Annotated in this window: 50 protein-coding genes, 1 tRNA gene and 6 pseudogenes (2 of these 57 cut by a window edge); 39 read left to right on the forward strand and 18 right to left on the reverse strand. The window is 70.1% G+C overall.

Annotation, left to right across the window (positions count from 1 at the left end; translation table 11 throughout):
* Positions 1-340 (forward strand): annotated as a pseudogene (locus QE412_RS13230) (methionine ABC transporter permease) (it extends 321 nt beyond the left edge of the window).
* A 137-nt stretch (positions 341-477) separates the two neighbouring features.
* Here QE412_RS13230 and QE412_RS13235 read toward each other — a convergent pair.
* Complete coding sequence (locus tag QE412_RS13235) at positions 478-1,803, reverse strand: aspartate aminotransferase family protein (protein ID WP_307484568.1); 1,326 nt, start codon at positions 1,801-1,803, stop codon at positions 478-480.
* A gap of 84 nt (positions 1,804-1,887) precedes the next feature.
* On the opposite strand from QE412_RS13235, the gene QE412_RS13240 reads away from it, so the two are divergent.
* Positions 1,888-3,420 (forward strand): PucR family transcriptional regulator, encoded by a 1,533-nt coding sequence (locus QE412_RS13240; protein ID WP_307484572.1) that lies wholly within the window; start codon positions 1,888-1,890, stop codon positions 3,418-3,420.
* A gap of 21 nt (positions 3,421-3,441) precedes the next feature.
* On the opposite strand, the gene QE412_RS13245 is transcribed toward QE412_RS13240, so the two are convergent.
* On the reverse strand, positions 3,442-4,956 hold the full coding sequence (locus QE412_RS13245) for a CoA-acylating methylmalonate-semialdehyde dehydrogenase (protein ID WP_307484575.1): 1,515 nt from the start codon (positions 4,954-4,956) through the stop codon (positions 3,442-3,444).
* A gap of 177 nt (positions 4,957-5,133) precedes the next feature.
* Here QE412_RS13245 and QE412_RS13250 point away from each other — a divergent pair, with 177 nt between their 5' ends.
* From QE412_RS13250 to rpsN, 11 genes are all read left to right on the forward strand, one after another.
* A complete protein-coding gene (locus QE412_RS13250) occupies positions 5,134-6,132 on the forward strand; it encodes a metal ABC transporter substrate-binding protein (protein WP_307484578.1) in 999 nt (332 codons plus the stop codon).
* Positions 6,129-6,944 carry a metal ABC transporter ATP-binding protein gene (locus tag QE412_RS13255; protein ID WP_307484582.1) on the forward strand — a complete coding sequence of 272 codons (816 nt, stop codon included), beginning with the start codon at positions 6,129-6,131 and terminating at the stop codon, positions 6,942-6,944. The genes QE412_RS13250 and QE412_RS13255 overlap by 4 nt, the downstream gene beginning before the upstream one ends.
* A complete protein-coding gene (locus QE412_RS13260; protein WP_307484585.1) occupies positions 6,941-7,801 on the forward strand; it encodes a metal ABC transporter permease in 861 nt (286 codons plus the stop codon). The genes QE412_RS13255 and QE412_RS13260 overlap by 4 nt, the downstream gene beginning before the upstream one ends.
* 43 nt (positions 7,802-7,844) lie before the next feature.
* Complete coding sequence (locus QE412_RS13265) at positions 7,845-8,258, forward strand: Fur family transcriptional regulator (protein WP_307484588.1); 414 nt, start codon at positions 7,845-7,847, stop codon at positions 8,256-8,258.
* A complete protein-coding gene (locus QE412_RS13270; RefSeq protein WP_307484590.1) occupies positions 8,239-9,276 on the forward strand; it encodes a permease in 1,038 nt (345 codons plus the stop codon). The genes QE412_RS13265 and QE412_RS13270 overlap by 20 nt, the downstream gene beginning before the upstream one ends.
* A complete protein-coding gene (locus QE412_RS13275; protein ID WP_307484593.1) occupies positions 9,269-10,126 on the forward strand; it encodes a TIGR03943 family putative permease subunit in 858 nt (285 codons plus the stop codon). Before QE412_RS13270 ends, QE412_RS13275 begins: the two co-directional genes overlap by 8 nt.
* A complete protein-coding gene (locus QE412_RS13280) occupies positions 10,116-11,543 on the forward strand; it encodes a hypothetical protein (RefSeq protein WP_307484596.1) in 1,428 nt (475 codons plus the stop codon). Before QE412_RS13275 ends, QE412_RS13280 begins: the two co-directional genes overlap by 11 nt.
* Complete coding sequence (locus QE412_RS13285; RefSeq protein ID WP_307484600.1) at positions 11,540-12,241, forward strand: DNA-3-methyladenine glycosylase; 702 nt, start codon at positions 11,540-11,542, stop codon at positions 12,239-12,241. Before QE412_RS13280 ends, QE412_RS13285 begins: the two co-directional genes overlap by 4 nt.
* 142 nt (positions 12,242-12,383) lie before the next feature.
* The gene (gene rpmB, locus QE412_RS13290) at positions 12,384-12,620 is read left to right on the forward strand and encodes a 50S ribosomal protein L28 (RefSeq protein WP_055832508.1); all 237 of its coding nucleotides are present in this window, start codon (positions 12,384-12,386) and stop codon (positions 12,618-12,620) included.
* On the forward strand, positions 12,620-12,790 hold the full coding sequence (gene rpmG / locus QE412_RS13295; RefSeq protein WP_013584775.1) for a 50S ribosomal protein L33: 171 nt from the start codon (positions 12,620-12,622) through the stop codon (positions 12,788-12,790). Before rpmB ends, rpmG begins: the two co-directional genes overlap by 1 nt.
* A 4-nt stretch (positions 12,791-12,794) precedes the next feature.
* The gene (gene rpsN / locus QE412_RS13300) at positions 12,795-13,100 is read left to right on the forward strand and encodes a 30S ribosomal protein S14 (protein WP_022878196.1); all 306 of its coding nucleotides are present in this window, start codon (positions 12,795-12,797) and stop codon (positions 13,098-13,100) included.
* Positions 13,101-13,173: 73 nt separating this feature from the next.
* Here the strand turns inward: rpsN and QE412_RS13305 are convergent, their stop codons facing one another.
* Entirely contained in the window at positions 13,174-14,628 is a 1,455-nt protein-coding gene (locus tag QE412_RS13305) for a helix-turn-helix transcriptional regulator (RefSeq protein ID WP_307484603.1), read from the reverse strand.
* Between the two features lie 437 nt (positions 14,629-15,065).
* Between QE412_RS13305 and QE412_RS13310 the strand changes: the two genes are divergently transcribed.
* Both QE412_RS13310 and QE412_RS13315 read left to right on the forward strand, forming a co-directional pair.
* A complete protein-coding gene (locus tag QE412_RS13310) occupies positions 15,066-15,353 on the forward strand; it encodes an HU family DNA-binding protein (RefSeq protein ID WP_013584778.1) in 288 nt (95 codons plus the stop codon).
* A 77-nt stretch (positions 15,354-15,430) separates the two neighbouring features.
* The gene (locus QE412_RS13315; RefSeq protein ID WP_307484606.1) at positions 15,431-17,416 is read left to right on the forward strand and encodes a cytochrome c oxidase assembly protein; all 1,986 of its coding nucleotides are present in this window, start codon (positions 15,431-15,433) and stop codon (positions 17,414-17,416) included.
* Between the two features lie 6 nt (positions 17,417-17,422).
* Here QE412_RS13315 and QE412_RS13320 read toward each other — a convergent pair whose 3' ends face one another.
* Positions 17,423-18,271 (reverse strand): hypothetical protein, encoded by an 849-nt coding sequence (locus QE412_RS13320; RefSeq protein WP_307484609.1) that lies wholly within the window; start codon positions 18,269-18,271, stop codon positions 17,423-17,425.
* A gap of 282 nt (positions 18,272-18,553) precedes the next feature.
* Positions 18,554-19,432, reverse strand: coding sequence for an NAD(P)/FAD-dependent oxidoreductase (locus QE412_RS13325; RefSeq protein ID WP_307484612.1), 879 nt, complete (start codon positions 19,430-19,432; stop codon positions 18,554-18,556).
* 79 nt (positions 19,433-19,511) lie between these two features.
* On the opposite strand from QE412_RS13325, the gene QE412_RS13330 reads away from it, so the two are divergent.
* Positions 19,512-19,985 (forward strand): MerR family transcriptional regulator, encoded by a 474-nt coding sequence (locus QE412_RS13330; protein ID WP_307484615.1) that lies wholly within the window; start codon positions 19,512-19,514, stop codon positions 19,983-19,985.
* A 9-nt stretch (positions 19,986-19,994) separates the two neighbouring features.
* Positions 19,995-21,374 carry an ATP-dependent DNA helicase gene (locus tag QE412_RS13335; RefSeq protein WP_307484618.1) on the forward strand — a complete coding sequence of 460 codons (1,380 nt, stop codon included), beginning with the start codon at positions 19,995-19,997 and terminating at the stop codon, positions 21,372-21,374.
* Here QE412_RS13335 and QE412_RS13340 read toward each other — a convergent pair.
* A complete protein-coding gene (locus tag QE412_RS13340; RefSeq protein WP_307484621.1) occupies positions 21,362-22,015 on the reverse strand; it encodes a biliverdin-producing heme oxygenase in 654 nt (217 codons plus the stop codon). The genes QE412_RS13335 and QE412_RS13340 overlap by 13 nt on opposite strands.
* 197 nt (positions 22,016-22,212) lie before the next feature.
* Between QE412_RS13340 and QE412_RS13345 the strand changes: the two genes are divergently transcribed.
* From QE412_RS13345 to QE412_RS13370, 6 genes and pseudogenes are all read left to right on the forward strand, one after another.
* Entirely contained in the window at positions 22,213-23,484 is a 1,272-nt protein-coding gene (locus tag QE412_RS13345) for a serine hydrolase domain-containing protein (RefSeq protein WP_307484624.1), read from the forward strand.
* 7 nt (positions 23,485-23,491) lie between these two features.
* Entirely contained in the window at positions 23,492-24,400 is a 909-nt protein-coding gene (locus tag QE412_RS13350; protein WP_307484628.1) for an EamA family transporter, read from the forward strand.
* A 70-nt stretch (positions 24,401-24,470) separates the two neighbouring features.
* Entirely contained in the window at positions 24,471-24,797 is a 327-nt protein-coding gene (locus QE412_RS13355) for a DUF3140 domain-containing protein (protein WP_307484630.1), read from the forward strand.
* A 40-nt stretch (positions 24,798-24,837) separates the two neighbouring features.
* Positions 24,838-25,029 (forward strand): hypothetical protein, encoded by a 192-nt coding sequence (locus tag QE412_RS13360; protein ID WP_307484633.1) that lies wholly within the window; start codon positions 24,838-24,840, stop codon positions 25,027-25,029.
* Between the two features lie 56 nt (positions 25,030-25,085).
* Entirely contained in the window at positions 25,086-26,084 is a 999-nt protein-coding gene (gene corA, locus QE412_RS13365; RefSeq protein ID WP_307484636.1) for a magnesium/cobalt transporter CorA, read from the forward strand.
* A 31-nt stretch (positions 26,085-26,115) separates the two neighbouring features.
* Positions 26,116-27,682 (forward strand): annotated as a pseudogene (locus QE412_RS13370) (amino acid permease).
* Between the two features lie 292 nt (positions 27,683-27,974).
* On the opposite strand, the gene QE412_RS13375 reads toward QE412_RS13370, so the two are convergent.
* The 4 genes and pseudogenes from QE412_RS13375 to QE412_RS13390 all read right to left on the reverse strand — a co-directional run bounded on the left by QE412_RS13375 (position 27,975) and on the right by QE412_RS13390 (position 32,281).
* On the reverse strand, positions 27,975-28,292 hold the full coding sequence (locus QE412_RS13375; protein WP_307484639.1) for a P-II family nitrogen regulator: 318 nt from the start codon (positions 28,290-28,292) through the stop codon (positions 27,975-27,977).
* A pseudogene (locus QE412_RS13380) lies at positions 28,280-29,281 on the reverse strand (putative inorganic carbon transporter subunit DabA); the annotation flags it as partial. The pseudogene QE412_RS13380 and the gene QE412_RS13375, both read right to left, overlap by 13 nt.
* Before the next feature lie 76 nt (positions 29,282-29,357).
* A pseudogene (locus tag QE412_RS17765) lies at positions 29,358-30,767 on the reverse strand (putative inorganic carbon transporter subunit DabA); the annotation flags it as partial.
* Positions 30,764-32,281: a proton-conducting transporter transmembrane domain-containing protein gene (locus QE412_RS13390; RefSeq protein ID WP_307484644.1), complete on the reverse strand. Its 1,518-nt coding sequence runs from the start codon at positions 32,279-32,281 to the stop codon at positions 30,764-30,766. The pseudogene QE412_RS17765 and the gene QE412_RS13390, both read right to left, overlap by 4 nt.
* A gap of 109 nt (positions 32,282-32,390) precedes the next feature.
* Here QE412_RS13390 and QE412_RS13395 point away from each other — a divergent pair, with 109 nt between their 5' ends.
* Positions 32,391-32,738: a helix-turn-helix transcriptional regulator gene (locus tag QE412_RS13395; RefSeq protein WP_307484647.1), complete on the forward strand. Its 348-nt coding sequence runs from the start codon at positions 32,391-32,393 to the stop codon at positions 32,736-32,738.
* Between the two features lie 147 nt (positions 32,739-32,885).
* A complete protein-coding gene (locus tag QE412_RS13400; protein WP_307484650.1) occupies positions 32,886-33,275 on the forward strand; it encodes an ester cyclase in 390 nt (129 codons plus the stop codon).
* A 359-nt stretch (positions 33,276-33,634) separates the two neighbouring features.
* Here the strand turns inward: QE412_RS13400 and QE412_RS13405 are convergent.
* Positions 33,635-33,708 (reverse strand) — tRNA-Gly (locus QE412_RS13405).
* A 180-nt stretch (positions 33,709-33,888) separates the two neighbouring features.
* Between QE412_RS13405 and dcd the strand changes: the two genes are divergently transcribed.
* Entirely contained in the window at positions 33,889-34,494 is a 606-nt protein-coding gene (dcd, locus tag QE412_RS13410) for a dCTP deaminase (RefSeq protein WP_307484654.1), read from the forward strand.
* 60 nt (positions 34,495-34,554) lie between these two features.
* On the opposite strand, the gene QE412_RS13415 is transcribed toward dcd, so the two are convergent.
* A complete protein-coding gene (locus QE412_RS13415; protein WP_307484657.1) occupies positions 34,555-35,151 on the reverse strand; it encodes a hypothetical protein in 597 nt (198 codons plus the stop codon).
* Between the two features lie 106 nt (positions 35,152-35,257).
* Here QE412_RS13415 and QE412_RS13420 point away from each other — a divergent pair, with 106 nt between their 5' ends.
* Positions 35,258-35,764: a MarR family winged helix-turn-helix transcriptional regulator gene (locus tag QE412_RS13420; RefSeq protein ID WP_307484659.1), complete on the forward strand. Its 507-nt coding sequence runs from the start codon at positions 35,258-35,260 to the stop codon at positions 35,762-35,764.
* Between the two features lie 57 nt (positions 35,765-35,821).
* Here the strand turns inward: QE412_RS13420 and QE412_RS13425 are convergent, their stop codons facing one another.
* The gene (locus QE412_RS13425) at positions 35,822-37,201 is read right to left on the reverse strand and encodes an MFS transporter (protein ID WP_307484661.1); all 1,380 of its coding nucleotides are present in this window, start codon (positions 37,199-37,201) and stop codon (positions 35,822-35,824) included.
* A gap of 118 nt (positions 37,202-37,319) precedes the next feature.
* On the opposite strand from QE412_RS13425, the gene QE412_RS13430 reads away from it, so the two are divergent.
* Positions 37,320-39,062, forward strand: coding sequence for a DEAD/DEAH box helicase (locus tag QE412_RS13430; RefSeq protein ID WP_307484663.1), 1,743 nt, complete (start codon positions 37,320-37,322; stop codon positions 39,060-39,062).
* Between the two features lie 55 nt (positions 39,063-39,117).
* On the opposite strand, the gene QE412_RS13435 is transcribed toward QE412_RS13430, so the two are convergent.
* From QE412_RS13435 to QE412_RS13455, 5 genes are read right to left on the reverse strand one after another with little or no spacing between them, the layout of a single operon-like run.
* Positions 39,118-39,909 carry an HAD family hydrolase gene (locus QE412_RS13435; RefSeq protein WP_307484666.1) on the reverse strand — a complete coding sequence of 264 codons (792 nt, stop codon included), beginning with the start codon at positions 39,907-39,909 and terminating at the stop codon, positions 39,118-39,120.
* Positions 39,906-41,249, reverse strand: a complete 1,344-nt coding sequence (locus QE412_RS13440) for an aspartate aminotransferase family protein (protein WP_307484669.1) — start codon at positions 41,247-41,249, stop codon at positions 39,906-39,908. The genes QE412_RS13435 and QE412_RS13440 overlap by 4 nt, the downstream gene beginning before the upstream one ends.
* A gap of 30 nt (positions 41,250-41,279) precedes the next feature.
* Complete coding sequence (locus QE412_RS13445; protein WP_307484673.1) at positions 41,280-42,251, reverse strand: choline/ethanolamine kinase family protein; 972 nt, start codon at positions 42,249-42,251, stop codon at positions 41,280-41,282.
* Positions 42,248-43,162: a phosphotransferase family protein gene (locus tag QE412_RS13450; RefSeq protein WP_307484676.1), complete on the reverse strand. Its 915-nt coding sequence runs from the start codon at positions 43,160-43,162 to the stop codon at positions 42,248-42,250. The genes QE412_RS13445 and QE412_RS13450 overlap by 4 nt, the downstream gene beginning before the upstream one ends.
* Complete coding sequence (locus tag QE412_RS13455; protein ID WP_307484679.1) at positions 43,159-44,598, reverse strand: amidase family protein; 1,440 nt, start codon at positions 44,596-44,598, stop codon at positions 43,159-43,161. The genes QE412_RS13450 and QE412_RS13455 overlap by 4 nt, the downstream gene beginning before the upstream one ends.
* Positions 44,599-44,772: 174 nt before the next feature.
* Here QE412_RS13455 and QE412_RS13460 point away from each other — a divergent pair, with 174 nt between their 5' ends.
* The 11 genes and pseudogenes from QE412_RS13460 to QE412_RS13510 all read left to right on the forward strand — a co-directional run.
* The gene (locus QE412_RS13460) at positions 44,773-45,555 is read left to right on the forward strand and encodes a GntR family transcriptional regulator (RefSeq protein ID WP_307484682.1); all 783 of its coding nucleotides are present in this window, start codon (positions 44,773-44,775) and stop codon (positions 45,553-45,555) included.
* A 103-nt stretch (positions 45,556-45,658) separates the two neighbouring features.
* Positions 45,659-45,904, forward strand: a complete 246-nt coding sequence (locus tag QE412_RS13465) for a hypothetical protein (protein ID WP_307484685.1) — start codon at positions 45,659-45,661, stop codon at positions 45,902-45,904.
* Complete coding sequence (locus QE412_RS13470) at positions 45,904-47,478, forward strand: sodium:solute symporter family protein (RefSeq protein WP_307484687.1); 1,575 nt, start codon at positions 45,904-45,906, stop codon at positions 47,476-47,478. The genes QE412_RS13465 and QE412_RS13470 overlap by 1 nt, the downstream gene beginning before the upstream one ends.
* 81 nt (positions 47,479-47,559) lie before the next feature.
* Positions 47,560-48,348, forward strand: coding sequence for an SDR family NAD(P)-dependent oxidoreductase (locus tag QE412_RS13475; RefSeq protein WP_307484689.1), 789 nt, complete (start codon positions 47,560-47,562; stop codon positions 48,346-48,348).
* Between the two features lie 54 nt (positions 48,349-48,402).
* Positions 48,403-49,896 carry an amidase gene (locus QE412_RS13480; protein WP_307484691.1) on the forward strand — a complete coding sequence of 498 codons (1,494 nt, stop codon included), beginning with the start codon at positions 48,403-48,405 and terminating at the stop codon, positions 49,894-49,896.
* 31 nt (positions 49,897-49,927) lie between these two features.
* Positions 49,928-51,094: a tyramine oxidase subunit B gene (locus tag QE412_RS13485; protein WP_307484694.1), complete on the forward strand. Its 1,167-nt coding sequence runs from the start codon at positions 49,928-49,930 to the stop codon at positions 51,092-51,094.
* Entirely contained in the window at positions 51,091-52,251 is a 1,161-nt protein-coding gene (gene solA, locus QE412_RS13490; protein ID WP_307484696.1) for an N-methyl-L-tryptophan oxidase, read from the forward strand. Before QE412_RS13485 ends, solA begins: the two co-directional genes overlap by 4 nt.
* A 438-nt stretch (positions 52,252-52,689) precedes the next feature.
* A pseudogene (gene dnaK, locus QE412_RS13495) lies at positions 52,690-54,562 on the forward strand (molecular chaperone DnaK).
* A gap of 9 nt (positions 54,563-54,571) precedes the next feature.
* Positions 54,572-55,174 (forward strand): nucleotide exchange factor GrpE, encoded by a 603-nt coding sequence (locus QE412_RS13500; protein WP_307484698.1) that lies wholly within the window; start codon positions 54,572-54,574, stop codon positions 55,172-55,174.
* A gap of 8 nt (positions 55,175-55,182) precedes the next feature.
* Positions 55,183-56,166 carry a DnaJ C-terminal domain-containing protein gene (locus tag QE412_RS13505; RefSeq protein WP_307484701.1) on the forward strand — a complete coding sequence of 328 codons (984 nt, stop codon included), beginning with the start codon at positions 55,183-55,185 and terminating at the stop codon, positions 56,164-56,166.
* A gap of 38 nt (positions 56,167-56,204) precedes the next feature.
* Positions 56,205-56,549, forward strand: a pseudogene (locus QE412_RS13510) (heat shock protein transcriptional repressor HspR) (it continues 133 nt past the right edge of the window).

Consider the following 56,549-nt stretch of genomic DNA (forward strand, 5'->3'; position numbering starts at 1 on the left):
CGCGTCGTCGAGCAGAACCTCGTCGCCGTCGATCCCGGCACCGTCGAGGCCGCCCGGGCCGTGGGGGCCCGCCGCATCGGCGTGCTGTTCGGCGTCGTCATCCCCGAGGCGCTCGCGCCGTTGATCCTCGGCTACACGTTCATGTTCATCGCGGTCGTCGACATGTCGGCCATGGCGGGGTACATCGGCGGCGGCGGACTCGGAAACTTCGCGATCATCTACGGCTACCAGCAGTTCAACCAGCAGGCCACGTGGGTGACGGTGGCGATCATCGTCGTGATCGTGCAGGCCGCGTCAGCTGCTCGGCAACGCGCTGGCCCACCGCATCCTGCGCCGCTGACCCCTCCCAACAGCCCGTTGAGTGTCCAGAACACGCCGTTCATCGCCGTGCGCGTGCGGCGTGTCCTGGACACTCAACGTTCGCGTGGGGCGCCCGCGGTGCCCAGCCGCGGCACGCCGCAACGTGGAGGCGCCGTGTCAGCCGCGGCCGGCCTCAGCGCGCAGCACGTCGGCCAGCACGTCGAGGCCGCGGTGGGCGTCGGCGTCGCCGATGACGGCGGGGGGCACGACGTGCACGCGGTTGTCGGCGAAGAAGCCGAGCACGCCCCGCTCGAGCATCCCGGCCTTGATCGCGCCGATCCGCGCCGCGGCCACCGGCTCGCGGGTCGCGGGGTCGGCGACGAGCTCGACGGCCCAGAACACCCCGCGTCCGCGCACCTCGCCGACGAGCGGTGACTCCTCTGCCAGGGCGTGCAGGCGCGGCCCGATGACGTCGTCGCCGATGCGGCGGGCGTTCTCGATCACGCCCTCGTCGGCCATGGCCTGCTGAGCGGCGACGATGGATGCCGCGGCCAGCGGGTGCCCCGAGTACGTCAGGCCACCCGGGAAGACACGGTCGTCGAACACCGAGGCGACGGCATCCGAGATGATGACGCCGCCGACGGGCACATAGCCGGAGTTCACGCCCTTGGCGAAGGTGATGAGGTCGGGGCGCACACCGAACCCGTCGAACGCGAACCACTCACCGGTGCGCGCGAAGCCCGCCATGACCTCGTCGAGGATGAGCAGGATGCCATAGCGGTCGGCGATCTCGCGCACACCGGCCAGGTAGCCCGGCGGGGGCACGAGCACGCCCGCGGTGCCCGGGATCGTCTCGAAGAGGAACGCGGCGATGGTGTCGGGACCCTCGGCCTGCACGGTGCGCTCGAGGTGGCGGAGCGCTCGCTCGCACTCCTGCTCGGGCGTCTCGGCCCAGAACTCGGAGCGGTACAGGTACGGGCCGAAGACGTGCACGTGACCGCGGGAGTACTCGTTCGGCATCCGTCGCCAATCGCCGGTGGCGACGATGGCTGCGCCCGTGTTGCCGTGGTACGACCGGTAGTGCGAGACCACCTTGTCGCGCCCGGTGGCCAGGCGGGCCATGCGGATCGCGTTCTCGTTGGCATCCGCCCCGCCGTTGGTGAAGAACACCTTCGAGAAGCCTTCGGGAGCCCGCTGCAGGATCAACTCGGCGGCGTGCGCCCGGGTCTCGTTCGCGTGGGCGGGGGCGACCGTCGTCAGCTGCGCCGCCTGCTCCTGGATCGCCGCCACGACCTTGGGGTGCTGATGACCGATGTTGACGTTGACCAGCATGCTCGAGAAGTCGAGGTAGCGCCGCCCGTCGGCATCCCACACCTCGACCCCGAGGCCGCCCGCGAGGGGGAGGGGGGCGAGGGTGCGCTGCGCCGACCACGAGTGGAAGACGCTGCGGTGGTCGCGTGCGCTGATCTCGGCGTTACGGGGAGTGTCCAAAGGCGTCGGCATGTCCCCAGTGTGCGGCGCGGTGCTCGCGCGTGGGATCACGGATCTGTCGGTAACCTCGTCCCACGCTCGACAGATTGGCCACTCATGCCGGCATCCCTCCGTGTCCTCCTCGAGTCCGGTGCGTTCGACCTGCGTCCGGTGACCCCGCTCGACGACGAGATCCTCGACCACCCGATCTCGTGGGTGCACAGTTCCGACATGCTCGATCCCACGCCGTGGCTCGAGCGCGGCAATCTGCTGCTCACCAACGGCGCGCAGTTCTCGTCGACCCCGGATGCCGACGAGGTGGCCGCGTACTGCCGACGCCTGCGTGACCTCGGGGCCGCCGGCCTCGGCTTCGCCGTCGACGTCATCCATCCGGCGATCCCCCGGCCCGTGGTCGAAGCCTGCGCACGGGAGGGTGTGCCGCTCATCCAGGTCGCCGGACCCGTGCCGTTCATCGGGATCATCCGTTTCGTGGCCGATCTCATCGCCGCCGACCGTGCGGCCCGGTTCTCGTGGCTGCTCGACGCGCAGCGGTCCGTCGCGCGCGCGGCCGTTCGCGACGACGGCCTGCGCGAGATCCTGCGCACGCTCTCGCGGCTGCTCGACACGTGGGTCGAGCTGTACGACGCGGCGGGAGCGCCCGTCCCGCTGCGTGGGCTGCGTCCGGTGCCTCGGCAGCTCGCGGTCGAGGTCGGGCGCGAGGTGCGGATGCTGCTCGAACGGCGCACGCCCGCGAGCCTGCTCGTGCCTCCGCCCGACGGGGCGCTGCTGCAGACGATCGGGCAGAGCTCGCGACTGCGCGGTGTGCTTGCGGTGGGCGCCCGCGAACCTCTCGATCCCGCGGGAAAAGACCTGGTCGCCACCGTGGTCGCTCTGGCGAGCGTGGCGCTCGAGCAGCAGCGGCAGCTGCAGGCATCGTTGCGCGGGGTGCGTTCGGCCACCGTCGAACTGCTGCTGGGCGCGCAGCGGTCGACGGCCGAGCGCGTCGCCGAAACGGCGTGGGGAGGTCTGCCGACCGGTGCGGTCCACGTCGCGGTGATGCCCGGCGGGGCCGCGGTCGGCGGGCTGCTCGACGAACTCGACCTCGCAGCGGTCGCCCCGCAGCATCTCTTCTACGCTCCGCACGGCGACGACGTGGTCGTGATCTTCGCCGATGACGTGCGCGACGCGCTGTCGATGCTCGTCGAACGGCATCGGCTACGCGTCGGCACGGCACCGTATCCCCCCGGGGAGCCGTTCGCGACCGTTGTCCGGCAGGCGGCGCACGCGGCACGTTCCGCGACGGCCGGGCGCGTGAGCGCGTACGACGACATGCCCGGTCGTGGGCTCGTCGGAGTCCTTCGCGAGGGCGGAGGCGATCTGCTCGCGCAGACTCTCCTCCAGCCGCTGGCGGCCCTGCCGAGCGTCGACCGCCGGCGTCTGCGCGAGTCGGCGCGTGCGTGGATCGAGGCGAACGGCGCCTGGGATCCCGCCGCCCGGGCGCTCGGCATCCATCGTCATACGCTGAAGGCACGGATCGCGCAGCTCGAACGCGTGCTCGAGCTCGACCTGTCGACGTTCGCCGGTCGCGCGGAGCTGTGGGCGGCGCTCGAACTGCGCGACGACGCCGCGAAGGACCAGGGCCGCGACTGAGGGGTCGCGGCCCTGTCGGCGTCAGCTGTTCTGCGGGAAGCCCAGGTTGATGCCGCCGTGGGTGGCGGGGTCCAGCCAGCGGCTGGTGACCGCCTTCTCGCGGGTGAAGAAGTCGAAGCCGTGCACGCCGTACGCCTTGGCGTCGCCGAACAGGCTCTTCTTCCAGCCGCCGAACGAGTGATACGCCACCGGCACGGGGATAGGGACGTTGATGCCGATCATGCCGACCTGCACCTCGCTCTGGAAGCGGCGGGCAGCGCCGCCGTCGTTGGTGAAAATGGCGGTGCCGTTGCCGAACTCGCCGCTGTTGATGAGCGCGAGGCCCTCGTCGTAGGAGGCCACGCGCACGACCGAGAGCACGGGGCCGAAGATCTCGTCGGTGTACGCGCGAGATGACGTGGGGACGGCATCGAGCAGGGTGGGGCCGAAGAAGAAGCCGTCTTCGTGGCCCTCGATGCGCAAGCCGCGCCCGTCGACGACGACCCGCGCACCGTCGGCCTCGGCGATGTCGACGTAGGAGGCCACCTTGTCGCGGTGCATCTCGCTGATCAGCGGGCCCATGTCGGGCTCCTCGGCCGCGGCGCCGTTGCCGATCCGCAGCTTCGCGATGCGCTCGGTGATCTTCTCGACGAGGTCGTCGGCGACGGGCTCGACGGCCAGCACGACCGAGACGGCCATGCACCGCTCGCCGGCGGCTCCGAACCCGGCGTTGACCGCCGAGTCGGCCACGAGGTCGAGGTCGGCGTCGGGGAGGACCAGCATGTGGTTCTTCGCTCCGCCGAGGGCCTGCACGCGCTTGCCGTTCCCCGCCGCAGTCTCGTAGATGTACTGGGCGATCGGTGTGGAACCGACGAACGAGATCGACTGCACCTCGGGGGCGTGCAGCAGGCCGTCGACGGCGACCTTGTCGCCCTGCAGCACGGTGAAGGCGCCCGCGGGGAGACCGGCCTCCTTCCACAGCTGCGCCAGCCAGAGCGAAGCGGAGGGGTCTTTCTCGCTGGGTTTGAGGATCACGGCGTTGCCCGCGGCGAGGGCGATGGGGAAGAACCACATCGGCACCATCGCGGGAAAGTTGAAGGGGCTGATGACTCCGACGATTCCGAGCGGCTGCTTGAGCGAATACACGTCGACGCCGGTCGAGGCGTTCTCGCTGTACGCCCCCTTGATGAGGTGCGGGAAGCCGGTGGCGAGTTCGACGACCTCCTGGCCGCGGGCGATCTCGCCCATCGCGTCCGAGAGCACTTTGCCGTGCTCGGCGGTGAGGATCGCGGCCAGCTCCGTCTTGCGGGCGTTCAGCAGCTCGCGAAACGCGAACAGCACGCTCTGCCGCTTCGCGATCGAGTACCCGCTCCACGCCTGGAATCCGCGCTCGGCCGAGGCGATGGCCGCTGCGACGTCGGCCTCGTCGGCCAGCGCCACGTGCGCCTGCACGACTCCGGTGGCCGGGTTGTATACGGGGGCGGTCCGCCCCCCGGACGAGCCGGCGGCGGCGCCGTCGAACCAGTGCGCGATGACGGGGAGGTCGTTGTCGGTCATGCGTCCCAGTAAAAGACGTCGTGGGAGGCGGAGTGGATGCCAATATGCCCAGCTTGCGTGCCATTCATGGACGATGTGGCAGTGCGTGTCGCCCGCGCATCTCGCGAGTCCCCGGGACGGTCGTGTGCGGTCTTCCGTGATTTTGAGAACGATTATCACGGGCGGTACCGTGGCATCATGACCCGACGCCTTCTCGCCCCCGTCGTCCTCGGAGCCGCCTCCGTCCTCGCTCTCGCCGGTTGCGCCGGCGGCAGCCCCGCCGCGAGCGGCTCGGCCTCCCCCACCAGCAAGGTCAATGTGGTGGCCTCCACCGATGTGTACGGCTCGATCGCCGAGGCCATCGGTGGCGACTTCGTCGACGTGACCTCGATCATCACCTCGCCCACGCAGGACCCCCACGAGTACGAGGCCAGCGCGCAGGATCAGCTCACCCTGAAGAACGCGGGCCTGGTCATCGAGAACGGTGCCGGCTACGACGCCTTCATGGAGGGCCTCGTGCAGGCCAGCGGCACGAGCGCGCCGGTCATCGTCGCCGCCGAGTACAACCACGACTACCCCGGCGCCGCATCGCACGACGCCACGGCCAGCCCCGCGCCCAGCGAGAGCGCCGACGACCACGACCACGCCGACGACGGGCACGACCACATCGAAGGCTTCAACGAGCACGTCTGGTACGACCCGCACACGATCGAAGACCTCACCGCGGCCATCGCGAAGGAGCTCGGTGAGCTGGCGCCCGACCACGCCTCCGACTTCGAGGCGAACGCCGACGCCTTCACCAAGCAGATCGGCGGTCTCGAGGACTCCCTCGAGCAGATCAAGGCGAAGGATGCCGGCGCGAAGATCTTCGTGACCGAGCCGGTGCCGCTGTACCTCACCGCCGCGGCCGGCCTCGCCAACGCGACCCCGAACGAGTTCAGCGAGTCGGTCGAAGAGGGACAGGACGTGCCGCCCGCGACCCTGCTCGAGTCGCTCCAGCTGCTCGACTCGGGCGAGATCAAGGTCGTGATCGTCAACCCGCAGACCGGTGGCGCCGAGGTCACCCAGATCGAGAACGAGGCCAAGGCCAAGAACATCCCGGTGATCGAGTTCACCGAAACGCTCCCCGACGGCCAGACTTACCTTTCGTGGATGCAGAGCAACATCGCGGCACTGTCCAGCGCTCTGGCGGCGTGAGCACCGCTGCACCGCTGCGCATCCGCGGCGCCGCCCTCGAACGGGGCGGCCGGGAGCTGTGGGCCGGGCTCGACCTCGAGGTCGAGCCCGGCGAGCTCGTCGCGGTGCTCGGTCCCAGCGGATCGGGCAAAACCACCCTGCTGCGCGCGATCCTCGGCCTCGAGCGGCTCAGCGCGGGGTCGGTCGAGGCGCTCGGTTCCCCCGTGCGCCGGGCGGGCAACCGCCACATCGGCTACATCCCCCAGCAGCGCCCGCTGCCGCGCGAAACCCCGCTGCGCGGCCGCGACATCGTCGGCCTCGGCGTCGACGGTCACCGCCTCGGCCTGCCGCTGTCGCGCAAGAAAGATCGCGCGCGCATCGATGAGCTGCTCGCGGCCGTCGGTGCCTCCGACTTCGGCGACCGTCCCGTCGGGCTGCTGTCCGGTGGTGAGCAGCAGCGCCTGCGCGTGGGGCAGGCCCTCGCCGACGACCCGGCCCTGCTCCTGTGCGACGAGCCCCTCACGAGCCTCGACCTGGCGAACCAGCAGGCGGTGGTCCGTCTCATCGACCGTCATCGTCGCGAGCGCAACGCCGCCGTGCTGCTGGTCACCCACGACATCAACCCCGTGCTCTCGCGCGTGGACCGCATCCTCTACATCGCGCACGGGCGGTTCACGCTCGGGCGACCCGACGAGGTACTCACCACCGAGACGCTCACTGCTCTGTACGGCGCACCCGTGTACGTCGTGCGGGCCGGCGGTCAGCTGATCGTCGTGGGCGCTCCCGACGCCGACGAGTCGCACCACCACCATCACGACGAGGACGACGCATGAACTGGTCCGATGTCGGCGACGCCCTCTTCGGGGGCGTGAGCCAGTACGGCGCCATCCTCGAGCTCGTGCAGAACTCGGTCTACGCCGGTGCCGTCCTGGGTCTGGTGGGCGGCCTGATCGGCGTGTTCGTGATGCAGCGCGACATGGCCTTCGCGGTGCACGGCATCAGCGAGCTGTCGTTCGCCGGTGCCGCGGTCGCGCTGCTGATCGGCGTCGACGTGGTGACGGGCTCGATCGTGGGCTCGCTCATCGCCGCAGCCCTCATCGGCCTGCTCGGTGCGCGCGCCCGCGACCGCAACTCGATCATCGGGGTGCTCATGCCGTTCGGCCTGGGCGTCGGCATCCTGTGCCTGTCGCTGTACAACGGCCGTAGCGTCACCCGTTTCAGCCTGTTGACCGGCCAGATCGTGTCGGTGCAGAGCGAGCAGCTGGGCTGGCTGGTCGTGATCGGCGTCGCCGTGCTCGTCGCCCTGCTGCTGATCTGGCGTCCGCTGCGTTTCGACTCGCTCGACCCGCAGTCGGCGGCCGCGCGAGGGGTGCCCACGACCGCGGTGTCACTGGCGTTCATGCTGCTGCTCGGACTCATCGTGGCGGTGGCGGTGCACATCATCGGGGCGCTGCTGGTCATGGCGTTGCTCGTGACACCGGCGGCGGCCGCGATGCGCGTGGCATCCGGGCCCCTGTCCGTGCCGCTGCTGGCGGCGACGTTCGGCTTCGTCTCTGCTGTCGGCGGCGTGCTGCTGTCTGTCGCCGGAACGCTGCCGGTGAGCCCCTACATCACCACGATCTCGTTCGCGATCTACCTCGCGTGCCGCCTCATCGGAGCCCGGCGCGACCGCACGACCCGCGCGTTGTAGCACGCCCAGCCGATTCACCGATCCCGTCGGTAGAATCTCGGGCATGGTCCAGCGCAACACGTGGCAGCGAGAACGCGTGCGCGAAGCCCTGTCCGGTGCGGGCGGCTTCGTCAGTGCGCAGGCGCTGCACGCCACGCTGCGCGACGAGAACACCGGAATCGGCCTGGCGACCGTGTATCGCACGCTCGCGGGCCTGGCCGCCAAGGGCGACGCCGACTCGCTGCAGAGCCCCGACGGTGAGAATCTCTTCCGCGCCTGCGAGACGCGAGGGCACCACCACCATCTGATCTGCCGTTCCTGCGGAGTGGCCGTCGAGATCGCCGCCACCGACGTCGAGGAATGGGCGCAGCGCACGGCCGCCCAGCACGGTTTCTCCGAAGCCGAGCATGTGGTCGACATCTTCGGTATCTGCACCGATTGTGCTCGCGCGCGCGCCCGTGAGCGTGGCGACGAGTAGTCGCATCGCGGCGTCGTCGACGCCCTCGCGCACCGGCGCACCTCGCACCCTCGTCGCGCTCGGCCTGGGTGCCGTGGTGGTGACGGTGCTGTTCCTCATCGACGCGTACGCACCCACGTTCTTCGCCGCCCCCTTGCCCACGCGGGCGCAAGACGGGCTGACGCTCGCTCTCAGCGTGCTCATCGAGTCACTGCCCTTCGTCGTCCTCGGCGTGCTGCTGTCGATCATCGTGCAGGTGTGGGTGCCGCCGGGCGCCATCGAACGGTGGATGCCGCGGGCTCCCTGGGCGCGCCGGGCGGTGCTGTCGCTGCTGGGCATGTTCATCCCGGTCTGCGAGTGCGGCAACGTCCCCTTCGCGCGGGGTCTGCTCATGCGCGGCTTCGGAGTCTCCGACACTCTGACGTTCCTCGTGGCGGCGCCGATCGTCAACCCGATCGTCATCATCTCCACGCACGCCGCGTTCGGCTTCAGCGACGGCATCCTGGTCGCCCGTCTCATCGGCGGGTACCTCGTCGCCAACCTCATCGGGTGGCTCTACAGCCGGCATCCTGATCCCGACAAGCTCCTGACCGAGCGCTTCCTCGAGACGTGCGAGATCGTCGTGCAGGAGCGCGGCGACCGCGGGCGCCGCTCGCTCGCACAGTTCATCGTCGAGCTGCGCTCGGTCATGCCCGCGCTCGTCATCGGCTCGCTGCTGGCGGGGGCGGTTCAGGTGCTGATCCCGCGAAGCGCCCTGCTGGCCATCGGCTCCGACCCGGCCCTCTCGGTCGCGGCGATGATGCTGCTGGCCGTCGTGGTGTCGCTGTGTTCGAACGTCGACGCCTTCTTCGCGCTGTCATTCGCCTCGACCTTCACACCTGGATCGATCGTCGCCTTCCTCGTCGTGGGTCCGATCGTCGACCTCAAGATGATCGCGTTGCTGCGCACGACCTTCAGCACCCGCGTCCTCGTCGGCATGACGGTGGTCGTCGTGCTGTTCGCCTTCGCGCTCGGAACGGTGGTGAACCTCCTTGTCTAGATCGGGCGCCCTCGCCACGCGTTGGCTCGGTGTCGGCCTCACCGCGTGTCTGTCGATCACGACGATCACGCTGTGGGTCACCGGTCGCATGGCGCTGTACATCAACCCCGACTCGGCGTGGTTCGCCGTGGGGATGTCGTTCGTCGCCCTGATCGGCGCCATCGCCTCGTTCGCCCTGCCGCTGGGGGCCGAGGCCGATCATGGCCACGACCACGAGCACGGCCATGCCCCCGCGGCCGCCTCGGCCCGCCGCGAGGCCTTCGCGCACGCCGACCATGCGCACTCCGACCCCGCCGACGACCACGACCACGCCGCGCACGACCACCTCGCCGCGCGCCCGCGTCTGACGCCCGCGGGAATCGCCGCCTTCACGGGTGGCCTGCTCGCCTCGGGCACGGTGATCGCGGTGCTGCTCACCCCCGCGGCCTCGCTCTCGACCGAGCTCGCCGTCTCGCGCGACGTGGGGGCGCCGCCGCTGTTCGCGGGGTCCGATGTCGTCACCCTGGCCGCCTCGGGCGATACCTCGAAATTCGGCGTCGGCGACTGGTCGGCGGTGTTCGCCCACGCCACCAACCCTGAGACGTTCGACGGCAAGCCGGTCACGCTCACCGGTTTCATCACCGCGGGCGCCGACGGGGCGAGCTTCGACCTCACGCGCCTGGTGATCACGCACTGCGTCATCGACGCGCAGACGGCCCGCCTGCCGATCGCCGCGCCCGGCACCGCGCCGGCCACGGGGCAATGGGTCACGGTCACGGGCACGGTGCGCTCCAGTGGCGACGGCAAGCTCGAGGTGCACGCCGACCAGGTCGCGGCGATCGACGAGCCGGCGGACCCCTATGAGTACTGAGACCCGGCGCGGCGGCGGGGAGACCCGCCGCGTCCGCGCCCGCCGTCGACGTGGGCGCGGCTTCCTGCTGGCGTTCGGGGCCGTGCTGCTCGCGCTGGTGCTCGTGGGCGGCGTCGGCGGTGTCGTCGCGGTTGCGCAGGGGCCCCGCGTCACCGACGTGCAGGTCGACCCGCAGGCGGCCGTCGCGGCATCCGGCTCGCGGGTCATTCTGACCACGACGCAGTCGCTGCAGACGGTCGACCCGTCGCAGGTGTCTGTCGACCCCGCGACGCCGTTCACCGTCGACACCTCCGGTCGCAGCGTCGGCGTGCGTTTCACCCTGCCGCTTCGCGACGACACCGATTACCGCATCACGATCGACGGTGTCAGCGGCCTCGGGGCGGGGCCCGCCGCGACGCTCACCGAGACCTTCCGGACGCCGCCGTTGCAGGCCTACCTGATGCAGCGGGGCACGCCCGAGGGCGACACGATCTTCCGCACCGATCTGCAGGGCCAGGCGGGGCTGCCCGTCTTCGTGCACGAGCACATCGAAGACTTCCGCGCGACGGCGAACCACCTCGTCATCTCGGTGCGCGACGGCGATACGGCGCGCGTCATCGTGACCGACCCCGACGGCAAGAACCCGCACGACATCCCCCTCCCCGGTCCCGGGTTCGTGACGAATCTCCAGTCGGCCGACCGCGGCGAACGCATCGGCTTCACCTTCTCGGACGCCGACCTCAGCGCCGCCGGAGGACGCGAGAGCCGACTCTTCACCGCCTCGGCCGCCGACGACTCGGCCCCCGTCGAGGTGGGTCTGAACGGCGGCGACGTCCGTATCGCCGACTGGCGGTTCGTTCCCGACACCGACAGCATGCTCGTGCTCACCTTCGACTCGCGGCTCCTGCTCACCGACGCGCAGGGTGGCAATGCCGCGCCGTTGGGCAATGCGGTGTCGATCGACGGCATCGCCCGCGGATCGTCGGTGGCGATCGTGGAGCGGGCCGACGGCATCCGGGAGATCAATCTCACGGACGGGTCGGAGCAGTCGCTCGTGCAGCCGGTCGATCCACCGGGCCTGCCCGGGCGGGCGACCCCGGTCCCGGGCACGGGTGCGGGCACCATTCGCTCGTTCGCCGACATCAGCGCCGACGGCGTCTCACGCTCCACCACGGTCGCCCACGTCGACACGTCGGGTGCCGTGCGACCGATCCTCAGCGTGCCGGGATCCGACACGGTGCTGCAGACCTGCGTCTCGCCGAGCGGCCGCTACGCCGCGGTCCTCGTGGCGCCCCGCGCCGTCGACAACCCGTTCGACCGGTACCAGCTGCCGCTGCCCGAGCGGCTGCTCACCCATCTGATCGAGGTCGACACGGGGCAGGAACTGGCCGCGCTGCAGGGCTTCGACCTGTCGTGGTGCCAGGTCCCGCCGCAATGACCCGATCCGCGACGCGGGACGACCTGTCGGCGCTGCCCGTCGAGGTCGCGCCGTCGCTGCTGGGCGCGCTGCTCGAGACGGTGGTGCAGGGCGAGCGCGTGGTCGTGCGGCTCACCGAGGTCGAGGCGTACCACGGGCGGGGCACGGGAGCCCTGCCCGACCCGGGCTCGCACGCCCGCATGGGACCGACCGCGCGCAACGCCACCATGTGGGGCGAACCCGGACACCTCTACGTGTACCTGAGCCACGGCATCCACTCGTGCGTCAACGTCGTGTGCGGGCCCGACGGCGTGGCCGGCGGTGTGCTGCTGCGTGCGGGCGAGGTCGTGGAGGGCGCCGATGTCGCCGAGCGGCGTCGGCTCGAGCGCCGCGGGGCCGTGCGATCGCCCCGCGACCTGGCGCGAGGGCCGGGTCGGCTCGGCGACGCCGTGGGTCTGCGGCATCCCGTGCACGACGGCATCGATGCGGTGACCGGCGCGGAGCGCGCCGGTGCGCGAGCGCACCTGCTGCTACCGACGGAACCTCCCGCCCGCATCGCCTCCGGGCCGCGGGTCGGCGTCGCGGGGCTGGCGGGAACGGACGCTTTCCCGTGGCGCTTCTGGATCGAGGGGGATACCACGGTGTCGGCGTTCCGCTGGGGGCGCGGAGCCGCGGAGGCGGCCGCTCGTCAAGGCGACACGCCGTCCGTGCTAGACTGACTCCTTGACTGCGCGCACTCCAGCGCTCAGCTCGTACCCCTCCTTCTGGCACCGGCTTCGCGCTGCGTTCGGGCGGGGGGTGTGCAGACAAGGGATCTTGGGTGGCACCGTCCGGTGTCACGGTACAGAAGGAGACATCACCATGGCAGCAGTGTGCCAGGTGACTGGAGCGGTTCCCGGCTTCGGTCACAACATCTCGCACTCGCACCGCCGGACGAAGCGCCGCTTCGACCCGAACGTGCAGAAGAAGACCTACTTCGTTCCGTCGCTGGGTCGCAACATCAAGCTCAACGTCTCGGCGAAGGGCATCAAGGTCATCGACGCTCGCGGCATCGAGTCCGTCGTCCGTGACCTGCAGGCGAAGGGCGTGAAGCTGTAATGGCGAAGAAGGCTCAGGACGTTCGTCCGATCATCAAGCTGCGCTCGACCGCCGGCACGGGGTACACCTACGTGACGCGCAAGAACCGCCGCAACAACCCCGACCGCATCGTGCTCAAGAAGTACGACCCTGTGGTCCGCAAGCACGTCGACTTCCGAGAGGAGCGCTAAGCACATGGCCAAGAAGAGCAAGATCGCGCGCAACGAGCAGCGCAAGGTCGTCGTCGAGCGCTACGCCGCGAAGCGCGCCGAGCTGAAGAAGACCCTGGTCGACCCCAACGCGACTGACGAGGCCCGCGAGGCCGCCCGCGTGGGTCTGCAGAAGCTCCCCCGCAACGCCTCTCCCGCGCGCGTGCGCAGCCGCGACGTCATCGACGGCCGTCCCCGTGGCGTCCTCACGAAGTTCGGCGTCTCGCGCGTCCGCTTCCGTGACATGGCCCACCGTGGCGAGCTGCCCGGTGTGACCAAGTCGTCCTGGTAAGCACCAGACACCCGTACGAAGGGCGGGGGTTCCGTGAGGAGCTCCCGCCCTTCGGCGTTCTCGCCCCGCTTCGTCACTCCAGCAGGGGGCGCAGGGCCTCGACGGCTTCGGAACGTCCGCTGACGCCGAGCTTGAGGTAGATGGAGCGCACCTGGCTCTTGATCGTGTTCGGCGACACTCCCCGCTCGCGCGCGATGTCGGCCAGGCTCAGCGGGCTCAGGAGCGCATCTGCCAGTGCGCGTTCGGTCGGGGTGAAGCCGGGCAGTTCGACGGCCGTGGGGGTGAGCGCCACCGGAGCGCCCACCCTGTCGAGGGCGGCGTAGATGAAATTGGCGGTCGTGGTGAGTTCGGGGTGCGCCCTGACGGCCTTCTCGACCAGGTTCGCGCACTCCTGCGGCGGGAGCATGATGAACGGCGTCATCGAGTTGCCCGTGCGAGCGATCAGCAGCAGCGCCGATTCCATGCTCTGATGAGCGCGGCGCTCGTAGCCGAGACGATCGAAGGCAATGGCCCGCTGCAGCAGCACGGGCGTCAACGTGCGGAGGCAGTGATCGGCCTCGGAGGCCACGCACCCCTCCGTCTCGGCGAGGAGGTCGCGTTCTCGACCGAGCAGCAGCAGGCTCGCCGAGCGTTGCATCGAGAAACAGATCCCGTGTCCTTCGGGGTTCTGCGACGTGGTCAGGCTGAGCAGCGCTTCGGTGTACTGCCCCTGAGCGATCAGCATGTCGGATCGGATGCACGCGAGGAAGTCGCGAATCATCCGCTGACTGGTGTGACGTTGGCTCCCGTGCAGCAGCTGCCAGCTCCCGGCGATGCCATCGGCGTACTCGCCGCGGATCAGCTGACACATGACCGCGATCGCGCGTGCCGAGTAGTCGAGGTAGGGGTCGTCGGGGTCGAGAGCGGCGAGCTCTTCGGCGACGCGCGTCAGGCGATCGTGATCCATGCGCGCCGACGACACGAGCGAGTCGGCCAGGAGCAGCAGGTAGGACGGGCCGATGGCGTCTCGCCAGTCGTAGGCGTGTGAGAGTTCCGAAGCGCTCGCCATGCCGGCCGCGGCCGACTCGTACTCGCCGTTCAAGGCGTGACCCATGGCTCCGACGGCCAGCGCGTAGAACCGCAACTCGTCAGAGTCGGCGAACAAGAGGGCCTCGTCGCCGAAGCGTGCCCCGACCTGCGGCCATCCGAGGGCGCACGCGTACTCGCCGACGCTGGAGTACAGGAGCGAGCGCGTCGCCATCGAGATGGTCGCCGGGCGGGTGAGTCGCGCGGCATCGAAGTAGCGCGAGATCAGAGCGGAACCGAGACCGAGCGCGTCGCGTCGCGCGCGGGCGGCGAAGAGGGCGGCCAGGGCTCGCGCACTCTCGTCGGTCCAGGCGCGCGGGGGATCGAACGGCTCCGTCTCGGCGAGCAGCACGAGATGCCGTCGATCGGGGTTGCCGTGGCCCGGCACCAGCCGCGTCGCCGTCACGATGGATGCGGCGCGGAGGAGCGACCGTGCTTCGACGGACGATTGCGACGTCGGCATTCGTACCCCCTCCCAGGCTCATCGTGAGACGTTCCCTTCGAGGCCACGATCTCGCCACTTCTTCGTGCATCGTACTTCTCGCCGTCCTACATAAAGACGGGTGAACGCCGGAGCGGGGAAAGCGCGCAGGTGGTTCACAGTCAGTGTCACCCGCAACCCCGTGGCGATTCACCCCATCCTGCGTCTCTCGGCACCCGAGCCTCCTTCCACGCGCTCGGCGCGGCGCGAGCTGCACCACCGTGGCGTTCGCCCCTTCCGCCCCGCGAATCGTCCGTTCGCCGCGACACGCCGGGTGGAAAGGAGTGAAATCCGTCAAAATCCGCGTAATTCCGCGGTGCGGTTGATACTGTCGAGGCGGTCTCCCGACCACCGAGGAGGAATCCTCCTCGTCCGAGTAACGAGAGGCGGCGCTCGCCGCCGCCTGGAGGACACACCACATGGCCGACAAGTCCATCACCAAGACCGAGCTCGTCGCGAGCATCGCCAGCGCGACCGGCCAGAGCCAGTCCGCCGTGTCGGGCGTGCTCGACTCCCTCTTCTCCACCGTCTCCGAGGCGGTCGCCAAGGGCAGCAAGGTTTCGATCCCCGGTTGGATCGCCTTCGAGCAGGTCGCCACGTCGGCTCGCACGGGCCGTAACCCCCAGACCGGCGAGGAGATCTCCATCCCCGCCGGCAAGCGCGTCAAGGTCACCGCGGGCTCGAAGCTGAAGGCCGCCGTCAAGTAAGACGACCTCGAATGATCGAAGGGGGGATGCCATCGGCATCCCCCCTTCGCCGTCCTGACGCGACGTAGTCTGGATGGGTGAATCCCCGACTGCTCCGCGTCGCGGGACCCGTCATCCTGGTCGCGGTCTCGCTGATCGCCGTCGTCGTGGGCCTCGCGTACGGCGGCGGCGCCGCCGAGGTGCAGCTCGCCGACCCCGGCCCCGTCGTGCGCTGGGGCCTGCCGATCGCGACGCTGATCGTCAACCTCTCGGCGGCGACGATGGTCGGCTCCCTCGTGCTCGCACTGTTCGCCCTTCCCGCCGGCGAGCGCCCGTTCGAGATCGCGCTCGACACCGCCTCCATCGGTGCGGCGGTCTTCACCCTCTCGGCCGCGACGACCGGGTACATGACGTTCCTCAACGTCCTCAACGCCAAGCCCACGCTCGACGCCGTGTTCGGTCAGCAGCTCGGACGCTTCCTCGTCGAGAGCTCCGTGGGCCCGGCCTGGCTCATCACCACGATCGCCGGTGCCGTGCTCACCGTACTCACGTTCGCGGTGCGTTCGTGGATCCCGACCCTGATCGTGGCGATCCTCGCCCTCGCGGCGCTCATCCCGATGGGCACGCAGGGTCACGCCGGCGACGAAGCCAGCCACAACGCAGCGGTGACCTCGCTCGTGCTGCACATCATCGCGGCCGCGGTGTGGCTCGGAGGTCTCGTCCTGCTGGTCGTCCTGCGACCGGCGATGTCGCGCGCTCAGCTGCAGACGGTGCTGCTGCGGTACTCGTCGATCGCGCTCGTGGCCTTCATCGTGGTGGCGGTATCGGGAACGGTGCGCGCATCGATCGGTCTGCTCGGCCTGCAGAACCTCTGGTCCGCCTATGGCACCCTCGTGCTGGTCAAGGCGGCGGCCTTGGTCGCCATGGGCGTCCTGGGCGCCTGGTACCGGCGGCGACTCATCTCGCGGATGTCCGACGAACCCGGCTCGCGACGGTTCTGGGGCGTCATCACGCTCGAGCTGGTCTTCATGGGGGTGGCGAGCGGGGCCGCCGCCGCGCTCGCCCGCACGCCGCCACCGGTCGAGGCGCCCCTCGTCGGTTTGACGCCGGCCGAGGTTCTCACCGGTGCGCCGCTGCCGCCCGAGCTGACCGTCGGCCGATGGTTCACCGCCTGGGACGTCGACCTCTTGTGGACGCTCATCGTCGCGTTCGCGCTCTTCTTCTATCTCGCCGGCGTCTGGCGCCTCCGGCGCCGCGGCGACGCGTGGCCGATCCACCGCACGGTGCTGTGGACCCTGGGACTGCTGGGGGTGTTCTGGGTCACCTCGGGGCCGATCAACGTCTACCAGGACTACCTCTTCAGCATGCACATGATCGGGCACATGCTGCTGTCGATGGCCATCCCGTTGCTGCTGGTCACCGGCGCGCCGGTGACGCTCGCGGCGCGCGCCATCCGCAAGCGCGAGGACGGCACGCGCGGGGGACGCGAGTGGATCCTCTGGGCCGTGCACAATCCGATCGCGAAGGTTCTCACCAACCCCTACGTCGCGGCCGGGCTGTTCATCGGATCGCTGTGGGCGTTCTACTACACCGACCTGTTCCGCTGGTCGCTGTACGACCACGTCGGTCACATCTGGATGGTCGCCCACTTCCTCATCACGGGGTATCTCTTCGTGTTGAGCCTGGTCGGCATCGATCCCGTTCCATATCGGTTGCCCTACCCGATGCGCCTGCTCGTGCTCATCGCGATCATGGCGATGCACGCTTTCTTCGGCATCGCGATCATGATGAACTCCGGCCTGATGGTCGCCGAGTGGTTCGGGGCCATGGGGCGCACCTGGGGGGCCACGCCCCTGCAGGACCAGTACGTCGGCGGGGGCGTGGCGTGGTCGGTGGGGGAGATTCCCACACTCATCCTGGCGATCACCGTGGCGATCCAGTGGAGCCGGAGCGACGAGCGGCAGCAGAAGCGTCGCGATCGACACGTGGACCGCGTCGGTGACCTCGAGCTCGACGCGTACAACGAGGAACTGGCCCGTCTGGCTGCCCGCGACGCCCGCCTCGCCGCGCGCGGTCGGGGCTGAGCGCCTTCAGTCGGTCTCGCCGCCGACGAGGATCGAGGCCGTGCCGTCGGGCTGGACCGTGATCTCACCGTCGACGCGGAAGGCGACGTCTTCGTCGACGGTGCGAACGCTGCCGTCGAAGATCGAGCGGATGTCGACGCGGATGTGTGCGACGGCCTTCGCCGAGGGGATACGCCAGCCGGTGCCGTCGGGCACGACGGTGACGACCGGCTGCTCCACGATCGACCAATCGGGTTCGCCGTCGATGCGGTTGCGTACGGTGAAGCCGAAGGGGCATCCGGTCGGCTGGAGCACCTTCTGCTCCGCACACGCCGACAGGAAGTCGTTCACGCGCTGCTGCACCACCGAGATGAAGTCCTCGGTCGGCTCGGCCTGAACGTTGACCGGGACACCGGCGAGCGGCGCATCGGCGAGCACCGCGACCCCCGGGGTCGCCGAGATCGCGGTGTTCACGGCGACCGAGTACATGCCGGGCGAGAACACCAGCAGGGGGAGCGCGGCGGAGGGGTCGGCGTCGGCGCGGTCGACCGACACCTGGCGCTTGTCGACTTCGAACCCGTTGACCGAGAAGCGCATTGAGCCCCGCACCGACAGGTCCATGACGGCGAGCGGGCTGCGGGCGAAGCGCCAGCGGGGCAGCAGGCCGGCCCACCCGTCGCGCTGCACCGACAGCGTGGTCGTGCCCGCGTAGCCGCCGGCCGTGAACGAGACGGTGAGACGTGTGACATCGCCGTCGACCGACTCGTCGACGATCTCGAGGTCTTGCAGTGGGGCGAGAGCGTCGGATCGCAGCAGGGCCTCGGAGGCGGTCGTCGGGAGTCCCGCGGCCTGGAGGTCGGCGGAGTCGATGGCCACGCCGGGAACCGCGAGCGCTTCCGGCCGCGCGGCGATCGTGCAACAGCTCGAGGTAGTGCATCACGAAGGCGCGGGGACTGTAGAACTCCCGGTACAGCGATGCCGCCCCGGCACCGATCGCGGCCAGCAGCAGCACGCCTATGAGGATGACCGCGGGAATCTCGAGCCGCCCGCGAGAGCGCGCACCGGTGACGCCCCTGGGCGTCGCGGGGCCCCCGCCAGCGTTGTCCACCCCTCCAGTCTAGGAAAGGAGCCTGCACAGACGCCGCGTGCCGTCGCGTCTCACTCGGCGACGAGCGCCTGAACGATCGCCACCGCGGCGAGCTGGCCGGCGGCGATCGCCGCAGCGAGCGAGAACATTGGCCCGGGCAGGTGCTCGGGGTGGGCGTGGTCGCCGACCGCATAGACGCCGGGTGCGCTGGTGCGTCCGAACGCGTCGGTGCGGACGGCACCGCTCTCGCCACGGGCAAGGTCGAGCTGCTCGGCGAACGGGGCGCTCGCATGCCAGGTCGGTGCGATGAAGGCGCCCGCGACCTCGAGCGGCCCGCCCTCGGTCAGGGTGAGCCGCAGTCCGTCGGGCGTGCGGTCGACGCGCTGCACGCGCGCCGGGTCGACGACGTGCACCTCGGATGCCACCGGTTCGAGCATCCGGGAGAGGACGGCCGCGTGCGGTGTGGCGTTGACCACCGCGACCGCACGGTCCGCGAACTCGTGACCGTGGCAGAAGGGGCAGTTGGCGACGCGATCGCCCCAGTTCTCGGTGAGGCCCGGGATGGGCGGCAGGTCGTCGATGACCCCCGTCGCGAGGATCACCGCGCGAGTCGGCAGGTGCTCGTCGTCGACGACCACCGACAGCACATCGTCGCGGCGGACGACCGCCTCGGCGGCGGCATCCCGGATCTCGACGGTCTCGTAGGTGCCGATCTCGGCACGACCCCGTCGGCGGATCTCGGCGGGGTCGCGACCGTCGTTGGTCAGCAGATTGTGGGCGTGCCGCACGGTGCCGTTGCGGTAGGCGCCCGAGTCCAGCAGCAGGGTGTGCCGGTGCATGCGCCCCAGTGTGAGGGCGGCCTGGAGGCCGGCGGGGCCCCCTCCGACGATGATCGCGTCGTACACGACGAGCTCCTTCCGGTTGCGTTCGGATCCATCGTGTGACTTCATGTCGACATGAAGTCAAGAGGCCCGATGCAGACTCAGGCGGTTCGGCCGTCGGGCCGCCTACGACCGGGGAGGCCGGCGCATGACGTCGAACGGGGAGAGCATCGGCGAGGCCGCGGCGCGGTTCGGGCTCGACACCCACGTGCTGCGGTACTGGGAGGACGAGGGCCTGCTGCGTCCGGACCGGGATGCCGCGGGCCGGCGCCGCTTCCACGACGACGACAGCGTGCGTATCGCGGTGATCCTGCGCAACAAGGCCGCCGGACTGTCACTGGAACAGATCCGCGTGCTGCTGGACGAGGGCGCCCCCGACCGCCACCGCGTGCTCGAGGAGCACGTCGCCGAGCTCGACCGGCGTGCCGCCGACATCGCCCAGGCGCGCGCGATGACCGAGCACGCGCTGCGCTGCCGGGCGCACGACATCACGCAGTGCCCGCGATTTCGCCGGCACGTCGACGACGTGCTGTCGGGCGAGGCGCGCTGGCTGCTCCTCCACACCGAGCCGGCGCACGGCGCCGTCCACAGCGCGCCGCCCGACGGGACGCGCGCGAACTAGCATGGGCCGGTGACCACGCCGCCCCTCTCCGCCGAACAGCAGGCGCTGTTCCGGCTGATCGAGGACACCCGCGAGCACGTCTTCGTCACCGGCCGCGCCGGCACGGGCAAGTCGACGCTGCTGCAGCACCTGGCCTGGAACACGAAGAAGCAGATCGCCGTGTGCGCGCCGACCGGGGTGGCGGCGCTGAACGTCGAGGGCCAGACGATCCACTCGCTGTTCCGGCTGCCGATCGGCCTGATCGCGAACGGCGACATCGACCAGAACGACGCCACCCGGAAGATCCTCAACGCGATCGACACGCTCGTGATCGACGAGATCTCGATGGTCAACGCCGACCTGATGGATGCCATCGACCGATCGCTCCGTCAGGCCCGCGGCCGCCGCTCCGAACCGTTCGGCGGCACGCAGATCGTCATGTTCGGCGACCCCTATCAGCTGGCACCCGTCCCGCCGCGCGGTGACGAGGCGCGCTACATCGCCGACCATTACCGCTCGTTCTGGTTCTTCGACGCGAAGGTGTGGTCGGGGGAGTCCGCCAGCGACGGGCTCATCGACATCGGCCGACACGGTGCCGAGTTGCATGTCAACGAGCTCGTCGAGATCCACCGGCAGTCCGACCCCGGATTCAAGACGCTGCTGAACGCGGTGCGGTACGGGCGCGTCACGGCCGAGATGGCCGGCATCCTGAACACCGCCGGAGCCCGCACGCCCCCGCACCCGGCCGACGGCGAGCATCCGATCATCACGCTCGCGACCCGCAACGATCGGGTGAACACCATCAACCGTCGCCATCTCGACGAGCTCGTCGGGCGCACGCAGACGGCCGCCGCCGAGATCTCCGGAGACTTCGGTCGCGGCGAGGCCAACTATCCCGCCGAGATGGAGCTCACGCTGAAGGTGGGGGCGCAGGTGATGTTCCTGCGCAACGACGGAGCGCAGTTCGGCGAGGCGCCCCGCTGGGTCAACGGCACCATCGGCACGGTCACGCGCATCGCCGGCGACAGCGTGCGCGTCGAGGTCGACGGCGTCGCGCACGACGTCGAGCCCGCCGTGTGGGAGAGGTACCGCTACGCCTACGATCCGGGCACCAAGAGTCTCTCGCGCGAGATCGTCGCGGAGTTCACGCAGTTCCCCCTGCGGCTGGCGTGGGCCGTGACGATCCACAAGTCGCAGGGCAAGACGTACGATCGCGCGGTGGTCGACCTCGGGGCGGGGGCCTTCGCACCGGGCCAGACCTACGTCGCCCTCAGCCGCCTCACCTCGCTCGACGGGCTGTATCTCTCGCGTCCGCTCCGCCCCAGTGACATCCGGGTCGACGAAGACGTGCGCCGCTTCATGAAGCAGGCCTGGCTCGGCCGGCAGCAGGCGGCTGCTCAGGCGACCTGAGCAGCCTTCGCGCGGGCGAGATCGGCGAAGAGCTCGGTGTTGAAGCGGTAGGCCACGAGCACCTCGGCGATCACGCGCTCCTTCTCGTCGTCGTCCCATGGGGCGGTGTCGAGCTGTTCGCGGTAGACGCTCTTGAACGCTTTCGGGTCGGCGATGTCGCCGAACAGGTAGAAGCCGATGCCGTTCGTCTCGAATCCGAAGCGTCGCTGCATGAGTCGCCCGATGAACGGGCCCCCCGACAGGTCGCCGAGAAAGCGCGTGTAGTGGTGGGCGACGAAGCCGCCGGGCCAGGTCGCCGCCACCCGGCGGATGCGCGAGACGTAGGCCTGGGTCGTCGGCAGCGGCGTGATGGCATCGCGCCAGTTGGGACCGAGCAGGAAGGCGAGGTCGGCCTCGAGGGCGGGAAGCCGCGTGAGCTTGTCGCTCAGGAACACGGATGCCACGGGGTCGCGGCGCATGCGGATGCCGGCCTCTTCGAGGGCGGCGTAGATGAACCACTGCTGGGCGATGAGCGCGATGTAATCGTCGCGCGTGCCGGCACCGGTCAGCAGATCGGTCATGAACCCGTCGCACTCGTCGGTGGAGTGGGCGCTGCTGGCGCGCTCCCGCAGGGCGGCGGAGAACGGGACGACGACGCTCATGCGGACATCATACGCACAGAGTTAGGATTGCCTAACCCCCAATTTCGCGCGAGTTCGCCGCGAGCTCGACCCGACCGTGACGGTCGTGATGCAGACGTGACGGTCGCGGAGCGCAAGGCCTCCGTTCGCTCAGGTGCCGTGTGTTTGAATTCTTGGAGCGGGCGCTTCGCCGCGCGCGGATTGCTGGGGGTAACTACATGCGGGGATGGCGTCGTTCCGCGGCCATCGCGATCGCGGGAGCGAGCGCGCTCGTCATCGTTCTGAGCGGCTGCACACCCCAGGGCCCCGTGGCTCTCGACATCCCGTCGCAGGTCGACGCGCCCCTGCCCGACGAGACCGTCGCGGAACTGCAGGACGCCGTCACCACCGCGATGGCGGCGACGGGTTCGACCGGCGCCATCGTCGGGGTGTGGGCGCCGTGGAGCGGCACGTGGGTGGCCGGCATCGGCACGCAGGGACCCGGCGGGGCCGCAGTGACCGCCGACCTCGGGTTCCGCGCGGCCGACGTGACGGGCGCCATGACGTGCGACGTGCTGTACGAGCTCGCCGCCGACGGCACCGTCGCCCTCAGCGATCCCGTCACGAAGTGGGTCAGCAACCTCCCCGGGTACGAAGACATCACGCTGCGCCAGCTCTGCGACGGGACCTCGGGGCTCTTCTCGTACACCTCGACCCTCGAGGGCGCGGTCCTGAACAACCCCGACCGCGTCTGGAACCCTCGCGAGCTGATCGCTTACGGCATCGCCGGTCCGCGGTTGAACGCGCCGGGTGCAGCTTTCGCCGATTCCGCCACCAACTACGTGCTGGTCGGCCTCGCGGTCGAACACGCCACGGGCGAGACACTCAGCGACCTGATCGCGGAGCGCGTCGCCGGACCACTCGGCCTCGACGCGACGTCGTTGCCCGCTGCCGCGGCCGCCGACCCGGCCGACGCCTCTTTGCAGGGCTACTGGTCGCAACCGAACGCAGACGGCGCGTGGAACTGCACCGATCCGGCGAACTTCACGGAGATGTCATCGAGCTACGGCGGGGCCGCGTCGGGCGCGGTGACCGACATCGATGACCTCGGGCGCTATGCCCAGGCACTCGCCTCCGGTGCGCTGCTGCCGGCCGACGACGATCGGTTCGCGGCTCCCGTGCCGGTCGGCGGCGATCAGCCCACCTGGTTCACCGCCGCGGGAGGGACCTATCAGGCGGGTTCGCTCATCGGTCAGTACGGCTGGACCCCCGGGTACATGGTCGCGGCTTTCGCCGATCCGAAGACGGGGATGTCGGTCGCCGTCGTGCTGAACAACTCCGGCGGCAACAAGATGACGTCCGCATGGCTCGCTTGGGAGCTGGCGGCGATCGCGTCGAAGGCCCCCGCGGCGCAGGGGCAGACCCTGCCCGAGGCCGGCCTGCCGTGGACCGCGCAGCAGATGCGCGACGGCATCGTGGGCAACGCCATCTGCGCGCAGCCCGCCTCGTGACCGGACGATGACCGCTCGCGGCGGCCAGGGCTCGGCCGCGTCGCTCGTTCTGGTGGGCCTGGCCTGTCAAGAGATCGGTGCGTCGTTCGCGGTGATGCTGTTCCCGCAGACCGGGCCTCTCGGCATCGTCATGCTGCGGTTGGCGTTCTCGGCGATCGTGCTCCTCGTCATCGCGCGTCCGCGGCTGCGCGAGCATACCGGCGTCGCGTGGCGCTCGGTCGTCGGATTCGGTGTCGTGCTGGCATCCATGAACGCCCTGTTCTACCTGGCGCTGGAGCGCTTGCCGCTCGGCGTCACCGTCACGATCGAGGTGCTCGGCCCGTTGACACTGTCGATCCTCACCTCGGCAGGCATCGCGCGCTGGCTCTGGGCCGGCCTCGCCCTCGCCGGCGTCGTGGCGCTGGGAGCCGGCGGATGGGACCGCCTCGACGCCCTCGGCGTCGTGTTCGCCCTGGGGGCGGCGGTGAGCTGGGCGTTCTACATCCTCGCGTCGGCCCGCGTGGGACGGCAGTTCCCGCGGCTCGACGGCCTCGCCCTGGCCATGGCGGTGGGAGCCGTCATCGCGCTGCCTCTCGGCGTGTGGCAGGCAGGACCCGCCTTGATACGTCCCGATGTGCTCGCGCTGGGGGCCGCGGTGGCGCTGCTGTCGTCGACCATCCCCTATGCGCTCGAGCTGGTCTCATTGCGGCGGCTGCCGGCCTCGGCGTTCGCGATTCTGATGAGTCTGGGGCCGGCGACCGCGTCGCTCGCCGGGTTCGCGCTGCTCGGCCAGCACCTGTCGTGGCTCGAGATCGTCGGTATCGCCCTGGTCATCGCGGCGAGCATCGGGTCGGTGCTCGCCGCGTCGCGGCGTGCGTCGGGGGCACGCAACCCCGGACCGGATGCCGACGAACCGCTCAGTGAACCCGTCGGCTGATCGGTGCCACGTGCCGGCCGGGCGGCGCAAGGGGGCCTCTCGCGCCGTCACCGATCGCGAGGATGACCTCATGAGCGACGACGACCAGACCCGCGAGGACTTCGACGAGGCGGTCAACATGACCGCGAGCGAGCTGAAGAAATGGCTCGACACCGACGAGTCGAAGGCGGTCGGGCAGAAGAGGGACGGCGGGGAGTCGACCGGACACGAGAGCGGGCGTCACATCGTGCGCATCCTCGAGAAGAAGAAGGCCGATCTGACCGATGACGACTTGAAGCACATGCGCAAAGTCGTCGGCTACGTCAAGCGGCACAGTGCGCAGCGCCCGAAGGGTGATGTCACCGATACCGACTGGCGATACTCGCTCATGAACTGGGGGAACGACCCGAAGAAGTAACTGGCTGCGCCGGTCACCTTTCGCACGCTATCTTTCACGTGTGAAGCATGCGAAGTTCTTCCTCATCGTCGCCCTGGTGTTCGTCGCGGCAGGCGTTTTCAATATCGTCCTCGCGGTCGTCGACATCGTGAACGGCGCGAGCGTCGCCAACAACGCGTTCTCGGCCGCGCTGGGTGTCCTCTTCATCGTGGTCGGAGTGGCTCAGGCGCTCCGCAGCCAACGCAGTAGGTGATCGGCGGGCATCGCCGACGTCACCCGACGGACACCCGACGGGGGTAGAACGGAAGCATGCCCATCATCGACAGCGCCGTGTACGTCGACGGTCACCGCATCGAGAACCCTTCGAGCCTCGACCAGACCTTCGAGTACATGGAGGCCCACGGCGGGATGGCGTGGATCGGTTTGCTGCGGCCGTCGCCCGAGGAACTCGAGCGCGTCGCGACCGAGTTCTCGCTGCACCCGCTTGCCGTGGAAGACGCCCTCGCCGGACACCAGCGCGCCAAGCTCGAGCGTTACGGCGACAACCTCTTCGCCGTGCTGCGTCCGGCCCGCTACATCGATGCGACCGAGACGGTGGAGTTCGGTGAGCTGCATGTCTTCATCGGCACCGACTACGTCGTGACCGTGCGTCACGCCGAGGTCCCCGATCTCTCGCGCGTGCGCCGGCGCCTCGAGAAGCAGCCCGATCTGCTCGCGCGCGGGCCGGAGGCTGTGCTGTACGCGATCCTCGACGAGGTCGTCGATCAGTACGACCCGGTCGCGCGGGGCCTGCAGAACGACGTCGACGAGATCGAGGACCAGCTCTTCAGCACGCGCGGCGCAGACCTCACGCAGCGCATCTATGAACTCGCCCGGGAGGTCATCCACTTCCAACGGGCGGTCGAACCGCTGCGCGACATGGTCGCCGCCCTGCTGCGCGGGGCCGACAAGTACGGCGTCGACATCGAACTGCAGCGGTCGCTGCGCGACGTCCTCGACCACGCGCTGCGCCAGAGCGAGAAGCTCACGGCGTTGCGCGCCATCCTCGACAACGCCCTCACGGTGAACGCGACCCTCGTGACCCAGCGCCAGACCGAGACCTCGCTGGAGCAGAACGATCAGGTCAAGAAGATCTCCGGATGGGCGGCCATCCTCTTCGCACCCTCGCTGGTCGGGGGGATCTACGGCATGAACTTCCGGGACATGCCCGAGTTGAACTGGACCTTCGGCTACCCCATGGCGCTCGGCCTGATGGCGGCGACCTCGATCGGTCTGTGGCTCGCGTTCAAGCACAAGCACTGGTTGTGAACGGCATCCCGCACCCGTCATCGGGCGCGGGATGCCGGGCAATACGGCGCGTTTGCTGGACAGCAGCTGCGGGAATCGACTGAATGGGACCGTGAACGACACTCCGGGCTCGCATGACGCCGCAGAAACCCTGCACACCTCGACCGTGCAGCTCGAGGACAGCGGGTACCACAAGGGACTGACCTCGCGTCAGGTGCAGATGATCGCCATCGGCGGGGCGATCGGCACCGGCCTCTTCCTCGGGGCAGGCGGACGCCTCGCCGAGGCCGGCCCCGCGATCGTCATCTCGTACGCGGTGTGCGGCGTGTTCGCGTTCATCATCCTCCGAGCTCTCGGCGAACTCGTGCTGCACCGACCGACGTCGGGGTCCTTCGTGTCGTACGCCCGCGAGTTCTTCGGCGAGAAGGCCGCGTTCGTCTCCGGCTGGTTCTACTGGATCAACTGGGCGATGACGACGATCGTCGACATCACCGCCGCTGCGGTGTACATGAACTTCTTCGGCAAGTACGTGCCGTGGATCGGGGCGGTGCCGCAGTGGACGTGGGCCCTCCTCGCGCTCGTCACCGTGCTGGCCGTGAACCTCGTGTCGGTGAAGGTGTTCGGCGAGCTGGAATTCTGGTTCGCCCTCATCAAGGTGACCGCGCTGGTGGCGTTCCTGCTCGTGGGCATCTACTTCGTCGTGTTCGGCACCCCCACCGGTGCCCCCGTCGGGTTCTCGCTCATCGCCGACAACGGCGGGTTCCTGCCGAATGGCATCCTCCCGGCGATCCTGCTCATGCAGGGCGTGGTGTTCGCGTACGCCTCGATCGAGTTGATCGGCACCGCGGCCGGCGAGACGAAGAACCCCGAGAAGGTCATGCCGCGCGCCATCAACTCCGTCGTGCTGCGCGTGGCCGTGTTCTACGTCGGATCGGTCCTGCTGCTGTCGCTGCTCCTGCCGTACACGGCCTACTCGAAGAACGAGAGCCCGTTCGTGACGTTCTTCGCCTCGATCGGGGTGCCCGGCGTCGACGTGATCATGAACATGGTCGTCCTGACCGCGGCGCTGTCGTCGCTGAACGCGGGGCTGTACTCGACCGGTCGTATCCTGCGCTCGATGGCGATCGCGGGCTCCGCCCCGCAGTTCGCGGCCCGCATGAACAAGGCGGGCGTCCCCTACGGCGGCATCGCCATCACCGCCGTGGTCGCGCTGTTCGGAGTGGTGCTGAACCTTCTTCGTGCCCGAGGACGCGTTCGAAACCGTGCTGAGCGTCGCCTCGATCGGCATCCTCGTGACCTGGGCGACGATCATCATCTGCCAGATGCGCCTGAAGCAGCTGGCCGATCGCGGGGTGCTCCAGCGGCCCTCCTTCCGCCTGTTCGGGGCGCCCTACACGGGATACGTCACGCTGGCGTTCCTCGCCGGTGTGCTCGTGCTCGTCTTCGTCGACTCGCCCGCCACGCTCGCGGTGACGGTGGTCGCGGTCGTCGCCATCGTGATCGGGTGGTACGCGTGCCGGACGCGAATCGCCGCGCTCGCCGCCGAACGTGAGGGCTACACCGGGACCGTGCCGGTGGTGCCGAGCCCCTTCCCGCCGACGTCCGACGCGAACGACTGACGGCTTCGGCGCGATGCCCGGCTGTCGCGCTGAGAACAGGGGATCGCGCGGGAACAGGTCGTGGGGTGGTTCGCGCGGCCTGTTTCGGCGCGATGCCCTGTTGCGGTGGGCCGGCGCGCGGGCCCGGCGCGGGGCCGGGCGTGGCGCGCGGGGCCGGGCGTGGCACGTGGGGCCGGGCGTGGCGCGTGGGGCCGGGCGGTGCGCGGGAAGTCGGGCAGCACCGACACCCGCACGGTGGCGAGGACGTCGCCGAACGCGACGACGGCCTCGCGAGACCGGGGCGGGTCCGTCGTCACTGGAAGTAGTCCGGCCGGCTGACGAAGGTGTCTGTGACGAACATCACCCCGCTGCAGGAGTTCAGCAGTTCACGCACGGCGGAGATCAACTCGCCCGCGCGGCCCTCGGGCAGCACGGTGATGAGCATCGTGAGCGTGTCGAAGTCGTTGAACAGCAGCGTGCCGCAGTGCTGACCGCCGTGGCCGATGCCCGACACCCCGGACACCGAGGTGTATCCCGTCGCTCCGGCGGCGGTGATCAGTTCGCGCATCGCGGGGGCGTTGCGGGCGGGAACGATGATCTCGACCTTGGTCATGGGGGTCATTCCGTGCATGAGGGCTTCTCCGTCTCGAGGGTGGGGGTGGTGACCCGCGACCAGCCGCGGGGGGTGTGTCGCAACCACGGGGAATGCGCGTCGTCGCGCGCGGTCAGGGTGATCCAGTCGTTGTCGAACAGGTCGCGCAGCACCTGGTTGTCGGACACGATCCGGCCGATGCGCTCGAGCGGAGCCTGAACGACGACGCTCAGCCGCAGCGGCTCGTGCAGCAGCGCGTCGCCGACGCCGACGGACTGCCAGGGCAGTCCGCGGCGCAGGTCGCCGCTGTGACCGGAGAGCACGCCGATCCCGCCGATGGCGTTGTGGATCGTCTTCGTGCCGGCGCCGAGGGTGTCGGGGTTCAGCGCCGAGAAGTAGTACTGGTGGTTGATCCACTGCGCGACGACGAGCGGCGCGGTCAGGATCGACTGCAGCGCGTCGCCCGTCGGATCGATCTCCGCCCGGTACGAGTGCAGGAACACGCGTCGCCGCAGATCCACGCCCCGCGTCATCTCGCGCGGGCCCACGATCATCGCGGCGTTTCCCGCGAGCCCCAGCTCGGGGTAGACCTCGGCCCAGTCGTGGGCACGCGAGCGCAGCCGGCGAAGCGACTGCGAGGAGCGTGCACCGGGTAGATCCGCGGCGCGTTCGCGCACCAGTCGGTCCGCCGCCTCGCGCGTGCGCGCGGTGAACGCTTGCACCGCGGGACCGTGCGACGCGGGCACGAGGTGCACGTCGAGCACCGTGAGCGTGTCGGCGACGGTGTCGTGCAGCGCCGCGACGAAGACCGTGTCGGCGGGGATCGGCAGGCCGCGCCCAGCGAGCCGTTCGCGCACGGCAGGGTCGTTGAAGATCGCCGCCGCCGCGCGGGCGTTCACGGCGCCCGGGTTGCCGCCGCAGGCTCCGCAGTCGAGGGCCGACTGGTAGAGGTTGTTGGTGCTGGTCGAGCCGTGTCCGCTCAGCACGACCAGCGGAGCGAATCGGTCGAGGCCCATCATCCGCAGACCCGCCTCGGCGAGGGGCCGCCCGTTCGTCGAGAGTGAAGGCGTCGGCGATCGTCACCTCGGTGGGCGACGGCGGCGCGACCAGGCGGCGCCACCGCTCGGTCACGGTGCGGTGCAGCGTGGGAGCGAGCGTGCGCGAGAGCGACGAGGCTCCATAGAGCCAGCCGGTGGTCTCGGCCAGGGCGAATGGTGTGGCGGCGGCGTTCTCGGTGGTGTGCAGCGCGTGCGCCGCGGCATCGAGCATGCGCAGTCCTCGGATGCGTGCGCGGGCCCGAGCCGGCACGGCGGGTGTCTCGGTCACGGCGTGCCGTGGGCGTAGCAGCGCGGGGAGGGAGTCCACGGACCCGCGCCCCTCGTACGCCCGGAATCGGATCGGCACCCCGAAGAACCCGGCGAACCCGAGCGTCTCGATGCCGGGGTCGGCCTCGAGATGCCGGCGCACGCCCTCGGAACGCGGGTCGATGCACATCACCACCTGCACGTCGGCGCCAGAGGAGAGGGCCGAGGCGTGCGAGATCCCGCCGAGCAGCCGGGTGCGGTACTGGCCCTCGAAAGCGTTCTGCCACGTGAAGACGTGGTCGGCGAGCGGGTGCAGCGCGAGCACGCGTGCGAGCGCCGCCACGTCGGTGCGCTGCGCACCGTCGGCTGCGTAGCGGTTCGCGAGCAGCTCGGCCCGCTCCCACAGGCCGGCGCCCGGGTCGTTCCGCGGGTCGGCGGCCTGCTCGTTCGCCTCGGGGAGCGGGCTCGGGGCGCCCGGTGCGAGATCCAGGATGACGCGGAGGGTGAGCCGGAGGGCGAGGTACTCGGTCAGATCGACATCGCCCGTGTGTTCCCCACGCCACTTCAGATAGCTCGTCCAACCGGGAAGCGCCCGCAACTCGCGCTGCAGCACGCTGACGGCGTCGGCGTCAGCCACGTTCAGAGCGTTCAGGCAGGCGGCCAGGGCGGGTAGGGGCCGGTCGGGCAGGAGCGCGAGACGCCGGCGGGCGGCCCGGGGCAGGTGCGGGTCGTGGCGCGCGAGGCCGCGCCACGCGGCGTAGAGCCCGCGCTCCCGGTTCGGCATCGGCCACTGGGGGTCGGGGTCGACGAAGGCGGCCACCCACGTCGCCACGGTGCGCTCGAGCGGGTCGGGAGCCGGCACAGCGGCGGGGGCCTGCTCCGGGTGCTCGGCGGCGAGCATGTCGTCGACGAGGATCTCGACCGCCGAGCGGGGCCCGCCGCCCACGTCGACGGGACCGAACCCTGACGCCTCTCCGATGCGCTCGAGCACGGCGGCGGTCAGATCGGCGCGGGTGATGCGCCCCTCGGCGAATGCCGCCCGGTAGTGGGCCGGTGTCATCGTGAGGGCGATGCCCGGCTCGCTGATGTCGGCGAAGCGCGTGCTCTCGTGGGCCGCGAGCGGGTTGACGGCGATGAACGACTCCAGCGGCCATGCGGCGATGACCTCTCGGGCCGCCTGGGCGACATGGGTCTGGACGTGCAGGTTCACGGCGCGACTCCGATCCGGTGTGAGGGGGTGAGGGCGGTGCGGGGTGCGGGGCGGACGGACGATGCGGCCACGGCGCGGGCGTACAGAGCGCGGTGCAGGGCACCGCCGATGCGGCCCGAGCGCGTGACGAGCTCGAGCGCAAGCAGCAGCAGGCCCGGCAGGAGCAGCAGCCAGGGAGACGCCGGTCGGGCGCCGGACGCCGGGGCGATCAGGTGGTGGAAGGACTCGAGGAAGCACAGGTAGAGCAGCCCGCCTCCGATGAGCCCCGCTGCCGCGCCGATCACGGTGCCCGGCGTCATGCTGCGGCGCAGGCCCGCGGTGACGGCGACGATCGCGGTGCAGGCGACGAAGCAGAGCAGGGCCAGGTTCGCGGGGGCGATCCGGGCCGCCAGGAGCGCTTGACCGCCCGCGAGCACCGCGACGGCCAGTGCGACGGCGAGGGCGATGGCCGTGACCGTTCTTGCCGGGCGGGCCGGGGGCGGTGTGGGCCAGGAGCGGTGCTCCGCCCGCACCGCGACTCCGCTACCGGCCGAGAGGAACATCGCCGACTTGTACAGGGCATGTGCGATGAGGTGGAACACGGCGCCGGCGAAGGCACCCATGCCGACGGCCATCATCATGAAGCCCATCTGTCCCGCCGTCGAGAACACCAGCCGTCCCTTGACGTCGGGTTTCACCAGGCGCACCGCCGTCGCGTAGACGAGTGTCACCGCTCCCGCGGCGAAGATCAGCAGCATGGCGGCCGCCATCGGTGCGATCAGCGGCGAGAACCGGATGAGCAGGATCGCGCCGGCGTTCACCACCCCCGCGTGCAGCAGGGCGGAAACGGGGGTGGGTGCCGACAGGGTGGCGGGCAGCCAGCGGTGAAACGGCACTTGCGCCGACCGCCCCAGGGCCGACACGACCAGGAGCAGCGCCACGATCCCGGCGCTCTCGGACGGCAGCACGCTCGTCAGCCGCGCGAAGCTCACGTCGCCGCCGGCGGCGACCGTCAACACGAGTGCCGCGAGCACCAGCGGAGTGTCGGCGATGAGCAGGTTGAGCGCTGTACGCCGCATCCCCTGACGTGCCTGGGGGAGCGTGCCGTACGTGCCGAGCAGGGACACGAGGCAGATGCCGGCGGCGATCCACCCGGCGGTGAACACGAGCACGGAGCCCGCGCTCACCATCACCGCCGAGCTGCCTGTCAGCGCGTTCGCCCAGATCACGAACCACCGCTGCCGGTCGTCGCCGCGCAGGTATCGCAGCGCGTACACCTGGATCACCGCGCTGAGGCCCGACACCAGGATCAGCATCACGACTGCCAATGCATCGCCCGCCCATGCCGTCTCCTCGGCGGGCGCGCCGCCGGCGGCGCGCAGGGTCGCGCCGCCGATCGCGGCCAGCGCTCCGGCGGCGGTGATCGCCGCGGCAGCGCGTGCGGCGGTGGCCGCGGTCGCCGCACGGGGAACGGCGATCACCGCAGCGACCCACGGGGCCGCGACGGCGACCGCGAGCATCGTGCTCTCGACCATGAGGTTCTCCTCGCATCAAGTGTCTTTCAAAACGCGAAAACGATAGCACGTAATGTAAATCAGTAAATAGGTCGCGCCCGAAGCATGCCCGACGCGCTAGCCTGAGGACATGGCCGGCTGGACGTTCTTGACCAACCACGCGCACGTCCTGCTGTGCGTGGCGGCCAACCCCGAGATCTTGTTGCGCGACGTCGCGACGCTCGTGGGGGTGACCGAACGCGCAGCGCAGCGCATCGTCGGTGAGCTCGAAGAGGAGGGGTACCTCACCCGGGAGCGCGTCGGCCGGCGAAACACCTACCGTCTCAATCCCGACCGGCCCCTCCGGCATCCCCTCGACCGGGGTCACCACATCGGCGAGCTTCTCGACGCGTTCTCCCGCGTCGAGGGGGCTCGTGCTGCGGGTGCCCGTCCCGAGGGGGCGGCGGCCGCGCCGCCGGCACAGTCCGACGCGGACTGAGCCCGCGCGTCCGCTCGTGCTCGGGTCACGAGTGCGGGAAGGATGCCATCATCGCGCGCTCGCGAAAGGGCGCGGCGTCCACGGGCGGCGGCGCGGGGTCCTCTCGCCGTCCGATCCGGCCCTCGATGACGCGTCGATAATGGGGGAGTGCAGGCTTGGGAGACGCGTGAGTGGTTCGCCGACTTCCTCGACACCCTCAATCGTCACGATCTCGACGATCTCCGCGGAATGCTCGACCCGGCCGTGCGGCGGGCGCACCTTCCCGCCGGAGCCGATGCGTGGATCGACGACTACGCCGACCTGCTGCACGGTTTCCCCGACTGGCAGTGGAAGCGCATCCAGGTGCTCGTCGAAGACGATCGCCTCGCCGTGCACCTGCGCGCTGGCGGCACCCACACCGGCCCGTTCGCCCACCTGGCGCCCACGCGCACCCGCGTGAGCATCGCCTCGTTCGCGATGTACCGGCTCGAGCGGGGCCGGATCGTCGAGGCATCCGGAACCGACGACGCCGCGCAGATCCGCGCGTTCCTGCGGTGACCCGTCGTCACGCAGAGTGTGAGCGTGACCATCTCCGCTGGGCGCGCGACGCTCCTGCGACGTGCTCGCCACGGAAGGTCGCCGCTTCGCGCGGCTCCGCATGACGCGGCGGAGCTCGTCAAGCCCATTCGCGACGCCGCGCATCGACGTAGCGTGAGTGCTCCACTCCCGTGGGCGGCCGGTTCACCGCCTCGGGCGTGCGAGCCCCGGACAGTCCGGGCGGCACCGCAGTTTCGCGGGCGCCGCCCGGACGCTCGGATGCCGCCTCGCCGTGATCTCCCACCCCGGCCCTCCGGGTCGGCTTCTCCGGCACCCACGCGACAGGTCCGCTCCACCGCTGACGCGGTGAACCGGACCTGTGGAGGGGCTGACGGGAATCGAACCCGCGCTGTCTGCTTGGGAAGCAGAAGTTCTGCCATTGAACTACAGCCCCGTGCGCCATGCGGCGACCCGGCCAGCATAACAGCGTCCGCTCGTCCGCTCGCCCGGGCTTTCCCTCCGCCGCGTCGAACCCCCGGCATCCGATGTCCTCCGTGCCAACTCGCGACCGTGCGCCGTCGTCACCCGTCGACACGGGTCCGCGCGTCGGTACCTTCGCCTCTAGGCTGGGGCCGTGCTGCTCTCCGATCACGACATCCGAGCCGAACTCGAGGCCCAGCGTCTGGGCCTCGACCCCTTCGACCCCGCCATGGTGCAGCCTTCCAGCGTCGATGTGCGACTGGACCGGTACTTCCGGCTGTTCGACAACCACAAGTACCCCTTCATCGACCCGGCCGAGGATCAGCCCGAGCTCACCCGCCTCATCGAGGTCGAGCCCGACGAGCCGTTCATCCTGCACCCGGGTGAATTCGCCCTCGGCTCCACCTTCGAGCGCGTGACGCTCCCCGATGACGTCGCGGCGCGCCTCGAGGGTAAGTCGTCGCTCGGGCGTCTCGGGCTGCTGACGCACTCGACCGCCGGCTTCATCGACCCGGGCTTCTCGGGGCATGTCACCCTCGAGCTCTCGAACGTCGCCACCTTGCCGATCAAGCTCTGGCCGGGCATGAAGATCGGGCAGGTCTGCTACTTCCGCCTGACCTCGCCCGCCGAGAATCCCTACGGCTCGGGCCCTTACGGCAACCGCTACCAGGGGCAGCGCGGTCCGACCGCGTCGCGCTCCGCGTTGAACTTCCACCGCACCGACGTCGGTACCACCGAGGCGGGCTCCGCGGGGCGTTGACCGTGCGACGAAGCGGCGAGGCTCCCGGGGGAGTCCTCGCCGCTTCGTGGGTGCCGGTGGTCATGCGGATGCCGACGACTCGCGGCCCCGGCTGAACCCGGCGTCGAAGCCGCGTTCGTAGGCGCGCTGCGCGGCACGGTGTGCCCGGCGGTGATCGGTCTCGGCGCCGCGGCATCGACCGCCGCGTTCGTCGAAGCGCGCTCGGGCGTCCCGCCCGTGGCCGTGCCCCGGAGCGCGGCGGAAGCCGCGCCGCGGAAGGGGCGCCGATTCGTCGATGCCCAGCGTATCGGCGAGGGCGTCGAGGGCTGCACTCAGCCGTGAGAGGTCGTCGGCGGGGATCTCGGACAGGAGTGCCGAGCGGTCGGCATCCACCGCGTCGAGGATGGCGCGGCCCCGATCGGTCAGGGTCCAGATGTCGTCGGTGCGGGCGATCATGCCGCGCTCGGCCAGTTCGGTGAGGCGCTTGCCGCCACGCGAGAGACGCTCGCGCGCCCAGGGGGCGTCGATGCGTCCGTCGATGACGCTCAGCATCAGCACGGTCTTGGGGGAATGCACGCTCTCGCGCAGCTGTGTGAAGAGGCGGTGGTGCAGTGCGTGGCCGACGGTGGTGAGGCGGTGGGCGAGGCTGCGGGCATCGAGTGGTGTGGAGGTCGTCATGGGGTGTCCTTTCGGGGCGGACGATCCGCCTTTGCATGTCATATAACAACAAATGTACTGTGACATGCATTCCGGATGCTTGTCAAGAGACATGTAAAATCTCGGCATGGCCTCCGACCCCGCCGACGAGATCGCCGCCGCCCTGTCACGGTTGCGTGGCCGCCGTCCTCGGCCGCCGTTCGGCCACGACGAGCATCGCCACCACACGCACGGGCACGGCGGACCGTGGGGACGAGGTGCGCCGCCGTGGGCCGACCCCGCCCCCGGGCGTTTCGGCGGACCGGCGCGCCTGCGTCTGCTCGACGCCCTGGTCGCCGCGGCCGGATCGCTGTCGGTGAGCGAGATCGCCGATGCCGTGGGCGTCGATCAGCCGCGTGCCTCCCGCCTGGTGCAGCAGGCCACGCAGACGGGGCTGGTCGCTCGCGAGCCCGACCCCGACGACGCCCGCCGCACCCGTGTGCGACTGACCGCGGCCGGCGAAGACATGATCACGGGCTTCCGCGGTCGTCGACGGGATGCCGTGCGCTCCGCGCTGGAGTCCTTCACCGACGACGAGCGGGTCGAGTTCGCGCGCCTGCTGGCGAAATTCGCCGACGCCTGGCCGCGCGACTGATCGCGACGGCATCCGAGCCCCGTGCCCCGCGTCGGCCGGGCCGCGCGGGGCGAAGCCTCAGCGGATGGTGGCGGGCTTGGACGTGACCGGGATCATCAGCGCGAGACCCGCGGCGAGGATCAGCACGATGCCGACGATGCCCAGGCGGGTGTCGCCGGTGATTCCGACGAACAGGGCGAACAGGCCCGGCGCGAGGAACGACACCGCGCGTCCGGTCGTCGCATACAGGCCGAAGATCTCACCCTCTCGGCCTTCCGGGGCCACCCGTGCGAGGAACGACCGGCTGGCTGACTGCACGGGGCCGACGAACAAGCCGAGGCCGAGGCCGGCGACCCAGAACGCGGGCACCGACGTGCCGATGAACAGGATCGCGCCGCCGAGCACGATCAGCCCGCCGAGTGACACCAGGATCACCCGCTTCGGGCCGAAGCGGTCGTCGAGGCGCCCGGCGAAGACCGTGCTGATGCCCGCGACGACGTTCGCCGCGACCGCGAAGTACAGCACCTCGGTCGAGGTGAACCCGAACACCTGGTGCGCGATGATCGCGCCGAAAGTGAACACGCCGGCGAGCCCGTCGCGGAACACCGCACTGGACACCAGGAACAGCAGCACGTGCCGGCTGTCGCGCCACAGCGCCCGCAGCGTTCCCCAGAGCACCGCGTACGAACGGAAGAAGCCGACCCGAACTTCTCGGCGCTGCGGCGGGATCTCGGGAACGCGCAGCAGCACCGGGATCGCGAACACGGCGAACCACACCGCCGACGCCAGCACGGCGAGGCGGATGTTCAGCCCGCCCTCCTCCGGCGCGGCGAGGAGTCCGCCGGCATCCGGATCGCCGAAGTCCTGGATGAACAGCACCAGCAGCAGGATCAGCAGCACGATGCCGCCGACATACCCCATGCCCCAGCCGAACCCCGAGACCCGGCCGACGTTCTCGCGGGTGGAGACCTGGTTGAGCATCGCGTAATAGTTGACGCTGGCGAACTCGAAGAAGACGTTGCCGACGGCGAGCAGGGTCGCGCCGAGAACGAGGTAGCCAGGCGTTCCCTCGACGAACACCATGGCCGCCATCGTCAGCACGATCAGGCCCGTGTTGACCCCGAGCCACAGCTTGCGCCGCCCTGTGCCGTCGGAGCGCTGCCCCAGCACCGGGGCGACGAGCGCCACGACGACCCCGGCGATCATCAGGGCGACGCCGACGAGGCTTGCATTCTCGGCGAGGGCGCGCACGAGCGCCGGGTCGTCGTCGTTGCCGTTCGCGGCCGCGATCACCGCGGGATCGACGAACAGCTCGCTCGCCAGATAGGTGCTGAACACGAAGGTCGTCACGACGGCGTTGAAGGCCGCCGACCCCCAGTCCCACAGGGCCCAGGCGAGCACGGGGCGGCGGCCGGCGGCGGGGGGCAGTGCGAGCCCGGGGGAAGGCACGTCGGTCACACTAGGGCCCTTCGATGAACGCCCGGTTGTCCCGGGATGTCGCGGCGTCGTCCTCGGCGCGCGCGTTCAGATTATCCCCGGGCCCGCGTGTCTGGCCGCGGCGGACTACCGTGGAGTCATGGCATCCGAAACCCCCGTCGACTCCGCTGAGGCCGAGATCGCTCCCGAGAAGCTCACGTTCGCCGACCTGGGTCTGGATGCCAACGTGCTCAAGGCCCTCAAAGACGTCGGCTACGAGACCCCGTCGGCCATTCAGGCCGCCACCATCCCGGTGCTTCTGCAGGGACGCGACGTCGTCGGTCTCGCCCAGACCGGAACCGGCAAGACGGCGGCGTTCGCGCTGCCGGTGCTGTCGCAGATGGAGACCGGCCACAAGAACCCCCAGGCCCTCGTGCTCGCCCCCACGCGCGAGCTCGCGCTGCAGGTGTGCGAGGCGTTCGAGAAGTACGCCGCCCACATCAAGGGCGTCTCGGTGCTGCCCGTGTACGGCGGGCAGGGCTACGGTCAGCAGCTGTCGGCCCTGCGCCGCGGCGTCGACGTGATCGTCGGCACGCCCGGTCGCATCATGGACCACCTCGACAAGGGCACGCTCGACCTGAGCGAGCTGAAGTTCCTCGTGCTCGACGAGGCCGACGAGATGCTCAAGATGGGCTTCGCCGAAGACGTCGAGACGATCCTCGCCGACACCCCCTCGACCAAGCAGGTCGCGCTGTTCTCGGCGACCATGCCGGCGCAGATCCGCCGCATCTCGGCGCAGTACCTCAACGACCCCGAAGAGATCACGGTCAAGACCAAGACCACGACCTCGGCGAACATCACGCAGCGCTACCTCGTGGTGTCGTACCAGCAGAAGATCGATGCGCTCACCCGCATCCTCGAGGTCGAGAACTTCGAGGGCATGATCGTCTTCACGCGCACCAAGAACGAGACCGAGACGGTTGCCGAGAAGCTGCGAGCCCGCGGCTACACCGCCGCCGCCATCAACGGCGACATCGCGCAGGTGCAGCGTGAGCGCACCGTCAACCAGCTGAAGTCGGGCAAGCTCGACATCCTCGTCGCCACCGACGTCGCCGCGCGCGGTCTCGACGTCGAGCGCATCAGCCATGTCGTCAACTACGACCTGCCGATCGACACCGAGTCGTACGTGCACCGCATCGGCCGCACGGGCCGCGCCGGCCGCACGGGCGATGCGATCAGCTTCGTCACGCCGCGTGAGCGCCGCATGCTCACCGCGATCGAGAAGGCCACGCGCCAGCCGCTCACCGAGATGTCGCTGCCGAGCGTCGACGACGTCAACGCCACGCGTCTGACCCGCTTCGACGACGCCATCACCACCGCGCTGGAAGACACCGCCGCGATCGCGACGTTCCGCGACGTCGTCGCGCACTACGTGGCGCACCACGACGTGCCCGAGGCCGACGTCGCCGCAGCCCTCGCCGTGGTCGCCCAGGGCGACACGCCGCTGCTGCTCGAGGAGGAGACGATCGCGCCGCAGCGCTTCGACCGCGACCGCCCCGCGCGCGAGCCGCGCGAGGGCGGGGACCGCGGAGACCGTCGCAGCAGCGGTGGGCGTTTCGCGACGTACCGCATCGCGGTGGGCCGTCGTCAGCGCGTCGAGCCGCGCCAGATCGTGGGCGCGCTCGCGAACGAGGGGGGCCTGCGCCGCAACGACTTCGGGGCGATCCAGATCCGCCAGGACTTCTCGCTCGTGGAGCTTCCCGCCGATCTGTCCCGCGACACCATCGACCGCCTCGCCGACACCCGCATCTCGGGCCAGCTCATCGACCTGCGCCTCGACCAGGGCGGCCGCTCGGCGAAGCGCAGCGACCGTCCCCAGCGCCGGGATCGCGACCGCGACTGAGTACGCGGCGACGCCCGTTGCGGCTGCTGGCGTGTCGCCGGCGTTCGCGCGCGGGCTACGGGTTTGGGGCGGATTGTTCCTTCCGGGGCGGGGTATCCCGCACCCGAACCGTCGTTTCGCGCCCCAAACCCACGGACGGATGCCGTTCTCGACGTCGACCTCTCCGCGACTCTGCCGGGGACGGGCGAGACTGGGCGCGGGCGTGGACGAGGGCGACATCGTGCGCGGAGCGCCCGACGAGGGTGTCCCAGCGCACGTATTCCGCTTCCGGGAGACGGGTCTCCGGGAGCGGCACCGCGATCACGGCGGCACCGGCGGCCACGGCCGACGCGACTCCCGGACCCGAGTCCTCGATGGCGACGCACTCCTCGATGTCGACGTCGAGAAGGGATGCCGCGAGCAGGTACGCGTCGGGCGCCGGCTTGCCGTTCGGCACGTCGTCGGTCGTGACGATGACGTCGAAGGCCTCGAACGGGATGGCGGCGACGACCTGTTGCACGAGCACGCGGGGCGACATCGTGACCAGCGCGGTGGAGACGCCGGCGTCCCTCAGCTCCCGCAGGAGCTCGGGGGCGCCGGGCTTCCAGGGGATCGCGGTGTCGAGCTGCTCGCCCACCCGGCCGACGACGCGATCGATGATGAGCCGCGGGTCGAGGCCCACCCCCGCGGCGATGAGGGTCGACGCCAGAGCCTCCATGGTGCAGCCCACGAGCGCCTCTTCGATGTCGTGCGTCCACGCCGCTCCGCACTGCAGGACGATGTCTCTCGCGGCATCCGTGAAGAAGTCCTCGGTGTCGACGATGGTGCCGTCCATGTCCCACAGCACCGCGGCCAGGGCCGCGGTCACGAGGCCCGGGCCGAACGGGTCAGCGCCCGGTCGAGGCGTTCGAGGAGCAGGGTCGCATCGTCGAGGGTGTAGGTGAGCATCGGCCGGATCTTCAGGGTGCTGCTGGTCGGCCCGCACACCGAGATGAGCAGACCCTCGTCCCGCGCGAAGTTGATGACGTCCTGCGCGAACCCCGATGCCGGCACGCGCCTCTGACGGTCTTCGACGAGCTCCACGCCGAAGTACACCCCGGCGCTGCGGACATCGCCGATGCGGTCGAACCGCTCGGCCATGTCGGTGATCCCATCCCGGAGCATCTCTCCGATGCGCTCGGCATTGGCGTCCAGACGCCGGCCGACGATCTCGTCGAGGACGGCGCGAGCCGCGGCGATCGGAACGCTCGATCCGCCGAACGTGTTGAAGTACGGCACCGCAGCACCGAACGGATCGAGCGTTTGCGACGAGGCGACCATCGCGGCGACGGGGATGCCGTTGCCCATGGGCTTTCCCATCGTCACGATGTCGGGGACCACCCCGTGCCGGGCGAAACCCCAGAATGCCTCACCGACCCGGGCGAACCCGGGCTGCACCTCGTCGGCGATGACGACGGCGCCTGCCGCGCGGGCCGCGGCGAACGCCGGCTCGAGGGTGTCCGTCGCGGGGAACACACCGTCGGAGGAGAAGATCGAGTCGATCAGCAGCGCGGCGGCGCGGTGACCGCGTTCGGCCAGCCGATCGAAGGCCGCCGCGACGCGCGCGGCGAATGCCTCGGCGACGGTGCCGTCGTCGTCGTGACGGTACGGATCCGGCGGCGCGATCGCAATGACGTCGTCGCGCAGTGGGCCGGCTGCTGCGGACGGCGATACGTCCGAAACGATCGACGTCGTACCGTGGTAGGCCTCGGAGGTGACGACCACGCCGGTGCCGCCGGTGGTGTACCGGGCCACGCGCAGAGCCAGGTCGTTCGCCTCGGAGCCGGAGTTGGTGAACATCACCCGGTCCAGCGCGGCGGGCAGGGTCGAGAGCAGCCGTTCGGCGTAGTCGACGACGCCGTCCTGCAGGTAGCGGGAGTGCGTCGACAAGGCCGTCATCTGCTTCTGCACGGCCGCGACGACGGCGGGGTTGCCGTGGCCCACGCTCGCGACGTTGTTGTACGCGTCGAGATACTCGCGCCCGTGCGCGTCGTAGACGCGCGTGCCCTGTGCACGCACGAGGTGCAGCGGCTCGCGGTAGAAGAGCCGGTAGCTGGGGCCGAGCACGTGGGCGCGCCGCTCGACGAGCGCCCGGTCGAGCGGGTCGAGGCGGTCGATCGCATCGGCGCGGAAGCTGTTTCCGTCGAGGATGGAGGAGGTGGTGTTCATCGGAGCCTTTCTGCGTTCTCGGCGGGTGGTCTAGAGGGCGCCGAGCCAACCGCCCCAGCGCGGGTCGGTCATCTTGGTCTGCGCCCGCCGGAGCTTCCACACGCCGTACTTGTGGTAGTCGTAATCCCATCCGTCGTTCAGCTGCGCGTTCACGCAGCCCCACAGTCCCCACTTCACGTCGGCGAGGAAGCTGCAGACCTGCACGCGGGCCAGGGTCGACCACTCCGCAGCGCCGTAGAACTCCTCCACGCACTCGGTGAACCGGCGGTCGTCGTAGAAGAACTCCGTCGCCATCACGGCGAGCTCGTAGGCGCGCTCGTTGTTCGACGAGAACTCGAAGTCCACCAGCCGCATGGGCCGCCCCTCGGCGATCAGGAAGTTGCCGGGCATCGGGTCGTTGTGGCATGGCACGATGTCGAGCCCGCCGGCCGTCAACGCCGACCGCGCGGCGCGGTACTCGCGCAGGAGCGCGGGCCAGAAGGACGGCAGCCGAACGCCGAGGTCGGCCGCCTGCGCGCGATGCTCCTCGATCATGTCGATGATCGTCTTCGTCGACGGCAGAGCCTCCGCGCTGCCGAACGCACGGTAGAGGCCGATGATCTCGCTCGCGATCTCGGGGCGCTTCATGTCGCCGTTGGTACACGCGCGGTATCCGTCGAGGAACTCGATGATCTCGACGCCCGTGGAGGGGTCGAAGTGCACGATCCGGGGGCTGATGCCCAGCGCTCCGGCCCGCTCGGCCGCCACGTGCGAGTTGCCCCGGTCGATGAACGTCTCGGAACCCGCCCCGGGGACCTTGAGGAAGAAGCTCGCGTCCTCGCCGTCGACGTCGACGCGCCAGTTCTCGTTCTGCAGCCCGCCGTAGACGGGCGTGTACCAGGCTCGACGCCCCCGCCACTGCGGGACGGCGTCGAGCGCGCGCTCGACCGCCTGCTCGCCGGTCGTGCGTGCGGCACCGCGTTCCGTGCCCACCGAGGCGGTGGCCGTGTCCGTGTGCGTCATGCGGAGACTCTCCTCAGCAACTCATCGGTGCGTGTGGTCTGGAGGGCGCTGCGGGCCCGCAGGAATTGCCAGTCGCTGTACTTCGAATACTCGAACGTCCCCGGGTCGAGCCGGTTCGCCAGCGCACCGACGAGTGCTTGACGGACGAGGTCGGCGTACCCGTACAGGATGCTGCGTGCGAACAGCGCGCGATCGTGCCGCCCGTGGGCGATCTCGAACAGCCGTCGAGCGTGGTCCTCGTCGTCGGCGAGCTCGACGATCGCGGAGCCCAGGTCTTGGTACGGGTCCATGTGACCCGCCCAGTCCCAGTCGACGAGCAGGAGCGATCCGTCCGTGCGATGCCGGAGCACGTTCGACACATTGCCGTCGCCGTGCCGGAACTCCACGTCCACTCCCACCGCGTCGATGCGCGACTCGGCCTCGTCGAGCACCCGGAACAGCAGGACCGCCTCCGCCGGGAGGGCGACCTCGTAGCGACGCAGCGTCGTGCGCAGCGCCCGGATGTCGTCGAAGACGCTCGCCGCCCGTGCGGACGACGGTTCCACCGCGCCCACCCGTGCACGCAGGGCGAGGAGGGCCGCGGCGTCGTCGTCGTCCGCGACGTCGCCCAGCGTCGCCGTCGCGTGGCTGTCGGTGAGATCGGCGAAGGCGATCGCATCGCCGGTGGGCGACACCGCGAGGACCGCCGGGGCGATGCCGGCGTCGCCCGCCGCCTCGGCCGCCGCGATCGTCCGGGCGAGATCCAGGTAGATGCGCGCATGCGGGGCGTAGGTCTTCACCAGGCTCGCCCGGCCCAGGAGGAGGCCGCGGCATCGGGTCGAGTCGGCGCCCCACCAGCTGGGGCTCGCCATCGTGACGGTGGCCGCGGCGGCATCCTGCAGCATCAGGGGCATCACCGGTGCCGCGCTCATCCCTGCACCTCCCACACGTGACCCGGCACCGGACGCGGCTCGAGCGGCCAATCCGGCACTCGTCCGCGCGAACGTTCGAGCCACCCCGCGAGGGCCAGCACGACGGAGTCGCGGAATCGCGGCCCCGCCAACTGCACCGCCACGGGGTGCCCGCCGTCCTCCCCGAAGGGGAGGGAGAGGGCCGGCTGCCCCGTCTGGTTGAACCACGCGGTGAAGCTGCAGTGCTCCAGGGGGCGCTCGGGGATCATGCCCACGGCCTCCGCAGGGAACGCGGCGGTCGGGAGGACGGGGGAGAGGACGACGTCGACGTCGCTCTGCGCCGCGGCGAAGCGCTGCTGGTCGGCGGCGACGCGCAGGAGCGCCCGCTCGTAGTCGGTCGCGCTCAGCCGGCGGGCGCCGACGGCCCAACGGACGAGCGGGGCGAGCACCGACTCACGGCCCTCGTCCGTGTGTCCCTCCCATTCCGTCAGCGCACGGACGAGATAGAGCGCGTCGAGCGCGTCGTACGCGTCGGGGGCCAGGGGAGAGCGCATCGGTACGATCTCTGCCCCGGCGTCCTCGAGCGCGCGGGCGGCGGCGTGCACGGTGCGCAGCGTCGGGTCGTCGGCCGGGATGCCGTATCCCATCTCGGTGAGCAGGCCGACGCGCAGAGTGGACACCTGATCGTCGGTGAAGGCGTCGGCCCGGCCCCCGGCATCCGGAGCGAGTGCGAGGGTGTCACGCGGGTCGAAACCGGCGACGACGTGGAAGACCTCCACCACGTCGGCGACGGAGCGCGCCATCGGTCCCGCCGATCGCACGGTGCTGGGTGCAAGGTGCGGAACCCGGCCCTGCGTGGGCTTGAGCGCCACGATGCCGCAGTGCGCGGCCGGCAGACGCACCGAGCCGGCGATGTCCGTTCCGATCGCCGCCCAGGTGAGTCCCGCCGCGAGGGAAGCACCCGCCCCGGAACTGGACCCGCCCGGACTCGCGGCGAGGTCCCACGGGTTGCGCACGATCCCGTAGAGGGAGGACACCCCCGAGGCGAGCATGCCGAAGTCGGGCATGGAAGTCTTTCCGACGATGACGGCTCCCGCTTCCCGCAGCCGTTGCGCGGGCGGTGCGTCCACGGTGGCCACGGGCAGGTGCTCGTTCGGCTTCGTGCCATGACGCCACGGAAGGCCGATCGCGTTGATGCTGTCCTTCACCGTCACCGGCACGCCGTCCAGCGCCCCGCGCGGCTCGCCCGCGGCCCAGCGTCGCGCCGACTGCTCGGCAGCGGCGCGCGCACCGTCCACATCGACGTACGGCACCGCGTTGATGAGGGGGTCGACCGCAGCCCGGTGCTCCCAGGTGGCCTCGAGCGCATCGACCGGGGTGAGGTCGCCGGCGGCGAACGCCGCGGTCAACTCCGAGATGGGCCGACCGAGATGAGGGAAGGAGGACGAGGAAGCCATGGCACCAGCGTCCGCTGCGACCATTTCTGGTCGACCTGACCAATGTAAATCCGGCATTACGTTCCCGGGGCCGCCGCCGTTCGAGTGGGAATCTATGGGGCGTGAGAGGCCGAGAATGACGCGGATCCGGGCGCATTCCGCCCCTCGGTGAGAGCAGGGATGGCGTGATGCGACGTGACCGCTGAGAGAACCTTTGCGACCATTTGTCGGCTGGCGGACGATCTCGAAGCGCGCGGCTTCGCGAAACTCCCTCCGGAGCGACAGCTCGCCGAGCGTCTCAACACCTCGCGGTCCTCCGTCCGTCGCGCGCTGGAGAGGCTCGAAGGCGAAGGCCGCATCCGGCGCGTGCGCGGGCGGTCCGGGGGAGCGTTCCTGCGGATGGTGGAGTCGACGCCGGATGCCACCATGGAGGACGACGCGGCCGACGGAGCGACCCGGCTCGTCGAGCGTCCGCTCGAGACCGTGGTCGGCCTTCCCCAGATGCTTCGCGCGCAAGGGTTCGAGTCGGGCACCCGCGTCATCTCCGCGAGCTTCGAGCACCCCTCCGATGTGGAGCGTGCGTACTTCGACATCACTGCGGGCGACCTCGTCGCGGCGGTGCTGCGGTTGCGGTTCGCCGACGGCGACACGCTGTCGCTCGAGTCGTTCCGCGTGCCGGCCGCGCGGTTCCCGGGCCTGCTCGAGAGCCGGCTCTCGGGGTCGATGTACGAGCTGTTGGAAGAGAAGTACGGCGTGCGCCCGACGCACGCGCACGAGCACATCCACGTGACGACGGCCAGTCCCCGGACCGCGGCTTCTCTCGGAATCGACGTCGGGGCGCCGCTGCTGAAGGTCGTGCGATTCGCGGAGGACCAGAACGGTCGACCGTTCGAGCGCTCGATCGACCTTTTCCGGGCGGATCGGACCGTCCTGTCGGTGACCGCGCACCAGGTCGGATGGGACCCTTCGCACATGTAACAGCGTCGTTACGGCTGAAAAGGCGACCAGTAATGGTCCGATTTCAAACTGAGTTCGCGCTCCCGAACCTCCCATTTCTCACTCCCAGAAAGGAGGCGCGAACATGGTCAATCTCGTCAGAAATCTCGACCGCCGCGTGATCAACACGGCATTCGGCGTCGTCTACGGATTCGCGCTGCTCATGGCGCTCTTCCCGCCGCTCTACCTCGCCGCCAGCGGCTCCACCGCCCCCGTGTTCTTCGGCATCCCGTGGGCGATCTTCTACTGGATCGTCAACGCTGCCCTCGTCGGTCTTGCGCTGTCCGCGTTGTACGTCGTCGAGCACATCCGGGGCGAGGGGGACGACTGATGGCCATCATGCTCGGAATGCTCCTCGCCTTCTACGGCGTGGTCATCGCCATCCTCTACATCACGAAGCAGAAGACCGCACCCACCTTCGACGAGTACTCGGTCGGCGGTCGCAGCTACGGCACCTGGTTCGTCGCCATGTCGTACATCAACTCGTGGTGGCCCGGCTCGACGTTCATCGCGTTCTTCGGACTGGCCGCCGGTGCCGGCGTCTTCGGGCTGTACGCCCTGGCCTACTCCACCCTCGGCGTCGCCTTCATGTACCTCATGGCGACGCGTGCCTGGCGGTGGGGCAAGGCCTACGACCTGCGCACGCAGCCCGACCTCCTGCGCGTCCGCTTCGGCTCGAACGCCGTGCGCGTCGTCGCCAGCATCATCGGCGTCGTCTCGCTCTTCCCGTGGGTGGTCCTGGGCATGCAGGCGCTCGGCACCCTGTTCGAGATCGCGAGCGCCGGCACGTGGTCGGTGATCGCGTCGCTGATGGTCGGACTGGTCGTCATCCTGATCCGTCAGATCTGGACGGTCCAGATGGGCATGCGCGGCCTCATCATGACGGACATGTTCCAGGGCTTCGTGGCCTACATCGTCTCGGGCATCGTCTGCGCGATCATGCTCACGGGTGCCTTCAACAGCCCGATCAGCTGGTCCGACCTCGGACAGGTGGGGGAGAAGTTCCTCACGCTGCCCGGTGACGGCGACACCTACGGGCCGTTCTACATCGCGGCCCTCATCTTCACCGGCGTCATCGGCTCGCTCTGCTGGCCGACCAGCTTCCAGCGCATCTACACCGCCAGCAGCGTCCGGACAGTGAAGAAGGGCACGCTCGCCACGATCCTCGTGTCGGCGACCTTTTACACGGTGCTGATGCTCGTCGGAATCGCCGCGGTCAACATCCCCGAGGTGGCCGCGGCCCCGCAGGAGGCGTGGTTCACCCTCATGGAGCAGTTCGGTGGAACGTGGCTCCTGGGTCTGGCGGTCGTCGTGGTGTTCGCCGCACAGATGGGCCACACCGATGCCAGCGTCCAGGTCGCGGGCCTGCAGGTGGCGAACGACATCGTGGCCACCATCCGCAAGCGCCCGCTCTCCGACAAGCAGCTCACCCTCATCTCCAAGGTGAGCATGGTGGTCTACATGCTGCTGGCCGGCGTGCTCGCCTTCGCCACGTTCGACTTCGACCGCCTGCAGTTGCTGGCGCAGATCTCGTACCAGGGCATCATCCAGCTGGCGGTGCCGCTGTTCTTCGGGATCTTCTGGCGGGGCGGCAACCGGCACGGCGCGATCTGGGGCATGGTCTCCGGGTTCGTCATCGCCGCCGTGCTGACCGGCGTCTACCCGGACGACATCCCCGCGCTCGGCAGCCTCACCAGCGGCATCGTCGGGCTCGTCGTGAACGCGGTCGTCTTCCTGGTGGTCTCGGCGATCACCGGACGCACCGACGAGGAGCGACTGCGCGTGGAGGCGATGTTCCGCGTCGCAGAGCGCGGCGAGAGCGCGCTCGTCGCGCCCGACGACGTCGAGCCGGTATCGGCGGCTCCCTCCGACGCGCTGGTGGAAAGGACCGAGGATGCCGATTGACATCCAGTCGTGGCGGCCCCGGATCGGGGCCGCCACGGCGGTCGCCGACGGCGCCGCAGACTCGGCGACGGAGGCAGGACGATGATCGATCTGTCCGGGAAGACCGCGCTCGTGACCGGAGGATCCCGCGGGATCGGGCGGGCCGTCTCGATGCGCCTCGCGGAGGCCGGCGCCTCGGTCGTGATCCTCGACCGTTCCGACTGGTCGCTGCCCGAGGACCGCTCGTGCTCGGCGGCGATCCGCGCCCGAGGCGGGCGCGCGGAGTCCCGAGAGCTCGACGTCGCGGACTCGGCCCAGGTCGACGCCGTGATCGGGGCCCTCGCCGCCGAACGTCCGATCGACATCCTCGTGAACAACGCCGGTGTGCTGCACTCCGGCACCACGACCGAGACGACCGACGAGGTCTGGCGTCACCAGTTCGCGGTGAACGTCGACGGCACCTTCTTCTGCACACGAGCGGTGATCCGCACGATGCTGGCCGCGGACCGCGGCGGGAAGATCGTGAACATCTCCTCCATCAGCGGGCTGCGGGCGAACCCGGGCTTCGCCGCCTACTGCGCGAGCAAGGCCGCGATCGTGAACTTCACCCGTCAGGCGGGTATCGATTACGCCGCTCAGGGCATCAACGTCAACGGCGTCGCTCCGGGGTTCGTCGAGACCGACATGACCTCGATCTACGGACCCGACATCCGCGCGGCGCTGGAGGGGCAGACACCGAACGGGCGCTGGGCGACGCCGGAGCAGATCGCGGACTCCGTGCTCTTCCTCGCGTCACCGCTCGCCGACCACATCTGCGGCGAGGTCCTCGCCGTCGACGGCGGGTGGCTCGTCGGGACCCCCGTCGTCGTGCCGACCGCGTCCGTCTCCTGACGATCACGACATCGTCGGGCTCCTTCCCTCTCCACCCGTCACGAAGGGATTCCCATGACATCGACAGACTCGACAACCACCGCACCGGCCGACGGCGGCACCGCTCACGCCTCCGCCGGGCGGCCACGATTGACCGCGGACGAGTACGCGTGGCTTTCCGCCACGCAGATCGCGGCGCGGATCGCCGACGGCGAGCTGACCGCGGTCGAGGTCGCCGAAGCCGCCTGCGCGCGCATCGAGCAGATCAATCCGGCCCTGAACGCCTATGTCTTCTTCGACCGTGCGCAGGTGCTGCGCGACGCCGCGGACCTGGACGCGAAGCAGGCCTCCGGCGCCCCGCTCGGACCGCTGCACGGAGTGCCGTTCGCCATCAAGTCGCTCACCTCGGTGGCGGGCCTTCCCGCCACGCACGCCATGAAGCCCTTCGCCCACGAGATCGCCGAGCGCGACGCCGTGGTGGTCACGCGGCTCAAGGACGCCGGCGGCCTCTTCACCGGACTCACCAACGCGCCCGAGGCGGGATACTACGGCGGCACGGACGGGCACCTGTACGGTCCCACGCACAACCCGTGGAAGAGCGGGCACACGGCGGGAGGCTCGTCCGGAGGGTCGGCCGCCGCCGTCGCCGCCGGCATGGTCCCCCTCGCGGAGGGCGCCGACGGAGCGGGATCGGTCCGGATCCCCGCGGCCATGTGCGGCGTCGTCGGGCTGAAGCCCTCGCTCGGGCGGATTCCGCACTCGCTGCTCCCCGCGAGCTACGAGACGTGGGTGTTCCACGGACCCCTCACGCGCACCGTCGCCGACGCCGCGCTCATGTACGACGTCATGGCGGGCTTCGACCCGTCCGACCCTCTGAGCCTGCCGGCGGAACCCACTCCCCGTGCGGATGCCGCGACGTCTGTCGCCGGGTGGCGGGTCGCATACTCGCCCGACCTCCACGTCGGGTACGTCGACCCGGAGGTGGCGCGCATCTGCCGCGAGGCGGTCGCCGCGTTCGAGGAGCTCGGCGCGACCGTCACCGAGGCGACTCCGGACTGGGGACAGCCGGAGCAGGCGATGTGGGAGGGCATCTGGGTGCCCGGCTTCGCCTCCGACTACGACGTGTTCCCGGACTGGCGTGCCATGAGCGGGCAGGTCGATGACCGCCTGATCGAGATCCACGAACAGGGCGCGGCGCTGACGGCCGTCGAGATCAGTCGCGCACAGGTGTTCCGCTCGAAGATGTACGCCACCTTCACGGAGTTCATGCGCGAGTACGACCTGCTCGTCTCTCCCACGCTGGCGTCGGCGGCGTTCCCGCTCTCGCAGTTCGCGCCGTCGTGGCTCCAGGACGCGCCCCTGCGGAGCCAGCTGCTGGGGTGGCTGCTCACCTACCCGTACAACATGCTCACCTCGCCCGCCATCACCGTCCCGGCGGGCTTCACACAGGACGGCCGTCCCGTGGGCCTGCAGATCGCGGCGCGGCATCGGGCCGACGGCGACGCCCTCGCGGCCGCCGCCGCCTTCGAGTCCGTCCGCCCCTGGTCCGCCGCACGCCCGGCGCTGTGACCCCCTCCCCGACCGAGAACGGAACGCCCTCATGAACACCTCCGTCGACGCGACAGACACCTCCACCGACCTGAGCACGCGGATCGACTTCCTCTACCTGTCCGAGCCCGACATGGTCGCGGCCGGGGTGACCGACATGGCCGCGTGCGTCGACACGATGGAACGGATGTTCCGCGTGCTCGGCGCCGGCGACTACCGGATGGCCGGCAAGAACGCCGACTCCCACGGTGCGATGGTCACGTTCCCCGACGCCCCGCTGTTCCCCCGGATGCCGCGCAACGCCGAGGACCGGCGGTTCATGGCGATGCCGGCCTACCTCGGCGGCGACTTCCACGCCGCGGGGGTGAAGTGGTACGGGTCCAACGTCGAGAACAAGAAGGCGGGCCTGCCGCGCTCCATCCACCTCTTCGTGCTGAACGACGTCGAGACCGGCGCCCCCGTGGCGCTCATGTCGGCGAACCTGCTCAGCGCGATGCGGACGGGCGCGATCCCCGGTGTCGGTGCGCGACAGTTCGCCCGCGAGGACTCCCGCGTCGTCGGCATCGTCGGCCCCGGGGTGATGGCCCGCACCGCCCTGCAGTCCTTCATCGTGGCGCGCCCCGGCATCGAGCTCGTCAAGGTCAAGGGCCGCGGGGCCCGCGGCGAGCAGGCGTTCCGGGAGTGGGCGGAGCGCGAGTTCCCCGGTCTGCGGGTGGAGATCGTGGCGACCAACGAGGACGCCGTCCGCGACGCCGACATCGTCACCTACTGCACGACCAGCGGCGGCACCCCCGAGAACTACCCGGAGCTGCGGCGGGAGTGGGTCGCCCCCGGTGCGTATCTCGCCATGCCGTCCTCGGTGAGGCTGGACGAGGCGCTGCTCGCTCCCGACGTCCGCACGGTGGTCGACAACACGGGGCTGTACGAGGCGTGGGCCGACGAGTTCCCCTATCCCACGTATGCGTCCATCCCGATCGTCGGATGCCACTTCACCGATCTGATCCACGAGGGCCGCATGGCACCCGAGGAGATGGAGGACATCGGGAAGATCCTCGCGTCGGGCCAGGGCGGACGCCGCAGCGACGAGGAGATCGTGCTCTTCTCGATCGGGGGCATGCCCGTGGAAGACGTGGCGTGGGCGACGCAGGTGCTCGCGAACGCGCGGGACCGGGGGATCGGCACCCCCCTCAACCTGTGGGACGTCCCGGTGCTCGCGTGACCGCCGACCTCATCCGGACCGCCGACGTGGTCGTCGTCGGCGCGGGGACCGTCGGCGCGATGGCCCTGTGGCACCTCAGCCGGGAGACGGGGACGCGCATAGTCGGGATCGAGCAGTACGGTCGCGCGCACGGGCGCGGCTCGTTCGCGGGCGAGTCCCGGCTGTTCCGCGTCGCGTACAAGGAGGGGGACGTCTACGTGCCCCTCCTCCGCGAGGCCCGCCGGCTCTGGCACGAGCTGCAGGACGAGGCCGACCGATCCCTCTTCCTCCCGGTGGGGGCGCTCAGCATCGGCGCGCCGGATCAGCCGGAGATGCAGGCCACCCTCGCGACGATCGCGAGCCACGACCTCCCGCACCGCGTCCTCGACCAGCACGATCTTCGCGAGGCCTTCCCGCCGCACGCCCCGCGCGAGAGCGACATCGGGATCCTCGACACGCAGGGAGGCGGTCTGCGTCCGGAGGCGTCCGTCCTCGGAGCGCTCGACCTCGCGGAGCGGGCGGGCGTCGACATGCTGTACCACTGCCCGGTGCTCGATATCGAGGTGCAGCGCGGGGGAGTCGTCGTCCGCACGGCCCAGGGAGCGATCTCCGCCGGCGTCGTCGTGATCGCGGCCGGCTCATGGGCCTCCGAGCTCGTTCCCGCGCTGGCGGAGCTGGTGAGCGTGCGCCAGCTGGCCCTGACGTGGTTCATGCCGCGGGACATCCGCGCCTACGAGCCGGAACGCTTCCCCGTCTTCATGCGCGACATCGGCGCGGCGCACGTCTTCGGGGCGCCGACGCTCGACGGCTACAGCGTGAAGGTCAGTCCCGGGCACGACGGAATGGCGCAGGGGCGGCGGGTCGCCGACCTGCCGACCACCCTGTCGTCGCGGCAGCTGCGGCTGCTCGGGCTGCGGATCCGGGAGTTCTTCCCCGACATGAATCCCGAGCCCGTCCGGTTCAGCTCGCATCACGACGCCTACACGGCGGACCGGGTCCCGATCATCGACCGCAGCGCCGACGGGCGGGTGGTCACGGTCACGGGCCTGTCGGGGCACGGGTTCAAGTTCGCCCCCGTCTTCGGCCGACTGGTGCGCGATCTCGTCGTCGACGGGCGCAGCGCCGACCTGCCCCCGTCGTTCTCGCTCGCGGAGCACCTCGCCCGCCGGGCGGGCTGAGGGGTGGACCGTCCGGGGCGCCCCGCGCCGCGCCGGTGCGTACGGCCCGGACGCCGGGGAGCCGCGAGGTCCTCGGCGTAGCCATCCTTCCCCGCCTCCATGCGGTCGGCGGTGGTGGTGCGTCGTCGTGTGCGCGAGGAGGACATGGGTTCGCAGCGCGGTGTTCCGCCCGGGACGGGAGAGACCGCGCCCCGCACGCCATCTCGCGCTCCAAGCTCGGGCGGATGCCGAGGCGGGGATGCCACGGCGCGGGGCACGCCGGGATGCCACAGCGTCGAGCCGGCGCGCGACCCCGGAAGTTGAGTTGATTCATATCAAGTCTGCTTGACGCCTCGGAACGCCTGCGATAGCCTTGAGTCATCGCGGCTCAACCCCGCGAGAAGACTTCAGAGAAACCCCGAGCCCGGCGTCGGCCGGCTCACAATCAAGGAGACACAAATGCCACGTGCAGTGGGAATCGACCTCGGTACGACCAACTCCGTCGTGAGCGTCCTCGAGGGCGGCGAGCCCAAGGTCATCGCCAACGCCGAGGGTTTCCGCACGACCCCCCTCGGTCGTCGCGTTCACGAAGGACGGCGAGGTGCTCGTCGGCGAGACCGCCAAGCGCCAGGCCGTCACCAACGTCGACCGCACCATCTCCAGCGTCAAGCGCCACATGGGCACGACCTGGACCTTCGACGTCGACGGCAAGAAGTGGACGCCCCAGGAGATCTCGGCCCGCATCCTGCAGAAGCTCAAGCGCGACGCCGAGGAGTACCTGGGCGACAGCGTGACGGATGCCGTCATCACCGTCCCCGCCTACTTCAACGACGCCGAGCGTCAGGCCACCAAGGAGGCCGGTGAGATCGCGGGCCTGAACGTCCTGCGCATCATCAACGAGCCCACCGCCGCGGCCCTCGCGTACGGCCTCGACAAGGGCAAGGAAGACGAGCTCATCCTCGTGTTCGACCTCGGTGGCGGAACCTTCGACGTCTCGCTGCTCGAGGTGGGCAAGGACGACGACTTCTCGACCATCCAGGTGCGCGCCACCGCCGGCGACAACCGCCTGGGCGGCGACGACTGGGACCAGCGTCTCGTCGACTACCTGATCAAGCAGTTCAAGGACACCACCGGTGTCGACGTCTCGGGTGACAAGATCGCCCTGCAGCGTCTGAAGGAAGCGGCTGAGCAGGCCAAGAAGGAGCTGTCGAGCTCGACCTCGACCTCCATCAACCTGCCGTACCTGTCGCTGACCGACTCCGGCCCCGTGTCGCTGAGCGAGACGATCACGCGTGCCAAGTTCGAGGACCTCACCAAGGACCTCCTCGACCGCACCCGCAAGCCCTTCTCCGACGTCATCCGCGAGGCCGGCGTCAAGGTCGGCGACATTGCCCACGTCGTGCTCGTCGGTGGTTCGACCCGCATGCCGGCGGTCGCCGAGCTCGTCAAGAAGGAGACGGGCAAGGATGCCAACAAGGGTGTGAACCCCGACGAGGTCGTGGCGGTGGGCGCAGCCCTGCAGGCCGGTGTCCTCAAGGGCGAGCGCAAGGACGTGCTGCTCATCGACGTCACCCCCCTGAGCCTCGGTATCGAGACCAAGGGCGGCATCATGACCAAGCTCATCGAGCGCAACACCGCCATCCCCACCAAGCGCAGCGAGACCTTCACCACCGCCGACGACAACCAGCCGTCGGTCGCGATCCAGGTCTTCCAGGGCGAGCGCGAGTTCACCCGCGACAACAAGCCGCTCGGTACCTTCGAGCTCACCGGCATCGCCCCGGCTCCCCGTGGCATCCCGCAGGTGGAGGTCACCTTCGACATCGACGCGAACGGCATCGTGCACGTCTCGGCGAAGGACAAGGGCACCGGCAAGGAGCAGTCGATGACCATCACGGGCGGCTCGTCGCTGCCCAAGGAGGACATCGAGCGCATGGTGCGCGAGGCCGAGGAGAACGCCGCGGAAGACAAGAAGCGCCGCGAGTCCGCCGAGACCCGCAACCAGGCCGAGACCCTGTCGTACTCGATCGAGAAGCTGATCAAAGAGAACGAAGACAAGCTTCCCGCCGAGGTCAAGAACGACGTGCAGGCCGATGTCGACGCGCTCAAGACGGCTCTCGCCGGAGACGACGACGACGCGGTCAAGACCGCGTACGACAAGCTGAACGCCAGCCAGGGCAAGCTCGGTGAGGCCATCTACGCCTCGTCGCAGGCCGCCGGTGAGCCCGCCGACCCCAACGTGGGCCAGCCCGGCAACGGCGAGACGCCGAACCCCGAGGAAGACGTCATCGACGCCGAGGTCGTCGACGACGACACCGACGAGAACAAGAAGTAAGCGAAGAACATGGTTGACAAGGACGACGAACAGCCCACGGGCTCGGGCGCCGGTCCTGACGAGACGGGGCCGGAGGAGAACACCTCCGGCCCCGTGCCGTCGGGCGGGCAGCCGGATGCCGAGGAGTTCACCATCGATGACATCCTGGGCGCCGATCAGACCCCCGAGGCCGCGGCCGAAGGGGCCGGCTCCGACAAGGAAGCGTCCCTGCTGATCGACCTCAAGCGCCTGCAGGCCGAGTACGCCAACTACCGTCGGCGCACCGAGGAGCAGCGCGAGCGCGAGATCGAGCGGGCGAAGGGCGAGGCCGTGAAGGGCCTGCTGCCCGTCATGGACGACCTCGACCGCGCCGCCAAGCACGGCGACCTCGTCGAGGGCAGCCCCCTCGCCGCGATCGGCGACAAGGTGCGCGCCGTGGCGGAGCGCCTCGGCGTGGTGTCGTACGGCGCCGTCGGCGACGTGTTCGACCCGCAGCAGCACGAGGCGATCTTCCAGGCCCCGACTCCGGGCGTGACCGAGACGACGATCCTCGAGGTCGTCGAGGTCGGCTACCGCCTCGGCTCGGTCGAGCTGCGACCCGCGAAGGTCGTCGTCGCCGTGCCGGCCGAATAGGAGGACACATGGCGAGTCAGGACTGGTTCGACAAGGACTTCTACAAGGTCCTCGGTGTCGACAAGAGCGTCAGTGCGGCCGATCTGAAGAAGACGTACCGCAAGCTCGCGCGTCAGTACCACCCCGACTCGAACCCGGGCGACGCCAAGGCGGAGGCCACGTTCAAGGAGATCAGCGAGGCCTACTCGGTGCTCAACGACCCCGAGCAGCGCGAGGAGTACGACCAGATCCGGGCCATGGGCTCGGGGGCGCGCTTCTCGGCTCCGGGGGCCGGTGCCGGTGGCGGGTTCGACGATGTCTTCAGCCGATTCGGGCAGGGGCGCGGTCAGCCCCAGGGCGGCTTCGAGGATATCTTCTCGATGTTCGACCAGCAGGGCGGCGGGGGCTTCGGATCCGGCCGGTTCGGTCAGACCACGGGCGGGTTCCGCGGCTTCGGCGGCCCCCAGCGGGGTGCCGACGTCACCGCCCGGACGACGATCGACTTCGTCACCGCGGCCAAGGGCGAGACCATCACCTTGCAGGGCGAAGACGGCGTGCCGTTCAAGGTGAAGATCCCGGCGGGCGTCTCCGACGGGCAGAAGATCCGTCTGCGCGGTCGCGGGCGGCCCTCGCCCGACGGCGGTGAGAACGGCGACATCGTCGTGACCGTCGCGGTCCGCCCGCACCCCGTGTTCACGCGTGACGGTCTCAACCTGCGCGTGACGGTCCCCGTCACCTTCACCGAGGCCGCCCTCGGCGCGACCATCGAGGTGCCCACGCTCGGCGGCGACCCGGTGCGACTGCGTGTCGCTCCCGGCACCCCGTCGGGACGGGTCCTGCGTGTCAAGGGGCGCGGCATCCAGTCGTCCAAGGGCTCCGGCGACCTGCTCGCCGAAGTCCAGGTCGCGGTGCCGGCGCACCTCGACGACGCCGCCCGCGAGGCCCTCGAGCGCTTCCACGAGCTCGAACCCAAAGAGAACCCCCGCGCCGACCTGATGGCCAAGGCGCGGTAACACCACACGAGGCCGGGGTCTCGGCATCCGGAATCAGGATGCCGGGACCCCGATCGACACGACGGAGAGGAGCGGACGTGTCCGGAAGAGAACTCGACGAAGACGCACCGATCTTCGCCATCGCCGCCGCGGGCCGAGCTGTCGAACATGCACCCGCAGACGCTGCGGCAGTACGACCGGCTCGGACTCGTCGTGCCCGCACGCACCCAGGGCGGGTCGAGGCGCTACTCGAGCCGCCATGTGCAGCAGCTGCGGGAGGTCGCCCGCCTGTCGGGCGAGGGTATGAGTCTGCCGGCGATCGCGAGGTTGCTCACCCTCGAACAGCAGGTGCACGACCTGGCGCGGCGGGTGAACGACCTCGAGCGCCAGCTCGTCGCCGAACG

The organism is Microbacterium trichothecenolyticum, from assembly GCF_030818955.1.
Lineage (GTDB): Bacteria > Actinomycetota > Actinomycetes > Actinomycetales > Microbacteriaceae > Microbacterium > Microbacterium trichothecenolyticum_B.

Excerpts from the sequence above, each read along its gene's own strand:
- QE412_RS13345 (WP_307484624.1), top strand. The coding sequence starts at position 22,213 with ATGCGGGGATGGCGTCGTTCCGCGGCCATCGCGATCGCGGGAGCGAGC.
- rpsN (WP_022878196.1), top strand. The coding sequence starts at position 12,795 with ATGGCCAAGAAGAGCAAGATCGCGCGCAACGAGCAGCGCAAGGTCGTC.
- QE412_RS13250 (WP_307484578.1), top strand. The coding sequence starts at position 5,134 with ATGACCCGACGCCTTCTCGCCCCCGTCGTCCTCGGAGCCGCCTCCGTC.
- QE412_RS13325 (WP_307484612.1), bottom strand. The coding sequence starts at position 19,432 with ATGAAGTCACACGATGGATCCGAACGCAACCGGAAGGAGCTCGTCGTG.
- QE412_RS13310 (WP_013584778.1), top strand. The coding sequence starts at position 15,066 with ATGGCCGACAAGTCCATCACCAAGACCGAGCTCGTCGCGAGCATCGCC.
- QE412_RS13285 (WP_307484600.1), top strand. The coding sequence starts at position 11,540 with ATGACCCGATCCGCGACGCGGGACGACCTGTCGGCGCTGCCCGTCGAG.
- QE412_RS13305 (WP_307484603.1), bottom strand. The coding sequence starts at position 14,628 with ATGCCGACGTCGCAATCGTCCGTCGAAGCACGGTCGCTCCTCCGCGCC.
- QE412_RS13450 (WP_307484676.1), bottom strand. The coding sequence starts at position 43,162 with ATGAGCGCGGCACCGGTGATGCCCCTGATGCTGCAGGATGCCGCCGCG.
- QE412_RS13475 (WP_307484689.1), top strand. The coding sequence starts at position 47,560 with ATGATCGATCTGTCCGGGAAGACCGCGCTCGTGACCGGAGGATCCCGC.
- QE412_RS13240 (WP_307484572.1), top strand. The coding sequence starts at position 1,888 with ATGCCGGCATCCCTCCGTGTCCTCCTCGAGTCCGGTGCGTTCGACCTG.
- QE412_RS13245 (WP_307484575.1), bottom strand. The coding sequence starts at position 4,956 with ATGACCGACAACGACCTCCCCGTCATCGCGCACTGGTTCGACGGCGCC.
- QE412_RS13480 (WP_307484691.1), top strand. The coding sequence starts at position 48,403 with ATGACATCGACAGACTCGACAACCACCGCACCGGCCGACGGCGGCACC.
- QE412_RS13330 (WP_307484615.1), top strand. The coding sequence starts at position 19,512 with ATGACGTCGAACGGGGAGAGCATCGGCGAGGCCGCGGCGCGGTTCGGG.
- QE412_RS13235 (WP_307484568.1), bottom strand. The coding sequence starts at position 1,803 with ATGCCGACGCCTTTGGACACTCCCCGTAACGCCGAGATCAGCGCACGC.
- QE412_RS13280 (WP_307484596.1), top strand. The coding sequence starts at position 10,116 with ATGAGTACTGAGACCCGGCGCGGCGGCGGGGAGACCCGCCGCGTCCGC.
- QE412_RS13375 (WP_307484639.1), bottom strand. The coding sequence starts at position 28,292 with ATGCACGGAATGACCCCCATGACCAAGGTCGAGATCATCGTTCCCGCC.
- QE412_RS13455 (WP_307484679.1), bottom strand. The coding sequence starts at position 44,598 with ATGGCTTCCTCGTCCTCCTTCCCTCATCTCGGTCGGCCCATCTCGGAG.
- QE412_RS13355 (WP_307484630.1), top strand. The coding sequence starts at position 24,471 with ATGAGCGACGACGACCAGACCCGCGAGGACTTCGACGAGGCGGTCAAC.
- QE412_RS13485 (WP_307484694.1), top strand. The coding sequence starts at position 49,928 with ATGAACACCTCCGTCGACGCGACAGACACCTCCACCGACCTGAGCACG.
- QE412_RS13390 (WP_307484644.1), bottom strand. The coding sequence starts at position 32,281 with ATGGTCGAGAGCACGATGCTCGCGGTCGCCGTCGCGGCCCCGTGGGTC.
- QE412_RS13445 (WP_307484673.1), bottom strand. The coding sequence starts at position 42,251 with ATGACGCACACGGACACGGCCACCGCCTCGGTGGGCACGGAACGCGGT.
- QE412_RS13465 (WP_307484685.1), top strand. The coding sequence starts at position 45,659 with ATGGTCAATCTCGTCAGAAATCTCGACCGCCGCGTGATCAACACGGCA.
- QE412_RS13260 (WP_307484585.1), top strand. The coding sequence starts at position 6,941 with ATGAACTGGTCCGATGTCGGCGACGCCCTCTTCGGGGGCGTGAGCCAG.
- rpmB (WP_055832508.1), top strand. The coding sequence starts at position 12,384 with ATGGCAGCAGTGTGCCAGGTGACTGGAGCGGTTCCCGGCTTCGGTCAC.
- QE412_RS13430 (WP_307484663.1), top strand. The coding sequence starts at position 37,320 with ATGGCATCCGAAACCCCCGTCGACTCCGCTGAGGCCGAGATCGCTCCC.
- QE412_RS13395 (WP_307484647.1), top strand. The coding sequence starts at position 32,391 with ATGGCCGGCTGGACGTTCTTGACCAACCACGCGCACGTCCTGCTGTGC.
- QE412_RS13340 (WP_307484621.1), bottom strand. The coding sequence starts at position 22,015 with ATGAGCGTCGTCGTCCCGTTCTCCGCCGCCCTGCGGGAGCGCGCCAGC.
- QE412_RS13415 (WP_307484657.1), bottom strand. The coding sequence starts at position 35,151 with ATGACGACCTCCACACCACTCGATGCCCGCAGCCTCGCCCACCGCCTC.
- rpmG (WP_013584775.1), top strand. The coding sequence starts at position 12,620 with ATGGCGAAGAAGGCTCAGGACGTTCGTCCGATCATCAAGCTGCGCTCG.
- QE412_RS13350 (WP_307484628.1), top strand. The coding sequence starts at position 23,492 with ATGACCGCTCGCGGCGGCCAGGGCTCGGCCGCGTCGCTCGTTCTGGTG.
- QE412_RS13470 (WP_307484687.1), top strand. The coding sequence starts at position 45,904 with ATGGCCATCATGCTCGGAATGCTCCTCGCCTTCTACGGCGTGGTCATC.
- QE412_RS13505 (WP_307484701.1), top strand. The coding sequence starts at position 55,183 with ATGGCGAGTCAGGACTGGTTCGACAAGGACTTCTACAAGGTCCTCGGT.
- QE412_RS13500 (WP_307484698.1), top strand. The coding sequence starts at position 54,572 with ATGGTTGACAAGGACGACGAACAGCCCACGGGCTCGGGCGCCGGTCCT.
- corA (WP_307484636.1), top strand. The coding sequence starts at position 25,086 with ATGCCCATCATCGACAGCGCCGTGTACGTCGACGGTCACCGCATCGAG.
- QE412_RS13420 (WP_307484659.1), top strand. The coding sequence starts at position 35,258 with ATGGCCTCCGACCCCGCCGACGAGATCGCCGCCGCCCTGTCACGGTTG.
- QE412_RS13265 (WP_307484588.1), top strand. The coding sequence starts at position 7,845 with ATGGTCCAGCGCAACACGTGGCAGCGAGAACGCGTGCGCGAAGCCCTG.
- QE412_RS13440 (WP_307484669.1), bottom strand. The coding sequence starts at position 41,249 with ATGAACACCACCTCCTCCATCCTCGACGGAAACAGCTTCCGCGCCGAT.